The 57671-nt window shown below is 37.5% G+C and carries 61 protein-coding genes and 1 rRNA gene; 13 read left to right on the forward strand and 49 right to left on the reverse strand.

The genetic code is table 11. From position 1 onward, the window contains the following. A 16S ribosomal RNA gene (locus tag N0O92_RS17815) occupies positions 1 to 600 on the reverse strand; the annotation flags it as partial. Positions 601 to 1558: 958 nt separating this feature from the next. Between N0O92_RS17815 and N0O92_RS17820 the strand changes: the two genes are divergently transcribed. Continuing rightward, positions 1559 to 1738 carry a hypothetical protein gene (locus tag N0O92_RS17820; protein WP_315616019.1) on the forward strand — a complete coding sequence of 60 codons (180 nt, stop codon included), beginning with the start codon at positions 1559 to 1561 and terminating at the stop codon, positions 1736 to 1738. 332 nt (positions 1739 to 2070) lie between these two features. Here N0O92_RS17820 and N0O92_RS17825 read toward each other — a convergent pair whose 3' ends face one another. The 4 genes from N0O92_RS17825 to N0O92_RS17840 all read right to left on the reverse strand — a co-directional run bounded on the left by N0O92_RS17825 (position 2071) and on the right by N0O92_RS17840 (position 5599). Then, positions 2071 to 2754, reverse strand: a complete 684-nt coding sequence (locus tag N0O92_RS17825) for a DUF4956 domain-containing protein (RefSeq protein WP_315616020.1) — start codon at positions 2752 to 2754, stop codon at positions 2071 to 2073. 17 nt (positions 2755 to 2771) lie between these two features. Then, a complete protein-coding gene (locus N0O92_RS17830; RefSeq protein WP_315616021.1) occupies positions 2772 to 3470 on the reverse strand; it encodes a polyphosphate polymerase domain-containing protein in 699 nt (232 codons plus the stop codon). A gap of 160 nt (positions 3471 to 3630) precedes the next feature. Continuing rightward, positions 3631 to 4920 carry a sensor histidine kinase gene (locus tag N0O92_RS17835; RefSeq protein WP_315616022.1) on the reverse strand — a complete coding sequence of 430 codons (1290 nt, stop codon included), beginning with the start codon at positions 4918 to 4920 and terminating at the stop codon, positions 3631 to 3633. Next, the gene (locus tag N0O92_RS17840; protein WP_315616023.1) at positions 4913 to 5599 is read right to left on the reverse strand and encodes a response regulator transcription factor; all 687 of its coding nucleotides are present in this window, start codon (positions 5597 to 5599) and stop codon (positions 4913 to 4915) included. The genes N0O92_RS17835 and N0O92_RS17840 overlap by 8 nt, the downstream gene beginning before the upstream one ends. Before the next feature lie 194 nt (positions 5600 to 5793). On the opposite strand from N0O92_RS17840, the gene N0O92_RS17845 reads away from it, so the two are divergent. Further along, a complete protein-coding gene (locus tag N0O92_RS17845) occupies positions 5794 to 7815 on the forward strand; it encodes a carbohydrate-binding domain-containing protein (RefSeq protein ID WP_315616024.1) in 2022 nt (673 codons plus the stop codon). Positions 7816 to 8126: 311 nt separating this feature from the next. Here the strand turns inward: N0O92_RS17845 and N0O92_RS17850 are convergent, their stop codons facing one another. The 4 genes from N0O92_RS17850 to N0O92_RS17865 are packed head-to-tail and all read right to left on the reverse strand — an operon-like array spanning position 8127 to position 10751. Next, a complete protein-coding gene (locus tag N0O92_RS17850) occupies positions 8127 to 8315 on the reverse strand; it encodes a hypothetical protein (protein ID WP_315616025.1) in 189 nt (62 codons plus the stop codon). Between the two features lie 15 nt (positions 8316 to 8330). Then, positions 8331 to 9611 (reverse strand): replicative DNA helicase, encoded by a 1281-nt coding sequence (gene dnaB, locus N0O92_RS17855; RefSeq protein ID WP_315616026.1) that lies wholly within the window; start codon positions 9609 to 9611, stop codon positions 8331 to 8333. Beyond that, entirely contained in the window at positions 9604 to 9939 is a 336-nt protein-coding gene (locus N0O92_RS17860; RefSeq protein WP_315616027.1) for a replicative helicase loader/inhibitor, read from the reverse strand. The genes dnaB and N0O92_RS17860 overlap by 8 nt, the downstream gene beginning before the upstream one ends. Beyond that, positions 9936 to 10751, reverse strand: coding sequence for a DnaD domain-containing protein (locus N0O92_RS17865; RefSeq protein WP_315616028.1), 816 nt, complete (start codon positions 10749 to 10751; stop codon positions 9936 to 9938). Before N0O92_RS17865 ends, N0O92_RS17860 begins: the two co-directional genes overlap by 4 nt. Before the next feature lie 445 nt (positions 10752 to 11196). Here N0O92_RS17865 and N0O92_RS17870 point away from each other — a divergent pair, with 445 nt between their 5' ends. Beyond that, positions 11197 to 11751, forward strand: coding sequence for a hypothetical protein (locus tag N0O92_RS17870; protein ID WP_315616029.1), 555 nt, complete (start codon positions 11197 to 11199; stop codon positions 11749 to 11751). Positions 11752 to 12258: 507 nt separating this feature from the next. On the opposite strand, the gene N0O92_RS17875 is transcribed toward N0O92_RS17870, so the two are convergent. From N0O92_RS17875 to N0O92_RS17895, 5 genes are all read right to left on the reverse strand, one after another. Beyond that, positions 12259 to 12603, reverse strand: coding sequence for a hypothetical protein (locus N0O92_RS17875; protein ID WP_315616030.1), 345 nt, complete (start codon positions 12601 to 12603; stop codon positions 12259 to 12261). Positions 12604 to 12625: 22 nt separating this feature from the next. Then, on the reverse strand, positions 12626 to 13654 hold the full coding sequence (locus N0O92_RS17880; protein ID WP_315616031.1) for a hypothetical protein: 1029 nt from the start codon (positions 13652 to 13654) through the stop codon (positions 12626 to 12628). Between the two features lie 318 nt (positions 13655 to 13972). Then, a complete protein-coding gene (locus tag N0O92_RS17885; RefSeq protein ID WP_315616032.1) occupies positions 13973 to 14584 on the reverse strand; it encodes an FMN-binding negative transcriptional regulator in 612 nt (203 codons plus the stop codon). Between the two features lie 16 nt (positions 14585 to 14600). Further along, positions 14601 to 15119, reverse strand: a complete 519-nt coding sequence (gene paiA, locus N0O92_RS17890) for a spermidine/spermine N(1)-acetyltransferase (protein WP_315616033.1) — start codon at positions 15117 to 15119, stop codon at positions 14601 to 14603. A gap of 19 nt (positions 15120 to 15138) precedes the next feature. Beyond that, positions 15139 to 15591 carry a MarR family winged helix-turn-helix transcriptional regulator gene (locus tag N0O92_RS17895; RefSeq protein ID WP_315616034.1) on the reverse strand — a complete coding sequence of 151 codons (453 nt, stop codon included), beginning with the start codon at positions 15589 to 15591 and terminating at the stop codon, positions 15139 to 15141. A gap of 120 nt (positions 15592 to 15711) precedes the next feature. On the opposite strand from N0O92_RS17895, the gene N0O92_RS17900 reads away from it, so the two are divergent. Continuing rightward, positions 15712 to 16149 carry a GNAT family N-acetyltransferase gene (locus N0O92_RS17900; RefSeq protein ID WP_315616035.1) on the forward strand — a complete coding sequence of 146 codons (438 nt, stop codon included), beginning with the start codon at positions 15712 to 15714 and terminating at the stop codon, positions 16147 to 16149. Between the two features lie 79 nt (positions 16150 to 16228). On the opposite strand, the gene N0O92_RS17905 is transcribed toward N0O92_RS17900, so the two are convergent. Then, positions 16229 to 17428 (reverse strand): MFS transporter, encoded by a 1200-nt coding sequence (locus N0O92_RS17905; RefSeq protein WP_315616036.1) that lies wholly within the window; start codon positions 17426 to 17428, stop codon positions 16229 to 16231. A gap of 999 nt (positions 17429 to 18427) precedes the next feature. Between N0O92_RS17905 and N0O92_RS17910 the strand changes: the two genes are divergently transcribed. Next, the gene (locus N0O92_RS17910) at positions 18428 to 19435 is read left to right on the forward strand and encodes a DUF3231 family protein (RefSeq protein WP_315616037.1); all 1008 of its coding nucleotides are present in this window, start codon (positions 18428 to 18430) and stop codon (positions 19433 to 19435) included. A gap of 202 nt (positions 19436 to 19637) precedes the next feature. After that, positions 19638 to 20210, forward strand: a complete 573-nt coding sequence (locus N0O92_RS17915) for a LysM peptidoglycan-binding domain-containing protein (RefSeq protein WP_315616038.1) — start codon at positions 19638 to 19640, stop codon at positions 20208 to 20210. Between the two features lie 342 nt (positions 20211 to 20552). Here N0O92_RS17915 and N0O92_RS17920 read toward each other — a convergent pair whose 3' ends face one another. The 18 genes from N0O92_RS17920 to N0O92_RS18005 all read right to left on the reverse strand — a co-directional run bounded on the left by N0O92_RS17920 (position 20553) and on the right by N0O92_RS18005 (position 37180). Continuing rightward, positions 20553 to 21410 (reverse strand): class II fructose-bisphosphate aldolase, encoded by an 858-nt coding sequence (locus tag N0O92_RS17920; protein ID WP_315616039.1) that lies wholly within the window; start codon positions 21408 to 21410, stop codon positions 20553 to 20555. A gap of 67 nt (positions 21411 to 21477) precedes the next feature. Further along, the gene (pfkA, locus tag N0O92_RS17925) at positions 21478 to 22437 is read right to left on the reverse strand and encodes a 6-phosphofructokinase (protein WP_315616040.1); all 960 of its coding nucleotides are present in this window, start codon (positions 22435 to 22437) and stop codon (positions 21478 to 21480) included. 273 nt (positions 22438 to 22710) lie between these two features. Then, a complete protein-coding gene (locus N0O92_RS17930) occupies positions 22711 to 23682 on the reverse strand; it encodes an aldo/keto reductase (RefSeq protein ID WP_315616041.1) in 972 nt (323 codons plus the stop codon). 11 nt (positions 23683 to 23693) lie between these two features. Further along, positions 23694 to 24974 carry a TRAP transporter large permease gene (locus N0O92_RS17935; RefSeq protein WP_315616042.1) on the reverse strand — a complete coding sequence of 427 codons (1281 nt, stop codon included), beginning with the start codon at positions 24972 to 24974 and terminating at the stop codon, positions 23694 to 23696. A gap of 8 nt (positions 24975 to 24982) precedes the next feature. Continuing rightward, positions 24983 to 25456 carry a TRAP transporter small permease gene (locus tag N0O92_RS17940; protein WP_315616043.1) on the reverse strand — a complete coding sequence of 158 codons (474 nt, stop codon included), beginning with the start codon at positions 25454 to 25456 and terminating at the stop codon, positions 24983 to 24985. Between the two features lie 73 nt (positions 25457 to 25529). Next, a complete protein-coding gene (locus N0O92_RS17945; RefSeq protein WP_315616044.1) occupies positions 25530 to 26564 on the reverse strand; it encodes a TRAP transporter substrate-binding protein in 1035 nt (344 codons plus the stop codon). A gap of 93 nt (positions 26565 to 26657) precedes the next feature. Beyond that, complete coding sequence (locus tag N0O92_RS17950) at positions 26658 to 27674, reverse strand: zinc-dependent alcohol dehydrogenase (RefSeq protein ID WP_315616045.1); 1017 nt, start codon at positions 27672 to 27674, stop codon at positions 26658 to 26660. Between the two features lie 383 nt (positions 27675 to 28057). Further along, positions 28058 to 28768: a FadR/GntR family transcriptional regulator gene (locus tag N0O92_RS17955; protein ID WP_315616096.1), complete on the reverse strand. Its 711-nt coding sequence runs from the start codon at positions 28766 to 28768 to the stop codon at positions 28058 to 28060. A 255-nt stretch (positions 28769 to 29023) separates the two neighbouring features. Next, the gene (gene rpiB, locus N0O92_RS17960; RefSeq protein ID WP_315616046.1) at positions 29024 to 29470 is read right to left on the reverse strand and encodes a ribose 5-phosphate isomerase B; all 447 of its coding nucleotides are present in this window, start codon (positions 29468 to 29470) and stop codon (positions 29024 to 29026) included. Positions 29471 to 29587: 117 nt separating this feature from the next. After that, complete coding sequence (locus N0O92_RS17965; protein WP_315616047.1) at positions 29588 to 29716, reverse strand: GapA-binding peptide SR1P; 129 nt, start codon at positions 29714 to 29716, stop codon at positions 29588 to 29590. A 261-nt stretch (positions 29717 to 29977) separates the two neighbouring features. Beyond that, entirely contained in the window at positions 29978 to 30679 is a 702-nt protein-coding gene (locus N0O92_RS17970; RefSeq protein ID WP_315616048.1) for a FadR/GntR family transcriptional regulator, read from the reverse strand. A gap of 117 nt (positions 30680 to 30796) precedes the next feature. Then, positions 30797 to 31555, reverse strand: a complete 759-nt coding sequence (locus tag N0O92_RS17975; protein WP_315616049.1) for an SDR family NAD(P)-dependent oxidoreductase — start codon at positions 31553 to 31555, stop codon at positions 30797 to 30799. A gap of 40 nt (positions 31556 to 31595) precedes the next feature. After that, entirely contained in the window at positions 31596 to 32546 is a 951-nt protein-coding gene (locus tag N0O92_RS17980; protein ID WP_315616050.1) for a transketolase family protein, read from the reverse strand. Further along, complete coding sequence (locus N0O92_RS17985; protein ID WP_315616051.1) at positions 32546 to 33379, reverse strand: transketolase; 834 nt, start codon at positions 33377 to 33379, stop codon at positions 32546 to 32548. The genes N0O92_RS17980 and N0O92_RS17985 overlap by 1 nt, the downstream gene beginning before the upstream one ends. Before the next feature lie 283 nt (positions 33380 to 33662). Further along, positions 33663 to 34163, reverse strand: a complete 501-nt coding sequence (gene tpx, locus N0O92_RS17990) for a thiol peroxidase (protein ID WP_315616052.1) — start codon at positions 34161 to 34163, stop codon at positions 33663 to 33665. 182 nt (positions 34164 to 34345) lie between these two features. Further along, positions 34346 to 35614, reverse strand: a complete 1269-nt coding sequence (locus tag N0O92_RS17995) for a TRAP transporter large permease (RefSeq protein ID WP_315616053.1) — start codon at positions 35612 to 35614, stop codon at positions 34346 to 34348. Next, entirely contained in the window at positions 35611 to 36129 is a 519-nt protein-coding gene (locus tag N0O92_RS18000) for a TRAP transporter small permease (protein WP_315616054.1), read from the reverse strand. Before N0O92_RS18000 ends, N0O92_RS17995 begins: the two co-directional genes overlap by 4 nt. Before the next feature lie 31 nt (positions 36130 to 36160). Continuing rightward, positions 36161 to 37180 carry a TRAP transporter substrate-binding protein gene (locus N0O92_RS18005; protein WP_315616055.1) on the reverse strand — a complete coding sequence of 340 codons (1020 nt, stop codon included), beginning with the start codon at positions 37178 to 37180 and terminating at the stop codon, positions 36161 to 36163. A gap of 292 nt (positions 37181 to 37472) precedes the next feature. On the opposite strand from N0O92_RS18005, the gene N0O92_RS18010 reads away from it, so the two are divergent. Then, positions 37473 to 38483, forward strand: coding sequence for a LacI family DNA-binding transcriptional regulator (locus tag N0O92_RS18010; RefSeq protein ID WP_315616056.1), 1011 nt, complete (start codon positions 37473 to 37475; stop codon positions 38481 to 38483). A 104-nt stretch (positions 38484 to 38587) separates the two neighbouring features. Here N0O92_RS18010 and N0O92_RS18015 read toward each other — a convergent pair whose 3' ends face one another. After that, positions 38588 to 39055 (reverse strand): hypothetical protein, encoded by a 468-nt coding sequence (locus N0O92_RS18015; protein WP_315616057.1) that lies wholly within the window; start codon positions 39053 to 39055, stop codon positions 38588 to 38590. A gap of 178 nt (positions 39056 to 39233) precedes the next feature. Continuing rightward, on the reverse strand, positions 39234 to 39656 hold the full coding sequence (locus N0O92_RS18020) for a hypothetical protein (protein ID WP_315616058.1): 423 nt from the start codon (positions 39654 to 39656) through the stop codon (positions 39234 to 39236). Positions 39657 to 39844: 188 nt separating this feature from the next. On the opposite strand from N0O92_RS18020, the gene N0O92_RS18025 reads away from it, so the two are divergent. After that, positions 39845 to 40426, forward strand: coding sequence for a CBO0543 family protein (locus tag N0O92_RS18025; RefSeq protein WP_315616059.1), 582 nt, complete (start codon positions 39845 to 39847; stop codon positions 40424 to 40426). A gap of 755 nt (positions 40427 to 41181) precedes the next feature. Here N0O92_RS18025 and N0O92_RS18030 read toward each other — a convergent pair. Then, positions 41182 to 41658, reverse strand: a complete 477-nt coding sequence (locus N0O92_RS18030) for a small multi-drug export protein (protein ID WP_315616060.1) — start codon at positions 41656 to 41658, stop codon at positions 41182 to 41184. 85 nt (positions 41659 to 41743) lie between these two features. Between N0O92_RS18030 and N0O92_RS18035 the strand changes: the two genes are divergently transcribed. Together N0O92_RS18035 and N0O92_RS18040 are read left to right on the forward strand one after the other, a co-directional pair. Continuing rightward, complete coding sequence (locus N0O92_RS18035; protein ID WP_315616061.1) at positions 41744 to 42349, forward strand: TetR/AcrR family transcriptional regulator; 606 nt, start codon at positions 41744 to 41746, stop codon at positions 42347 to 42349. 263 nt (positions 42350 to 42612) lie between these two features. Beyond that, positions 42613 to 43536 carry an aldo/keto reductase gene (locus N0O92_RS18040; protein ID WP_315616062.1) on the forward strand — a complete coding sequence of 308 codons (924 nt, stop codon included), beginning with the start codon at positions 42613 to 42615 and terminating at the stop codon, positions 43534 to 43536. Positions 43537 to 44071: 535 nt separating this feature from the next. Here N0O92_RS18040 and N0O92_RS18045 read toward each other — a convergent pair. Next, on the reverse strand, positions 44072 to 44923 hold the full coding sequence (locus N0O92_RS18045) for an NAD-dependent epimerase/dehydratase family protein (protein WP_315616063.1): 852 nt from the start codon (positions 44921 to 44923) through the stop codon (positions 44072 to 44074). Between the two features lie 227 nt (positions 44924 to 45150). On the opposite strand from N0O92_RS18045, the gene N0O92_RS18050 reads away from it, so the two are divergent. Beyond that, the gene (locus N0O92_RS18050; RefSeq protein ID WP_315616064.1) at positions 45151 to 45771 is read left to right on the forward strand and encodes an NAD(P)-dependent oxidoreductase; all 621 of its coding nucleotides are present in this window, start codon (positions 45151 to 45153) and stop codon (positions 45769 to 45771) included. A 191-nt stretch (positions 45772 to 45962) separates the two neighbouring features. Here the strand turns inward: N0O92_RS18050 and N0O92_RS18055 are convergent, their stop codons facing one another. From N0O92_RS18055 to N0O92_RS18080, 6 genes are all read right to left on the reverse strand, one after another. After that, on the reverse strand, positions 45963 to 46349 hold the full coding sequence (locus N0O92_RS18055) for a retropepsin-like aspartic protease (protein ID WP_315616065.1): 387 nt from the start codon (positions 46347 to 46349) through the stop codon (positions 45963 to 45965). Further along, positions 46349 to 46606: a hypothetical protein gene (locus tag N0O92_RS18060; protein ID WP_315616066.1), complete on the reverse strand. Its 258-nt coding sequence runs from the start codon at positions 46604 to 46606 to the stop codon at positions 46349 to 46351. Before N0O92_RS18060 ends, N0O92_RS18055 begins: the two co-directional genes overlap by 1 nt. Positions 46607 to 46700: 94 nt before the next feature. Next, positions 46701 to 46844, reverse strand: a complete 144-nt coding sequence (locus N0O92_RS18065; protein WP_315616067.1) for a hypothetical protein — start codon at positions 46842 to 46844, stop codon at positions 46701 to 46703. A gap of 274 nt (positions 46845 to 47118) precedes the next feature. Beyond that, positions 47119 to 47826: an HAD family hydrolase gene (locus tag N0O92_RS18070; RefSeq protein WP_315616068.1), complete on the reverse strand. Its 708-nt coding sequence runs from the start codon at positions 47824 to 47826 to the stop codon at positions 47119 to 47121. Positions 47827 to 47925: 99 nt separating this feature from the next. Next, on the reverse strand, positions 47926 to 48336 hold the full coding sequence (locus N0O92_RS18075) for a type II toxin-antitoxin system VapC family toxin (RefSeq protein ID WP_315616069.1): 411 nt from the start codon (positions 48334 to 48336) through the stop codon (positions 47926 to 47928). Next, entirely contained in the window at positions 48329 to 48598 is a 270-nt protein-coding gene (locus N0O92_RS18080; protein ID WP_315616070.1) for an AbrB/MazE/SpoVT family DNA-binding domain-containing protein, read from the reverse strand. The genes N0O92_RS18075 and N0O92_RS18080 overlap by 8 nt, the downstream gene beginning before the upstream one ends. 340 nt (positions 48599 to 48938) lie before the next feature. Between N0O92_RS18080 and N0O92_RS18085 the strand changes: the two genes are divergently transcribed. Then, on the forward strand, positions 48939 to 49058 hold the full coding sequence (locus N0O92_RS18085; protein WP_084138602.1) for a DUF4023 domain-containing protein: 120 nt from the start codon (positions 48939 to 48941) through the stop codon (positions 49056 to 49058). Between the two features lie 260 nt (positions 49059 to 49318). On the opposite strand, the gene N0O92_RS18090 is transcribed toward N0O92_RS18085, so the two are convergent. From N0O92_RS18090 to N0O92_RS18110, 5 genes are all read right to left on the reverse strand, one after another. Next, positions 49319 to 49594, reverse strand: coding sequence for a hypothetical protein (locus N0O92_RS18090; RefSeq protein ID WP_315616071.1), 276 nt, complete (start codon positions 49592 to 49594; stop codon positions 49319 to 49321). A gap of 122 nt (positions 49595 to 49716) precedes the next feature. Then, positions 49717 to 50694, reverse strand: a complete 978-nt coding sequence (locus N0O92_RS18095; RefSeq protein WP_315616072.1) for an HNH endonuclease — start codon at positions 50692 to 50694, stop codon at positions 49717 to 49719. A gap of 14 nt (positions 50695 to 50708) precedes the next feature. Further along, a complete protein-coding gene (locus N0O92_RS18100; protein WP_315616073.1) occupies positions 50709 to 51032 on the reverse strand; it encodes a pyrophosphohydrolase domain-containing protein in 324 nt (107 codons plus the stop codon). 48 nt (positions 51033 to 51080) lie between these two features. Next, positions 51081 to 51833, reverse strand: a complete 753-nt coding sequence (locus tag N0O92_RS18105) for a nuclease-related domain-containing protein (protein ID WP_315616097.1) — start codon at positions 51831 to 51833, stop codon at positions 51081 to 51083. Positions 51834 to 51884: 51 nt separating this feature from the next. Continuing rightward, positions 51885 to 55037 carry a DEAD/DEAH box helicase gene (locus tag N0O92_RS18110; RefSeq protein WP_315616074.1) on the reverse strand — a complete coding sequence of 1051 codons (3153 nt, stop codon included), beginning with the start codon at positions 55035 to 55037 and terminating at the stop codon, positions 51885 to 51887. 380 nt (positions 55038 to 55417) lie between these two features. On the opposite strand from N0O92_RS18110, the gene N0O92_RS18115 reads away from it, so the two are divergent. Then, a complete protein-coding gene (locus tag N0O92_RS18115) occupies positions 55418 to 56455 on the forward strand; it encodes a DUF262 domain-containing protein (RefSeq protein ID WP_315616075.1) in 1038 nt (345 codons plus the stop codon). Between the two features lie 217 nt (positions 56456 to 56672). Here the strand turns inward: N0O92_RS18115 and N0O92_RS18120 are convergent, their stop codons facing one another. Then, on the reverse strand, positions 56673 to 57650 hold the full coding sequence (locus N0O92_RS18120) for a hypothetical protein (protein ID WP_315616076.1): 978 nt from the start codon (positions 57648 to 57650) through the stop codon (positions 56673 to 56675). Positions 57651 to 57671: the final 21 nt, after the last annotated feature.

Here is a 57671-nt window from a genome sequence, read left to right on the forward strand (position 1 = left end):
AGACCGCCTGCGCGCGCTTTACGCCCAATAATTCCGGACAACGCTTGCCACCTACGTATTACCGCGGCTGCTGGCACGTAGTTAGCCGTGGCTTTCTGGTTAGGTACCGTCAAGGTACCGCCCTATTTGAACGGTACTTGTTCTTCCCTAACAACAGAGCTTTACGAGCCGAAACCCTTCATCACTCACGCGGCGTTGCTCCGTCAGACTTTCGTCCATTGCGGAAGATTCCCTACTGCTGCCTCCCGTAGGAGTCTGGGCCGTGTCTCAGTCCCAGTGTGGCCGATCACCCTCTCAGGTCGGCTACGCATCGTCGCCTTGGTAAGCCATTACCTTACCAACTAGCTAATGCGCCGCGGGCCCATCCTGTAGTGATAGCCGGAGCCATCTTTTAACCTAAGATCATGTGATCTCAGATGTTACCCGGTATTAGCACCGATTTCTCGGTGTTATCCCGATCTACAGGGCAGGTTGCCCACGTGTTACTCACCCGTCCGCCGCTAACGTCATAAGAGCAAGCTCTTAATCAGTCCGCTCGACTTGCATGTATTAGGCACGCCGCCAGCGTTCGTCCTGAGCCAGGATCAAACTCTCCATAAAAATGGTAAGCTGATTAGCTCAAAATGTATCGCTAACGATACTTCATCTTTTTTAATAAAATGATGAGAAAAAATTGACGAGATATCATGTATCTCTTTTCGCTTGGCTTTTGTTCAGTTTTCAAAGAACTCGTCAGTCACTGTTTTCCTCAGCGACATTTATTATCATAACATAATAATTCGTTCCACGCAACACCTTTTTGAAAAATTTTGCGCAATCACTAGCGAATCAATGAATCAATCGCAGCGACAAGTAATAATATATCACGAATTAAAATTCTGCGCAATCTTTAATTTAAAATTAATTTTTGCGGCTAGATTTATTAATCTATCAGAGATCGAAACAAATAGCAATTATTATTTTTGGTACAACTCTATTTTGGCACTCCTTCTATAATATAGAGGAATGAAAGAACAACAGGTCCAGCCCCCTTTTCTTCCATATACAAATTTGAAGATGCTGTTCAGTTCACTCATGATCATCTACTCGAGTCGCTATTCGGGAATAATAGGGAGTAGCCCAATCGAAAGGAGCAGCGTTTTGAAGATAACTTCGATTACGTTAACTAAACACTCCGTCTTTCAACAATTTTTCCACCATTTATGAAAACTTAGGCTTCCGTCAAGTTTCTTCCTATATAGAACTTCCATTTGAATTTGGTTATACATTGGGGAAAACCGAAAGTATAGGACATGCGAGCATTCGGTTTTATCCCCAACTAGACGATTACCTTATTACCATACCTAGAAAATACCCGGTTTCGGCAGAATGAAACTAGAGAAACTCAAAAGTCTACTCCTAGAAAAAACAAAACCTCACTTCATCGAGCCGAACCTCCAAAACAAAAAGTATTCCATACCTATTTCCGCCGCACTTGAAAAGACATAGATTAACCAAGTATAGAAATGATTGTTTAGAAAATGCTAGTAGAAAGGTTTTATAGAAAGGAGAATGCAAGATGAGTCAATCAAACAACCAAAATCAAGTTCAACAGATGGCCGATTGGATCAAAACCAATGCAGTTCATATTACGGAAGGATCTGTTAATAAAACAATGATTCGACATCGTCTAAGAATGGAATTTGACGTTCAAGATGAAGAAGTGGTCGATGAGGTATATAACATAATAACTGAATAGGGATTTTTCAGGGCAGAAGTTTTACAAAACCAAGCACACTTTAACAAAAACGGACATCAGTTCCGTTATTTTCATCAACATCTAGCGTTTTTGGGGTTTGGTGGACACAGAGTCCGCTATTTGCAGAAAATCGTCATCATTATACTCTTCAAACACGAAATAGCGGCATCTCAGTCCGCCAACGTCGCAAATCATTGATTTTGTCACAAATAACGGAATGTGAGTCCACTTAAGACCCAAAAAAACAGCTAACAAGCGGGACGAGGAACCCGTCCCCGCGTCCCAATTCTACAATTCCCGACAAAATCCGGGTGGTGACTGGCACCCCAAAATTACGCAGTAAAATTCCCATCATAACTTAACATAACCGCAGATCGAACTCCTTCCATATTTGAGATGTTTTCAATGAAACTCGCATCGGTTTCTTTGACGCGAATTTCGTACGTGATCTCATAATCATGTCCTGGCATAACCGATTTTGACTTTAACGAGTGTTTTTTCGAATTTCTGGCAATCACATGTTCGAGTGCCGTTTCAATTGCGTTATCTTGATATTTGACCACGAGTAAATATGGATTCTCAACCGTAATCCGGTTGATAAAAATGATTAATACTAAACCAATTAACAGCGAACCGACAATGACGAGTGGAATGAAGCCAGCTCCACACAAAATCCCAGCAATGATTGCCCAAAAAAGGTACACAAGGTCCATCGGGTCTTTAATTGGCGTTCGAAAACGCACGATTGACAAAGCCCCTACCATCCCTAGTGACAACAAGACGTTTGAAGCGATCCCCATAATAATTAAAGCGGTCGCCATCGACATCACAATTAACGATATATTAAACGTGTGTGAATAGATCACACCTGAGAACGTTTTTTTGTAAACAAAATAAATAAAAAGACCAACGATAAAGGCGACCACTAAGCCGATCACAGAATCGACGAGAGAGAATGTTGTTGTTCTCTCTAAAATGCTTGATTTAAAAATATCTGTAAAATTGATACTATCCATTGATTATTCCTCCTTGATTATCCGAACATTCGACTCATTTGATATTTAGAATAAGCGCAGCTTCGTCTGTCACCTATTTGTAGCAACTGCTTGATTACAATAGGTAAATACTCGTCAAATTTCACTTCTAATACAACAACATCAGGATCTGTTTCTACCATCGATAAGTTGCGATTTAATAAATCATTATTACGAATGCTTGTCTTAATCGAGCTGTCAAAGGTAACACGCACATTGCCGTAGCGATAAATGAACACTTCCCGTTCATAATCGACGACCGTGAGGGGCTTTAATTGAAAGTGGTTCATGTGAAAAAAAAGCTCCCTAATGAGTGTTCGATCATCGTGTTCCATCCAATGAATATCACCAGAACGCATTCGCTCATACTCTTGTGCTGTCATTGAACATTTTTGTTTAAATGTTAGGTTATTGCGCTTGCTCTTTTTTTCTAAGTTTAAAACATCCGTATTATCATTGTATAAACGAACCCTGTATTTATCGCGCTCATAATATCCTTCCTTCTTTTGTGTTAATACTTTGTTATCAAAGTTATCAAAGTAGACACTGCGTATAAGATAGGTTCCATCTTTGCCAGCATGCGGGTCCACTTCCATGTAATGCTTTAATTTATTGCGAAGCAAATAGCAATCCATTTTTGTTATTTCATGCTTTAGCTCTCTTCTGCCTTTGATTCCTTGTAATTCCATTGAGTTCATCGTTAATTCTCCTTCTTTTCTTCATTAGTAGCAGTTCCATGAATCACATTATTAAAGATGAACCTTAAACAAACCTTAAAAAGGTTTGATGAAACTTTCCGTTTGTGAACTCAAACAAAAAAAGACCTCAAATAGGCCATAAATGCCTAGTTAAGATCTCTCATTCCTTTGGTAGTTTTACGATAAACGTTGTCCCTCTTTGCTCGTTGCGAGTGGCTGAGATCGTCCCATTATGTTTTGCGACAATCCACTGAGCAATCGAAAGTCCAAGTCCCGTCCCACCAGTTTCACGTGAGCGAGCACGATCCTCGCGGTAAAAGCGTTCAAAAACATGGGGAAGGTTTTCTTCTTTTATTCCAATTCCGGTATCACTAATATCTAGGACTGCTTTTTGGTCTTGGACATACGTTTTCACTCCAATACTGTCTTCTGCGCTCGTGTATTTTAACGCATTGTCGAGTAGTATGACGATTAGCTGATGAAAACGGACTTCATCGGCTTGAATAAAGGCATTTCCATGAAGATTCAACCAAAATTGTTTGTCCTGAGACTCCGCAATTTCAATATAGGGTGCACAAACTGACTTTAGAAATTGGTCGAGCTCAATCGGTTGTTTAACGAGCTCTGTTTCAGCAGAATCAGCTCGGGCCAATGTTAACAAGTCAGAGGTGAGCTTGGACAATCGTCGCGTTTCCGATAAACTCAGAGCAATATTCTCAAATTTATTTACTATTTTTTCCTCTGGCTTCGTCAGCAATAGCTCTAATTTATTTTGAATAATCGTTAATGGCGTGCGTAGCTCATGAGAGGCATTTTCAACGAATTCTGCCTGCTTGTTCCACGATCGGATAATCGGCTTCATCATTTTTTTTGATAGAACATAGCTTGCTGAAATCGAAAGAATGATGAAGATCAGCGAGCAAATAACAATTAATCGTCCAAAATTATCGATAATCGTCTGCTCGGCATCCACATTCATTAACAACTGCGTATAGGCTACCTCATCATCTGTTTCATCCTCAAACAGAAGATATCGAAAATGAAATTCGTCCTTAATCGTCATACTTGTAATCGTATTGAGTGTCGATGTAGTTAATGAAAGATTGTCTAAATACGTATTATAAAACAACGTCCCGATCTCATCCTGATTAATAATCTCACCATCTTCATTCCAATCAAGAACGATAATACGCGGATTCGGATTATTCCGCAGTTGTTCTTCACGTGGTCCTGGAGGGGCGTTTTGACGTGGAGCTCTCATGTCAGCTGGCGGTTTTGTCCCGACCACTTCCTTAAAGAAAAGAAGATCCTCATCCGCTTCTGAAAATAAGGTGTTTTGAACCTGACTAAAGACAATCAAACCGAAAATCGTAAAAATGATGGTAAACGCAATAAGGTTCAATACCATAAATGTTAGTTGCTGTTTTCGAAACATCTTTTGCTTAACCATGTCCTTCACCAGACTCAGTCAGCATATAACCTAAGCCCCGAAATGTTTTGATATATTGATCATAGCCAAACACCTTTAAATTTTTCCGTAAATTACTTGCATACACCTCAACAACAGTCGTTGACGTATCTGATTCAAAACCCCAAATTCGATCAAAAATTTGTTCTTTCGTTAAAATCGTGTTCTTATTTGTAATAAGATACTCAAGCAAATCAAATTGCTTTCCATTAAGCTTAATCGGCTCATCATGAATGGTCGCTGTTTTTGTTTTTATATTTAGCTTTAGATCTTTGTATGTTAAGACATGTTCATGTAAATCGCCTCCCGCTCTTCTAACAATCGCTTCTAATCGAAGCAGCAGTTCTTCGCGGTGAAATGGCTTCACTAAATAATCATCAGCCCCGACTTTAAAACCTTGAATTTTATCATCGATTCCATCCTTGGCTGTTAGCATTAAAACAGGTGTCATAATTTTGTTTTTCCGTAAATGTTGCAACACTTCATACCCGTTCATGTTAGGCAGCATGATATCTAAAATAATACAATCAAAAATATTTTGCTCTGCTATATATAAGCCCTCTTCCCCATCAAAGGCTTGTTCAGCCTGAAACAATGCACTTGTGGTTTCCTTAATCGTATCGGAGAGGGATGGGTCATCTTCAATAATTAACAGTTTCATCTGTTTGTCACCTTTTTCTTTGAATGGGTCTGTTCAAATTATAGGTCTATTTATTGAATTTGCAACTGTTTCTTCGCGACTACTAAAAAATTTCATTATCGAAAGTTATTTTTAAGGTTTTGTTAAGGTTCGTTACTCATAATGACGTCAACAGGAGCAAACCTGTAAGCGAAAAGGAAAAGGAGATTTAAATGATGAACCGATCAGATTCTTATTCAATACAATGGGCAGCTACATTATTATGTGTAGGTTTATTGTTTGGTTGCAGTGATAATGCGAGCACCAACAATGAAGTGCCAGAAACAGCAGAAACAGTCGTTAGTGAGGAGCTGAACAGTGATATAGCTGAACTAGTAGCTTATGCTGCTGATGACTACTATACCGACTGGGAATCGGAGGATCCTACTTACATTGAATTCAATGGTTCGGAAGTCTCATATGACTCAGCCTCTATTATTAACCAAGACGGTGTTGTAACGATTAAAACAGGCGGTACATACGTCCTAACGGGGAAAATGGATGATGGCCAAATTGTCGTCGATGCTGAAGATAAAAGTACGGTAAGACTAGTTCTAAACGGAGTCGAGCTGCATTCGTCAACAAGCTCAGCCATCCATGTGGTCAAGGCCGAAAAAACGACTATTTCTCTGCCAGAAGGTACAGAAAACATCGTGTCTGATGCAAGTCAGTACATTTATGCAGATTCGTCAACCGATGAACCGAATGCCGCCATTTTTAGTAAAGCAGATTTAACGATTAACGGTACCGGAACATTAGTCGTCGAGGCAAACTACAACAATGGAATCTCGAGTAAAGATCAATTAAAAATCACCGGCGGAAATCTTGACATCACCGCAGTTGACGATGGCTTAATGGGACGAGACCTTGTCGCTGTTCAAGCTGGAACATTCACCATCAAAGCGGACGGAGATGGTGTGAAATCAACCCATGATAAAGATTCATCAAAAGGTTCCATTGTACTAGAGGGAGGAACGTTTACGATTACTTCCGGCAATGACGGCATCCAAGCGCAAACATCGTTATACATTGCAGATGGTTCCTATAACATTGTTAGCGGTGGTGGAAGTCCAGAGTCTATCAGCAATTATGAATCAAAAATGCAAGCTCCTGGAGGTACGACTTCCACATCATCAGAATCAAGTAGCACAAAAGCTTTAAAAGCTGCGACTGACGTATCAATCGGTGGGGGCTCATTCAATCTTGATAGTTTAGATGATTCGATCCATAGCAATGGCAACATAACCATTACCGGTGGACAGTTTACGATAGCCTCTGGCGATGACGCCATCCATGCTGATTCAGAGATTGTGATTGAAGCTGGTACGATTGACATTTCGAAAAGTTATGAAGGATTGGAAGGTCAAGCCGTAACCATTAATGGTGGAGATATTCAACTAGTCTCAAGCGATGATGGCATAAACGTAAGTGGCGGAAATGACGGCTCGAGTCTAGATATGAAAACGGCCTCTACGGCTGGATTGCTTTCCATTAACGGTGGTACCGTTTTTGTTAATGCAAATGGCGATGGGCTCGACGCGAATGGTTCAATTGAAATGACAGGAGGAACGGTCTATGTAAATGGCCCAACTTCAAATGGAGAAGGCGCACTTGATTACGATGCTCGTTTTGATTTGACAGGCGGAACCCTGATTGCAGCTGGCAGTGCCGGAATGAATCAGGCAGTCTCAGATTCTTCAAGTCAACACGCGGTTATGATGACCTTCACGAATGTTCAGCCAGCTAACACGACGGTTGAGTTGACTGACAGCACTGGAACAAGCATCCTTCAATTTGCACCTGAAAAGGAGTTTCAAACGATTTTAATGAGTTCACCTGATCTAGCAAAAGATACAAGTTACACACTTTCTTCTTCTGCCGCCACTGTTGATGTCACGATTTCTGATGTCGTGACATGGCTAAATGAAGAAGGGGTAACGACAGCCGGAAGTATCGGTGGCATGGGTGGCATGGGTAGAGGTGGCTTCTCTCCTGATAATGCGGGCGGACTTCCTCCTGGTAGTGAGCAGGCTCGTCCTGATCGAGGAGCTATGTTTGCTGACTTAGATGAAGAAACTAGAGCAAAGGTCGAAGCGATTATGCAACAAATGCGTGACGGAACAATCACAAGAGAAGTAGCAGAAGCGCAGCTCGCCGAACTTGGTGTTGAAACGTTTGGCCGCGGAGAAAGACCGTAGGATTTATCTAAAAATAACAAAGACAATAGCACCGTGCTTGCGGTGCTTTTTGTTTGCGGGAAGGGGCAAGACTGGTGCACAAGTGGAGTCTCTTAAAAGATGAGAGAATTCAAACAAAATAGGTAGTATCTCGAAAGACTCTTCCCACTTTTATCTATTTGCTCCTTCATCATCTTGATGAAAGACATTTCCCATTCTTCCAAGCTCTACTTTGTCTTCAAGTTTGGCCCACTAACAGACACCTTACCTATTCTGCCCACAAAAAAAGAAGCCAGAGAGCGCCGCCCCTTGATCATCACTCGCGTCCACTCTCACTTTGAATACATCCGTCCCCGCGCCCCACCCGTCCCACTAGAATTCCTCCCCTTCAACACCCGAACCTGCTGCTTCAACAACTGGTTCTCCCTTACTAGCCACTCATTCTCCAACTGATAATCCCGAACTTGCTTCTTCAACAGTGACAGATCATACGCTACTTTTAATTGCTGAACTTCTCCCATTTAACAGCCTCCTATTTATCCTTTTACTAGGTTCACAAACCTTCCATATTCCTTCTCAAACAACACTTCTACCGTCCCAACGGGTCCATTCCGTTGTTTGGCGACAATGATTTCCGTGATGTTTGGTTGATCTGTTTCATGGTCGTAATAATCATCTCGGTACAAAAAAGTAACAATATCTGCATCCTGTTCAATGCTGCCTGATTCTCGGATGTCCGACATCATCGGCCGCTTCACTTGGCGGCCCTCCACCTTTCTAGATAGCTGCGAAAGAGCGATAATCGGGACGTCGAGTTCTCTTGCCATCGCTTTTAGGGAACGGGAGATGTCGGACACTTCTTGTTGGCGGTTTTCTCCTCGTTTGCTAGAGGGCTGAATAAGCTGGAGGTAATCAATGATCACAAGATGGTCTCGGTTTGGGTATCTGCGTTTAATTTCGCTTAGTTTGGAACGAATTTCAGAGACTTGGATACTCGGGTTATCAATGATTTCCATGTCCCACTTTTCAATCGCTCCGATGGCATGTACAGCTTGAAGATAATCATCAGAGGAAAAGAAACGCGTCGGGTTTTTCCATTTCATTCCGTCAATCCGCCCTTCAGCGTTAATCCACCGGATCGCTAGTTGTCTATCTGCCATTTCTAAGGAAAAGAACGTTGTCACTCCACCCCTGCGGCAGTTAACCGCACCCAAGTGCAAGGCAAACGCAGTTTTTCCGACAGACGGCCTAGCTGCAACAATGATCAAATCCTGCTTTTGCCAGCCTCCCGTCATTTTATCGAGATCAATGATGCCACTTGGTCTTCCTCTGAGGTCTTCGGTTGGTTCGTGCAAAATTTCAACAACATCAGCAAGAATCTCTTTTTTCGTCCGGTGTTGCTTTTTAATCGTCAGCTCCTGTATTTGTTGGAGCTCCGTGATGAGAGTATTGATCGTCTCATCATTTGCTTCATAATGAAATTGTTCAGTGAGCTTCACGGCAGACCGTCTTCGCACCTGTTCGAGGGTTAGTTCTTCGTAGTGCTTAAAGTTGCTGGTTGTCGCGACGGCATTCATCAGTTCAGATAAGTACGCCACTCCCCCAATCGACTCGAGAACATCGCGTAACATCGTGACGACCGTTACAATATCTGGAGGGGTTGCGGACCGTTCTAATGCTCGCATCGCTTGAAAGATGACCTTATGGCGGGCTTCGTAAAAATGTTCTTCGTGTAGGCTGCATTCTTTGATCAGTTCAGGTTCAAGGAGGATGGCTCCAATAACAGCTTGTTCGGCAACGGACGGGTGCTCACTCATCTTCTGCCTCCGTTAATCCCAGCTGCTTGAAGCGAACTTGAAATTCTTCGATTTGCTCTTGTGTTGGGGGATTCTCACTCGCACGTTTTTCAAATTCCTGCGTTTTTCTCAATACTTCGTTTTCCTGAAGAGGATAAGAGGCAATATCTGAAATCGTCGGCGGCCAAGGGTTGGTGATGATGTATTCGTTCAACCGTTTCATCACCCCAGCAAGATCCATTTGCAGCAAAACTGGGACAAGGATTTTCATTTTTCGTTCTGTGAGTTCATAGGATGGGTAAACTTCGTGGATCGTTAGGAGAACTTCGGCGGCTTCCTCATTTGTCATGAAAAATCACCTCGTTTCACTCGCTCGAGTAGATCTGTTGGGGATGTTTGCGTTTGTCGCTTCTGGAAGTGAGTTTCGTAGACTTCAATCGCTTGAATGGTCGTTAAGTTTTGATTCGACCATTTTTTTAAAATTCCTTCTGCATAATCCCAGCGTTTCTGCTTCATCAACGCCTTTTTAATCGCGAGCATCACCACTTCTGGACTAAGCTCTTCTAACCAAAGAGCAATTGACTCTGCGATAAAAGGATTTAAGACTCCAATGTTTTCTTCGTAAAAGCGAAATACGACGGCGTAACGCTCTCTTTGCTTTTCTTGTTGTTCTTGTTCTTCTTCTTTTTCTTTTTCTTTTTCTTCTTCTTGTCCACGTAACGTCAACGTATCGTCGTTTTCAAGGCAAAAGGTAGCGTAAAGCTCTCGAATCGAATCGTTGGTCACAAATTGTCCAACATATGTAATAAGAGACCGATCCTTAACGTCCTCTAGCTCCTTCCGAATACAATCAAGCATCGGTTTCCCCCCACGGCCTAGATTGTGCTTGCCCCAGTTCTTAATTGCGAGCTCCCTCGTTTCGTCATTGTACCGAATAAGCTCATGCTGATGCAAAAAGCGCTCAAACAACAGCTGCACCGTTTCAACAGAGAAGCCTGTTTCAAAAGCCACCTGTTTCTTCGTAATCCGGTAAACGCCAATTTGAGTCACTTGCGGATTGGTAAGAAGATACATGAAAAAGAACTTGTCCTCCGGTGTCATCTCCTCCATCACTTTCGGGTCATTCCAAAACCCTGTCTGGATCATACGGAATTTAGCCATATAAAATCCTCCTATCGTATGTATGTCTTCGTATTGTATATATGAGGAAGAGTTGATTTTTGATAGGAGGATTTCAAATTTTTCGTCTTACGTTAGATTGCTGCTCCAGCTCTACACGATTTCTCAAATTGGGGAGTGTTTGATCACTCCCCATCAATGCATGTTAGAGTTCTTTTACCCTTACTTCTTTTTATTCCCTTTATTATTATCTCCGCTAACTGGATCTTTGCCATGTAATTCTGGTGCGTTTTGATTACGGCTGCCGCCTTTATTATATTTTTTGGTCATATGTCACATCTCCTTTCTTATTTTCAGTTTATCCCTATTTTGAAATCATATGTTTTTCTATTCTTCATTCTTGATCTGTTGAGATTCATGAATTTCATCTTTTTATCCATAAATGATCAACCCACAATTGGGTAATCTAAAAATGGGAGGCATAAAAATGATTGCTTATTTTGGTACTATGTATAAAATTGAAGATTTCACTAGCGAAGGGAACGTTCAAAACGCCAATAACGTTATTGGGACAATTGGATTATGGCTCACATCTGATATCCAATCTGCTAAACCGTATGCAATAGGAACGGAGACGGTTTATCAAAAGTCAGAAACGGACTTTTGGGAAGATGGAAAACCTAAGGTTATTCAAGTGGAAAGACGAGTAACTGGCTATATTTACAAACTATTCCTAGATGAACCAAACCTTAAAATATATGATTCTAATAACGGCGATTCGTATGAATTGTTTATGAATGATCGCGACAAATATTGTGAATATATTCATGCAAGAAAAAGAAACTTTACCTGGAAAGATGAGGCTACCCTTTTAAATATGGAGGAAGCCAATGAGAAATTCCGTAACAACCTAATTCATCAGGGGTATGAAGGCTTTGTCATTCGAAATTACAAACGACAAAATGGAGTCACTGACTTGTATTGTCTGTTTTCCATAAAATCTCCGCTCATATCAGATATCATACCGGTAGAAACGTTGTAGTGTGAAACACAGCGCTAGTCCCCCATCCAATTACACTAAAAAAAGCGGGGGACAAAAATGACCACCCATTTACTTTCTCATATCAACTAATTCTATTAAACGACAGGTCGATGAAAGACCTTTCCTCGGTAGTTCGTGCCTGCTTCGTCCTTCATCGGCTTGATGAAAGACTTTTCCTCGGGGGTTCGCGTCTGCTTTGTCCTTCATCCGCTTTATGAAAGACATTTCTTCGGTAGTTCAGTCTACTTTGTCCTTCATCGGCATGATGAAAGACTTTTCCTCGGGGTTTCGCGTATCCTTTGTCCTTCATCCGCTTTATGAAGTACATTTCTTCGGTATTTCGCTCCTACTTTGTCCTTCATCAACTTTATAAATAATAACCTAAACCTTTGCATTATGACCAGTTAGCTTTCTGCATAAAAATCCCCTCCACAGAAGACAGTAAACCTTTTCTTTTTACTATCTTCCATAAGGGGATATTACGACTCCTGTTCTATCGATTAAAACTTACTTAAAACGTATTTCTACGTTTACTGGACCTCGATTTTTTGACGATACCCCAATTCCTGAACTTCCTTTTTCTTGTATTATTTCAAACACAACTTTTCTTTTGACATTTTCAACATCAACGACATAGATAACTTCTTTTCCTGCTCCTAATTTATCCTTATCTATAAGTTTGTCGTCAAGATAGATCGGTAAGGATTCTTCAGAAACAGCATCTTTATCGTAGGCTCTCATTTTAAAATTACGACTGTATGCTTCACTGGTGTTCAATACTTTCACGTACAACATATTATCCTTAGCTCGTTTAACAGGAACCGAACAACGTGAGATATTTCTTTTTGCCATATTAACTCCTCCAATCTACTTATTAATTGTTATCATTATTGTTATTGTTGTTGTTGTTGTTGAGAGAATTAATAGCATCAAGAATGGCTTGACGATTACCGTTTTCTTGTTGAAGCAGCATACCTAACATGTTTGTTAAATTTGAAATTGCTGCTTGACTATTATTTCCATTGTCATTTCCTCTTAAAGCTTCATATAGACTAAGAGATGATAGGACCACAGCAAATGAAGTTGCTACATTATCATTAGTATTAAAGATAATGTTTTGATTGTTACCTGTTGTCAGTTGATTTCCGCCAGCATCCGCACTAATTGTGTTATTTTCAAAGCTAGAAGTTGATGTTGATTCAGAATCTGATTCCGAGTTTGCATCCGCGTCTGCTTCCGCTTCTGCTTCCGCCTCTGCCTCTGCCTCTGCTTCTGCTTCTGCTTCTGCCTCTGCCTCCGCTTCCGCCTCTGCCTCTGCTTCTGCTTCCGCCTCCGCTTCTGCCTCTGCTTCTGCTTCCGCTTCCGCTTCCGCCTCTGCCTCTGCCTCCGCTTCTGCCTCTGCTTCTGCCTCTGCCTCTGCCTCTGCCTCTGCCTCTGCCTCTGCCTCTGCTTCCGCTTCTGCCTCTGCTTCCGCTTCCGCCTCTGCTTCCGCTTCCGCTTCTGCTTCTGCTTCTGCTTCTGCTTCTGCTTCTGCTTCTGCTTCCGCCTCTGCCTCTGCCTCTGCTTCCGCTTCCGCCTCTGCTTCGGCTTCTGCTTCTGCTTCCGCCTCTGCTTCCGCTTCTGCCTCTGCTTCCACTTCTGCTTCTGCTTTCGCCTCTGCTTCCGCTTTCGCCTCTGCTTCCGCCTCTGCTTTTGCTTTTGCTTCCGCAATTGCTAATAATTCATTAATTTGTTTTTCTAACTTTTCCAATTGATAAGATAGCTTTTTCTTTAATTTTTTTGTTGCTTCTGTTTTGTCACCTTCGTAATCATATAGACTATCAAGCAGATCTAGCAGTGCTCGCTTTTTCCGCTCATACTTTTTAACCTTTTTTTCTATTTCAGAATTTTTATCTTTGCCCAATTGAATTCCTCCTTTCATTTGTAGTTGTATATTAGTCAGTTAAAACAACTTTTGATTGGGGGATTTACCTGCTTTTTGAGCAAAATTATTAAATGTACTAATCTTCAAAAAAGGGCCTGGATATAAATCTATATTTATATCCGTTACTGTAATATGATGGGCTCATCCTTACTGAATTTTCCTTTAAAAAAATCGCCCTAACTAATCGCGTACAATTAGTCAGAGCGAATCTATTTTGCTGAGTGGATACTTTCTCATTTTGGGAAAATCCTACGAAAACCTACCCTTTTTTGTTTATTGTGCTATAACATTACTTAATTATCTTTTTAGGTTTGCCTTCATTAACGATGAAATCTGCTGCTCATCTGTATTGGGACTTTGTTCTAGTTCATTCATAACTAGCTCTTGTCGCTGCAATGAATGATTTTGACTTAACTTAGCTTTCCCTTCAATTTTGTTAATTTTTATTTTGAAACCTTGTACTCCTTTATTCATTCCAGAAAGAAACTCAGCATCTACATCTTGTAATCTATAAGAACTGTCAGGAGCTTCATATTTTAATACCATTTGACGTAAGGAATCTATTAACTCATTTTCATCCTCTACTAGTTCGACTTCTCCATAAACATGAACGGTCACGTAATTCCAAGTTGGTACTGCTTTAGTTGTTTCGTACCAAGAGGGGGAGATATAACAATGAGGACCTTGAAAAATAGCTAGGACGGTTTGGTTTTTTATATCTTTCCACTGAGGATTTGGACGAGCAAAGTGGCCGTATAAATATGTATGATCCTTATTCAAAATTAACGGCAAATGAGTGGCGAATGGCACTCCATTATGCTCAGAGAATAAAGTCGCAAAACTATGTTCTTTTATATTGTCGTAAATGGTTGCTTCATCTGTCATTTTAAAATGTGAAGGAATATACATCATCCTCCCCCTTTCGTTATAGAAGTATTTTACTCATGATAAAATCCGTTTGCTCCTCTTCACCCATATAAAAAGTATGAGCTCCCGTTTGGACAAACCCCATTTTCTTATAAAAAGCAATGGCATTTTCGTTTTTCTCCCATACACCTAGCCAGATTTGCTTTTTATTTTGTTCCCTCGCTATATCGATAGCCTGATTTAGTAAATATTTACCAACCCCATGTTTTTGAAATGAAGTCTTTATATAAATCCTCTCGATTTCGAGTGATTCATTACCCACCTCTTCAGACTGAGCATCATTTGTATTAAGCTTTAAATAGCCAGCTACCTCATTATTTACATACACAAAAAAGAATTGCGAAGAAAGATGTGATAATTCTTTTTCTAACTGTTGAGCATTAAATGCTTTTTCCAGATAGGCTAACATATTTTCAGGTGAATTTTGATCTTTAAAAGTGTCATTGAATGTTTCCATACTTATTTCTTGAAGAACCAGCAAATCTTCATCTGTACACTTACTTATACGAATCGTCATTTTGATAGCCACTCCTTTTTCAATACTCTCTCTTGTTTCCTTTTTTAACGAGCTCCCAATCAACCTCCACATTTTTCCTCACCCTTTGAAGAAGATGATGAATGGTCTCCACTTCCTCAGCAGAAAATCCCTCTAATGCGACCTGATTGGAGTAATCATTTTCTCTTTTAATAAAAGGATATACCTGTTTTCCTCTCTCTGTTGGAAAGAGTTTTTTAATCTTTTTGTTATGTTCATCTTCTTTCTTTTCAATAAAGCCATTCATTTCAAGTTTTTTTATCGCTCGAGCTGCTGTTGTTCGATCTACTTTTATCATCTCAGCTAGTTTTTCTTGAATGATTCCGGGGTTCTCACATATTCGTACAAGGTACAAATACTGTCCTTTTGTCAGGTCAAATTCTTTAAATTCTATATTACTAATCGAATCTAATGCCCGTGCGATCATTCCAATTTCACGAAGGATTTCCTGCATGATTATCTCCTCCTACTCATTTTCATTGCATTTACAACAAAATTGGTATAAATTAAATTTATCCTATTTTTATTGCATTTGCAACAAAAGCACCATATGAATCTAAAAGGATGGGGAAAAATGTATACAAAAAGAATCGTATGTGATGAAGATTTACAGATAGCATTTGCTATTAGAAAAGAAGTATTTGTAGAAGAACAAGGCGTTCCACTAGAAGATGAATTTGATGAATTTGATACACGAAATGGCGTTTGTGAACACATATTAGTACATTTCAATGAAAAAACAGTCGGAACGGGACGAATACGTTTTATTGATGGAGTAGGTAAATTGGAAAGAATCTGCATCCTAGAACCTTACCGTAAATATGGTCTCGGGAAAAACATGATACAATCGTTAGAAGAAATCGCGAAAGAACGGGGATATACGCAGGTTAAATTACATGGCCAAACACAGGCAGAAGGTTTTTATAAAAAACTTGGTTATCATACTTCATCTACTATCTTTATGGAAGATGGCATCCCACATGTAGTAATGGTAAAAAATTTAACTACCTAATAATGCAGACAAAACCATCCTATTTTTAGGATGGTTTGTTACTTTCCTCCACTGATGATCAAATTAGTAGGCCCACCCATCATCTCTCCACATGATGAAACTCGTGTCGTCTATATTTGACCATAGAGAAAATACCAAGAATAGGTCCAATGGCTAATAATGCAAAGACCCACTCCCAACCTACATATGTCTGAATGATAGGAATGAGATTAATAGAAAAAATAGTGATTAAGAAGCCTATACACATTTGAAAAGTGAGGGCTGTCCCTACATATTCAACTTCGGCCACCTCTGAAACGGCTGCAGAAAACTGTGCAGAATCCGCGATAACAGACATCCCCCAAATGAAAGAAAGAATGAGAGTTAGCCAAATAAAGTGACCGTATGTTAAACCTATTAATACGGCACAGGTAGCACTTATCAACATAGAGTAAATAGTTAAATTCGACCTTCCAATTTTATCTGAGATTATACCACCCAACACACAACCAATCCCCCCTGCCACCCCTATTGAAAGAAAGGAAGATAAGGCAATAAACCAATAAGGCGTTTCTGGTGAATAACTTATAAAACTAGCAGCCAAAAAAGGAGGAAGCCATGTCCACATCGCATACAATTCCCACATGTGTCCAAAATAACCATAGTTAGCAAGCATGACTGGTTTATTTGTTACAACCTTTTTTATTAATTTGAAGGAGAAAGGAGATTTTTTCGATGTTTCTGGAGCATCCTCTACCATCCAATGAACAATAACTGCTGCTAAGACAGCTAAGACGGACGTAAAAAGGATCACGACCTTCCAATCTAATTCAGAGAAAAACATAACAACAAAATGCGGCAAAGATGACCCTAAAGTTAAAGCCGCTATTAAAATACCAATAGCAAGACCTCTTTTTTTTGGAAACCATTGCGATAACATTTTCACGGCTATTGGGTAAACTCCAGCGAGAGTGACTCCTGTTAGTATTCTTAGGAGTATGCCAAAAAAGGAACCACTAGCTACTATTAGTAAGCCATTTAGCAATGCCCCCACTAACGCTGATACAGCAAAAATGTTTCGGGGATTATAACGGTCTGCTATCCCAACATACGAACTAACGAATGCTCCTATTACAAACCCCAACGGAACAGATGCTGACAACCATACTTCTAAATGAGAGCTAAGGTTCCAATGTTCAATGAGTTCAGATGCAATAACGGATGCACTAAACCATAAACTGAGTGAGAATAATACCGCTAACCCAATCCACGTTAACGCCCTCCAAGATCCTCGATTCATAATACCCCCTTAATAATTAGTCTAGAATGTCATATCGAAATATTCAAAAAAATCAATGTCTACTGGTTGGTACAAAGGTTCTCATGACTTTATCATTTTTTCAATTGATTACATTGTTGATAATACTATAGTTCAAGTTAGATTTCATCTGCATATAAAATGCTACCGGAAAAAGACTTCTTCACCATAAGCAGTAAAGGAGTCTTTTCATACCGTTTTAAAGAGTTGGTTTTTTCTGTCTTATGAAGAAAAAGAGCGGACCAAGTATGCTAATTCTATACATTGGTGCCTTAAATTTTAATAGAAAAAACAGCAAAGTGGGAGCACTTAATTTCCAAATAAGCATAGGTCTCTTGGTGTAAATATAGCCGAAGCTAAACAAAAAAATATAGATGAGCCATGACCAAAAAATGCTCCATCCATTTTTAAAGAAGATCATCTTTGTTTTTGATCCAATAAACTCACAGAAAGCACATATAAAAGACCATTTGAGGATATGCTTAATTTGTAATTTTACGTTCTCCTGTGGAAGGTCTTTCATGCAAAGTAAGAACAGTAAAGGCGTGATAAAGTAGATATGGATAATGCGTAATCCCTTTAAATGTAACGTATGGGACTGAAACTCCCACAGAATCCGCCTTTTAAAAAAATAGTAATAAGACGAATTAATAAACGCAATGTATAGCAATGCTTTGAAAAACTTGGGAAGCAGTCGCCAAGTTTCCCGTCGGAAGTTTAAGAAAACAAGGAAAGTCGATAGAATGATATGCCGCATGTCATGGTCCTTTCAAACGATGTAGGCTAGTACAGCTTTAGGATATCCACAATGCGCTTGAATGATGTAAGTAGAAAAGAGCTAACTTTTGCGTTTGTTGTAGAACAACTACATAATGAAGAAAAATGGCACCTTAAATTTTCACTTCGTTACCTAAGGGCCCGAATAAAACTATTTATAACAACAAATTATAACGGTAATTATGTTCTAAGGAGAGAAAGTCCATGATAGAAGAGCATCCAACCAAATTAACCTCTTCAGAAATTGCCGCACTTTGGAGTAGTTTTCAAAATAACAGCATGGCCATCTGTGTTTTTAAGTATTTTTTAGAAAATGTTGAAGATCAAGAAATCAAAGCTATTGTAGAATACGCACTACATATCTCAGAGGAAAATCTTACCCTATCTGAACAAATTCTACATGATGACCAACAACCTATTCCTATTGGTTTTAAAGATGAAGATGTCAATCCTAATGCCCCACGTCTTTACTCAGATGCGTTTTATTTATACTACATTAAGAATATGGCAAAGGTAGGATTATCTATTTACGGTGTAGCTCTGGCAACTTCAGCAAAATCCAGTGTCCGTGAATTTTTAAGTAATGCGATAAAATTATCAACAAATTTGTACAACAAAACAAGTGATGTTTTATTGTCTAAAGGATTATATGTAAGACCACCTTATGTCTCAACAACGAAAGAAATTGATTTTATCGATCAGAAAAATTATAAAGGTGGTCTATTGAACATAAACCGTAGACCCATTAATGTGATTGAAATTACTCATGTTTATGCCAATATTGAAACGAATGTAATTGGACAAGTATTATTAATTGGACTTTCACAAGTGGCAAAGTCTAAAAAAGTACGTCAATACTGCACGAAAGGAAAAGAAATAGCTACCAAACATGTTAAACTATTCTCCACCATTTTAACTGACGATGACATTCCTGTACCCATGCCATCAGACCTTAACGTATCTAACTCACAAATCGCACCATTCTCAGATAAACTAATCATGTTCCATACAGCATTATTGATACAATCTAGTACGTCAAACTACGCAACAGCAGCTGCAGCTAGTTTACGAACGGATATAACTACAACGTACGTTCGTTTAGCAACAGAAGTCAGTTCCTACGCTAATGACGGGATTAACATTATGATTGATAATAGTTGGATAGAAGAACCACCTCAAATAGTAAACAAGAAAAACGTTTCTAATGAATAAGCTAGGTAATTAGCTGAGTAAAATGGAAGCATAGTTAAGTCTCGCACTACCACGAATGCAGGAGGAGGTAGATTTCCTTCTCCCCCCTTGAAATAATTGGATTTCTTGTTCGAACCAAATACCCTGCCCCCAAAAAACCATACCCATCTTACCCGTTTCCACATACTATATAATAAGGTTTCTACGATTGGGAGGCAGACTTATGTATAGACAGCGAGCAAGAATACCAGGAAATTGTCCACAAGGGTTTTTAGGTCGGTATACCGTACTTCCAGGTGACACGTTTTATACCATTGCGCAAATGTTTAGAGTACGAATAGAAGCACTTGCAGTCAACAATCCCCATATTCCAAATCCTAATATTATATTCCCCGGAGACATCCTCTGCGTTCCAGGTTTAATCCCTTACCCCTGCTGTACGTCTTTACAGCCCCGGGGGCGTGCACCATTCGGTACTGGCGGCGTAGCTTATGTGAATGTTGGTCCAAGAGGAGGTCAGGCTGTAAGCATAATGGCAACCTTACCACAACCTCAAGTTTTCGGTGATTTTGACAAGTATACAGGTGAAATTATGATTCCCCGGACTGGCAGCTTTAGAAACCAGTTATTCGCTACTCCCGAAGACCCACCTACTTGGTCATCCCGAATAGACCTTCCTACCGCTGCATCCATTACACCAAACTCGCGTGTGTTAGTACGCCCTATTCATTCGTTGACCGGCACTTTAGGTGCTCCTGTCTTAGAAGGAATCATTCTCGCTGGAAATTGCCAATAACATCAATAGAAGCAAAAAGAGCTGTCCTTCGTCATGTGTGACCAAGAGGCAGCTCTTGTTTATGCAGTGCCAGGCACTTTTCGATCATGCAAGCGGACACCAGATTCGCTATTTTCTCAAAAACTAGCATTTAAAAGGTTTGGCGGACACAGAATCCTCTATTTGCTAAAATTAGCTACCTTACCACCCTTCAAACACGAAATAGCGGAACCACTGTCCGCTAACATCGCAAAAACACTGTTTTTTTTAAAATAGCGGAACGTGGGTCCGCTTGAGACGATGATACCCATTAAGATAGGTGAATCCTCGCGATAATTCCTATTCTAGTCGCCAAACCCTTTACTAACATTTACCGGAAGATCCAAATGCACGCATTTTTCCAATAACTGTTTCTTTAATAGCCTCTCTACCTGGTCCTATAAATTTACGTGGATCGTATACTTCTTTATCGCTACTTAAAACTTCACGCGCAACCTGAGTAAATGCAATTTGGTTTTCTGTGTTAACGTTAATTTTTGCAGTTCCTAATGATATGGCTTTTTGAATTTGTTCAGTCGGAATACCAGTACCACCATGCAATACTAATGGCAAATCAATCGTTTTACAGATCTCATCCATCTCGTTAAACCCTAACTTAGGCTCACCTTTGTAAGGACCATGAACAGAACCTAATGCTGGTGCTAGACAATCTATCCCTGTTTGTTTGACAAGTTCTTGACATTCTTTTGGATCAGCATAAATAACACCTTCTGCCACTACATCATCCTCTTGCCCACCAACTGTGCCTAGCTCCGCTTCTACCGATACTCCCCGTTTATGGGCGTACTCAACAACTTGCTTTGTTATTTTTACATTCTCTTCAAATGGAGAATGAGAAGCGTCAATCATTACGGATGTGAATCCAGCATCAATTGCTGCTTTACACTTCTCAAAACTAGAACCATGGTCTAAATGAATGGCTACTGGGACAGTTATTTGCGATTCCTCAATAAGAGCTTTTACTATTGCTGTAACAACTTTAAATCCTCCCATATAACGAGCTGCACCTTCAGATACTCCAAGGATTACAGGCGACCTCTCTTCTTGGGCAGCATTTAATATCGCTTGCGTCCATTCTAAGTTATTGATATTAAACTGACCAACAGCGTACCCTTCCTTTAATGCCTTATTTAACATGTCTTTCATAGATTCTAAAGCCAATTTTAAATCCCCCTTAGTAAAAATAAAATTAATTAGCAATTATTTCACTATTCACTAAAAACTATAGTTAAATTGATAAACTTCTGGCTAATTCATAATCTGACATATTCAAAATGTGTTTTTCTTCTGCTGCTTTCTCAAAAGGCAAATGAATGAGTTGACAATCTTTCCACCCAACCATTACTTCTTTTTCACCCTCTATTAATAGATCGATAGCTTTAGCCCCCATCCTGCTAGCCATCATTCGATCGTAAGCAGTAGGCGTTCCACCCCGCTGGAGCAGACCTAAAACTACTACCCTTGACTCTAGATTTAATTTTTCATGAAGCTTCTTTTTAAGTTCTTCTCCAGTACAAACACCTTCTGCTAAAACGATAATACTATGCATTTTCCCACGTTCTTGTCCTTTTTTTATTCGAGTGAGAACATCATGTAGTTGATATGATACTTCTGGAATAATAATAGATTCTGCACCAGAGCATAAGCCTGTCCATAAGGCAATATCACCAGCTTGGCGGCCCATTACTTCTATAATACAGATCCGTTCATGAGAATAGGCAGTGTCCCTTATTTTATCAATGGCTTCCACAACCGTATTAATAGCTGTATCAAAACCAATCGAATAGTCGGTACCAGCAATATCGTTATCTATTGTTCCAGGAATCCCAATTGTAGGAAACCCTTGGGCTGTTAATTTACTTGCACCTATAAATGACCCATCCCCACCGATCACAATCAATCCATCAATACCGGCTTTCTTTAATGATTGTATTGCTTTTTGCTGGCCTGCGGTTGTTTTAAAGAATTCACTACGAGCACTCCTTAAAATCGTTCCGCCACGGTGAATGATATCTCCCACACTACCGAGTTCCATTTTATGAAAATCACCATCCATAAGTCCTGTGTACCCATGTCTGACCCCATAAACTTCAAGGCCATTATAAATACCATGTCTAACAACTGCTCGAATAGATGCATTCATTCCAGGGGCATCCCCACCACTTGTTAAAACGGCTACCTTTTTCATACTTATCCTCCAAACTTCTGATTTAATCTATAGATGGTAAAAATCGGTATACCTTAAAATAAAGTAGATTTATGTTTTATAAATCACTACTTCTTTACCCTTAATTTGTATACTTGTATACCAAGTACCCTATGTAGAGTTTACTTTTGGAAATCATTGTTGTCAATAATAAGTTGGTAACAATACCCTTGTTTAAATGAGCGAAATCACACACCATATAAAAGAAAAAAAGTAATAGAGAAAGTCCCTATTACTTTTTTAAAGGGAAGAGTTCTAAAACATCTCCTCCGTTCGGTCTGTAGCAAGTGGTGGTGCAACAGATAATCTAGTAATCTCTTCACGCCATTCTTTGGTCATCTTAATTTCTAGGGATGCCAAGGCAGCGTTCAATTGTTCAAGATTTCTTGCACCTATAATAGGGGCTGTTACTCCTGGATGAGACATCACCCATGAGATGGCAAGTGAAGCTGGATGGATTCCTCTTTCTTCAGCATGTGCAGAAAACAGCTCAGCCACTTCATAGTTGCTTTGATCGGAATAACGTTTTGTGTACGCCGCGTTTTCCACCAATCTCCCCAATGCTGGCCTTTTATCTACGCCATATTTCCCTGTTAATAAGCCACCACCAAGAGGACTGTAGGTAATCACACCTACTTGTTCAGATTGAGCGAGTGGTAAGATTTCTACTTCTGCTTGGCGTTTTACCAGATTGTACATTGGTTGAATTAATTCAAACCGAGCTAATTGGTCTTTTGCAGATATCCCGAGTGCTTTTGCAATTTGCCATGCTGCCCAATTGCTTACTGCCGGGTACAAGATTTTCCCTTGAGACTGCAAATCATCTAATGCCCTTAACGTTTCATCCATAGGTGTCGTTGGATCAAACTGGTGAACAAAATAAAAGTCAATTCGATCGGTCTTCAATCTTCTTAAACTATTTTCCACTTCGAGCATAATCTGGCGGCGCGATAACCCTCTAGCATTTATGTCGGTGCTCATTGGATTATATACTTTGCTCGAAAGGATCATCTCATCTCGACAATCAGAGATACACTCCCCTAAGATTTCCTCTGCTGCCCCATTAGAATAGGAGTTGGCACAATCAAAAAAGTTAATTCCTGCTTCACGTGTTCGATAAAACATTTCCCTCGAAGTTTCTTTGTCGGCACCTCCTCCAAATGACATCGTTCCAAAACACAAACTTGATACCTTTACTCCTGTTTTTCCAACTGTACGGTATTCCAAATCTATCTCCCCTATCTAAAGAAGTCTGTTAAAAATAAAGATAGCTCAGGAATAAGTGTTACAACAGCTAAACTTAAAATCATCGCAATAAAAAAAGGCATTGTCGCTCTTGCTAACGTTTCTATGCTTAATCCTGAAATTCCTGATCCAACAAATAGGTTGACCCCTACTGGTGGCGTAATAAAACCAATCGCTAAGTTTATAATCATAATAATCCCGAAATGAATTGGATCCACTCCTATACTTATCGCAATTGGCAATAAAATTGGAACTAAAATAATAATCGCTGCGACTGTATCCATGACCATACCAACAAATAAAAGTAAAATAATTAAAAATAACATAATAATGATCGGGTTCGAAGAAATACTTAACAAAAGGTCTGCAACCATTTTCGGGATTTGTTCCAACGTTAGTATTCTTCCAAATGCATTGGCAGTTCCGATAATAATTAAAATAGTTGCAGAAGTAAGAGCAGCATCTTGTATAACTTTAGGAAATTTCTTTATGGATAATTCCTTGTAAACAAAAACACTTACCACTGTCGCATACACAACTGCTACTACTGCAGCTTCTGTTGGGGTGAAAATACCTCCATATATCCCACCTAAAATAATCACAGGGATAAGTATTGCCCATTTTGCTTCATTAACAGCTATTACGACTCTTTTTAACGTGAATTTTTCTCCATTTCCTTTGTAATTTTTCTTCTTCGAATAAATGTAACACCATACCATCATAACGACCCCAACAAGAATACCTGGTAAAATCCCTGCTATAAACATATCTCCAATCGAAACGCTTCCAGCAACCCCATAAATAACCATCGGGATACTAGGCGGAATAATAATACCTAATGAACCAGCTGCTACAACTACCGCAGTCGCAAATTTTTTATCGTATCCATACCCTACCATTGCAGGGATCATAATGCCTCCTACTGCGGCAACGGTAGCAGGACCTGACCCAGAAATAGCAGCAAAAAACATACAAGTTAAAACGGCTGCTATAGCAAAACCTCCAGTAAGATTCCCTACAAAAACATTTGCTAATTTAAAAAGCCGTTCTGAAATTCCTCCTTTTCCCATTATTTCGCCCGCTAATATGAAGAATGGAACGGCCATTAATGGAAAAGAGTCTGTAGATTGAACTAAACTTTGTGCAAGATATTGAATAGAAACTACATCAGCAAAGATAATTGTCAAAAGTGTCGCTAATCCAAGCGAAATGCCAATCGGTACTGTTAGGAGTAGAAAAAACGCAAAACTCCCAAATAACACAAGTGCAGTCATACTACCACCTACTCCTCAGATTTAAATGTTTGAATTTGAATTTTCATTTGCTGAATGATTCTAATCGCAGTTAATAATAATCCAACCATCGGAGCTGCATAGACCCATTGCATTGGAAGATTCATTGCCGGGGAACTCCGTGTCATGTTGGCCACAACCTCAAAACTATAGTAAGCAAGCAGAACAGCAAAAATGAAGAATGTTAGATTTGCACAGATGCCTAATACTAATTGGCCTTTCCGTTTAAATAGTAAAGCAAATGCATCTACTTTAATATGCGCTTGTCTTTTCACTCCATAACTGACTCCGATATAAATCAACCAAATAAATGCATATCTAGCTAGTTCTTCTGACCAAACTAAAGATGAATCAAGAATATAGCGCATGAAGACTTGCACGAAAACAACGACAACAGTGAGAATACTTAAAACTGTAAGTATAAACGACTCTATGTTCTTATCTAACCAATGTAAAACTTTCATAATTGGCCCCCTCTGATGAAAAAGCAGAACCTACCTAAGATATAGTTAGGATAGATTCTGCTTTTCAATTGAACTATTGTTGAGCATTAAGAATACTATCAATAAGATCCTTTCCATAAACATCTTCATACTCTGCATAGACTGCTTGTGATGCTTCTCTAAACGATGCAATATCAGGACGGTTCACTTTCATTCCTGCTTCTTCTAATTCAGCAAGTAATGTAGCTTCATCTTCCTTAACTTTATTTCTATGAAACTCAGAAGTCTCCACTACACTTGACTGGATAATCTCTTGTTGTTCAGGTGTTAGAGTGTTCCAGAATTGATCACTAATCGCTATCGTTGTTGGGGCATAAGAATGTCCCGTTAAGCTTAAGTAGTCCTGGACTTCAGAGAACTTACTTGCGTGAATGTTGGAAATAGGATTTTCCTGCCCATCAACCGTACCTTGTTGCAATGCCATATACAATTCACCAAACGCCATCGGAGTAGGGTTCGATCCAAGAGCCCTAAAGATACTGATTAGAATAGGCATTTCAGGTGTTCTGATTTTCATTCCTTTTAAATCTTCCACTGTTTCAATTGGTTTTTTACTATTTGTAACATGTCTAAATCCATTTTCTAAATGACCTAACACTCTTAAGTTATCATCTAATAACGGTTCAAATACTGCCTGCCCAATCTCACCATCTAATGCTTCCCAAGCTTGCTCATTTGTTTCAAATAAAAACGGCAATCCAAAAACATCCACTTTAGGCTCATATTGTGCAAACGTGCTCGCTGCTACCATTTGAATATCATCGAATGCAACCCCTTCCACCATCTGCGGTTCGCTTCCTAATACTTCATTTGGAAATACCTCAACAGTGATTTGGTTGTCTGACTTTTCCTCAACTAATGATTTAAATTTCAATGCAGCCTCATGTCTTGAATTTGATTCAGCTGCACTATGTGCAAATTTAATCTTAACTTCTTCTCCACTACTATCACTTGTTATCTCAATCTCAGATTCGGTCTCGTTCGTTGTTTGTTCTCCCCCGCATGCTGCTAATAGAGAAATCATGACAATTAAAATCATAGAGATAAAACCCTTACTTCGTTTATTCATTTTTTATTCCCCCTACATTTTGTTTTATATAAAAATAGATATGTAAAACACCTATTTTTCTAAAAAGTGTACAGCTTAAAAAAGGTAACTTTATTAAAAATCTACTATTATCTTGATAGGATAACCTTCTTTAGTTAAAGCCACTTCCATCGCCCGACTGATCTCATTAAAATCAAATCGGTGTGTGATAAGTGATTCCATTTGATATCGTTTACTTGCTATTAAGTTAATTGCTGTTTCAAAATCTTCTTTAACATACATTGCTGAGCCAAGCATTTGCGTTTCCGTAATCATTAGTGCATTTAAATCAATGGCTATCTTTTCCTCAAACAAAGCAATGGAAATAACTTTCCCTTTTCTTTTAATGACTGAGAACGCTTCTTTAATGACAGATTCATGACCAGCTGAAAGGAAAACATGATCAAATTCACCAATATAATCTGAGGCATACTGTTTTAATGATTGCTTAGTTATATTTACTACATCTGTAGCACATAGTGTTTTCGCTACTTCCAAATTGACATCTATTGCATCTGTTAAACAAATGGTTGTAGCTCCTTTATCATGCGCTGCAATCGCTGTCATAAGTCCAATAGGTCCAGAGCCAAGAATGGCTACTTTATCACCATTTCTTACATCCGCAACATTCACTGCATGAACCCCTACAGCTAATGGCTCTGTCAAGACTGCTAGTTCAGGAGAAACTGTATCTGGGATCGTATATACAGTTCGCTCCGGAGCCACCATATACTCTGCAAATCCTCCATCCCATTTCGGAGTTCCAAGGACAACTTTATCTTTACATAAGTTGTAGTGACCTTCCCTACATGGTTGACAATAACCACAGCTACTTTGTGGTTCAATGGTCACTATGTCTCCAATTTTCCGACTAGTTACGTTATCACCAATTTCTTTAACTCTGCCAATTATTTCATGGCCTAATATGCTTGGAGGAAAGCGAAAAGGATGATTTCCCATATAGGCGTGGACATCAGAACCACAAATCCCCGCTTTGATGACTTGAATTAGTACTTCGTGATCTTCAAGTTTCGGCATCTCTTTTTCTAGTAATGTCATATGATTGTTCCGGTCAAACAAAGCTACTTTCAAAATAATCCCTCCAGTCTTTAACTCTTTTTTTAAAAGGTAGAAAACCGACAAAGAAAACGCTTTCAATATACATTAAAAATTTAACTAGCATAAAAGCGATATCGGAAACAAACCCAATTTAGACAGCTACATTTCAAACTAAAGGAAAAAGCCGTTGCTTCCAATTGTTGTATCCTTGACCACTTGTCTACTAAGTGACCTTATAATCACAGTATACGTTTAGAGTGCATTGATGTCAATCAATTAATTTATAAATCTTAATTTGAATGTAACTAACATATAGATTAGCAATACATTTAGTTTGATAATTGACTAAAAAAAGGAATGAACGGAACAAGAAAATGGCTTCTTGTTCCGTTCATTCCTTTTGTCTTATAACTTTATTAGTCCTTCCAATATCTATCGTACAAATTTTGCATATGGGAAGTCATTAATTTTACGGCTTCTTTTTCATTGTGATCTTCTATGGCCTTTATGATCATTTGATGCTCTTTAAAGTTTACTTCTCTATAATCTGGTCGAGTCACAGTACGATCTCGAATAAATTGCCACATTTTCTGTTGTTTCATTGCACTGCTTATAGCTGACATAATTTTAACAAATAGATCATTGTGAGAAGCCTTTGCTATTGCGTAGTGTAATGCCTCATCTGTTTCCGGAGCATATATGCCATCCTTTGTTTCTTCTTCCATCTTCTTAATTATCATACGAAGCTCGTTAATATCTTCATCCGTAGCTCGTAACGCCGCATATTTAATAATTTGAGGCTCAATATTCATTCTTGCCTCAACAATATCTTCTGGAGAAGTTGAATCCCACATATTACCTGATTGGGATGTTTCAGTAGATGTTTGGGTATTTTTAACGTAAACCCCTTCTCCTTGACGTGAATAAATTAGACCATTCAATTCTAGGGCACTTAGTGCTTGTCTTACAGGTGCACGGCTTACTCCAAACTGCTCACATAGTTCTCTTTCTGCAGGCAATTTATCTCCAATATTGAACGTACCGGATTGAATTTCAGAAAGAATTTGATTATAAATTTGTATATATAATTTATTACTGGATACTCGATTAAAGCTAATAATAATCACTTCTCTCAATAATTATTCTTTTAATGATTATATTTTTATAAACATATTTAATTATAAGCTTTTCTATTTTAAAGGGCAATACTAACAGAAATGAAAATATGTATGCTTTTTATGAGTGAGTGGCATACCTGTAGAACTCCCCACTATCTACATAGATTATGTAAGTGAGACGGAAGCAGGTTAAATTCTCCCCGATTTTTTATTACAATCATGAAGAAGGCTACAAGTACACTTGTAGCCTTCTTCATGATTTACTTATATTGATACCTTTTCATATGCTGCAACTTTATTTACACGGTTTGCATGTCTTCCACCTTCAAAAGAGGTTGTTAACCAAATCTTAGCTATCTCACGGGCTAACCCTGGACCGATTACACGCTCCCCCATAGCTAAAATATTAGAATCATTATGCTCTCTTGTTGCTTTAGCACTAAACATATCATGAACAAGGGCGCAGCGAATCCCCTTTACCTTATTTGCTGCAATACTCATACCAATACCTGTTCCGCAGATTAAAATGCCTCGATCTACTTCACCCGTTATTACCTTTTCAGCTACCGGGATCGCATAGTCAGGGTAATCAACAGATGCTTCGCATTCACACCCTAAATCTAGATACTCTATATTCATCTCATCCATTAAAGAAATAATTTCTTTCCGAATGTTTATCCCCCCATGATCAGATGCAATGGCTACTTTCATTTTACTTCCCCCTTGTAATGATACATGATACGATTCATGAACAATCCGTCATTATCTATTTCAAATTACCCTATAATCATTTGAAACCCTTTACATTTTCTGCAGTAAAAAATGGTTTTATTTTTTTTCCAAAGTAGCTCTTTTTTTCTTCTCACAGCCATCACACTTAGAATAAAGAACAGTTACCTTTTCATCATGAAAGTGATCGACCGTCTTAGAACAATCCTGGCAAACAATAGTACCCATATTAATAACCCTCCTCGTGTGTAATGACTAACTTGTATACTTGTCTACTAAGTAAACCTATAAGTGAATTTTACTTTTGTTCACCCTAATTGTCAATAGAATTAAAGCGATGCTTTAACATTTTCTTGATAATGAAATTTAAAGAGAGTTAGAGTGAAGATAAAGTAGGAATAATACTTTAAAAATATTATTCCTTTTTTTATAAAAAGTTTGAGTGGAGAACGAGTTTTTACCTCTATTTACTAACGTTAACTATTTTACTTAACCCTTCCAGTATCTCTCATATAAATTTTGCATATGAGTAGTCATTAATTCCACTGCAGCATTTTCATTATGGTCTTCGATCGCTTTGATTAGTGATTGGTGTTCTTTAAAATTGATTTCTCTATAATCCGGTCTAGTTACCGTTCGATCTCGAATAAAATGCCACATTTCCTGTTGCTTCATCGAATTACTAATAGCCGACATAAATTGAATAAATAAATCATTTTGAGATGCTTTTGCTATCTGGCTGTGTAATGTTTCATCTGTTTCGGGCACATAAATTCCTGCTTTTGTTTCTTCTTCCATCTTTGTTAAGGTTGCTCGAAGTCCCACAATATCCTCTTCAGTTGCTCTTAAGGCTGCAAATTGAATAATGAGCGGCTCAATGTTCATTCTTGCTTCTACAATATCTTCTGGTGAGACTGATTCCAAAAAAAACGCTGATTGAGAGTTTTGAGCTACTGTCTCCTTGTTTTTCACATACACGCCTTCGCCTTGTCGGGAATAAATGACACCATTTAATTCCAATGCACTGAGTGCTTGTCTAATGGGGGCACGGCTTACACCGAACTGTTCACAAAGTTCTCTTTCTGAGGGCAGTTTATCACCTATTTCGAATGAGCCTAACTTTATTTCTGATAATATTTGATAATAGATTTGTATATATAGTTTTTTATTGGCTACAGGATTAAAGCTCATATTACACCTCCTCATTGATACTTCCTGTTAAACTTGGAGAAAGTATTTTTAGTAAATTAAACACTTTTACACAGGCAATCCCCTCCGGGATGCCTGTGTAATTTACATAAAAACGTATTAATCCATGTGTGAACCACCGTTTATATCTATTTCCTCGCCTGTGATATACGATGCTTCTGTTGAAGCTAAAAAGGCAATTGTTGATGCAATTTCATCCGTTTCGCCAGGTCTTCCCATCGGGATTCCATCAATGACTTTTTTCGCATCTTCTTCAGGAAGAGCCTTCCAAATTTCAGTATTAATAAGTCCTGGAGCAACCGAATTAACAGTGATTCCATCTAAAGCCACTTCACGAGCAAGGTTCTTCGAGAAACCTAACACCGCTGCTTTTGAAGCAGAATAGTGAGCACCACCGAATACTCCACCACCTCTTTTAGCTGAAACAGATGAAAGGTTAATAATTCTTCCAAATTGTTGTTTTTTCATTGGCTCTAGTACTGCTTGGGTGCACAGGAATAATCCATACATATTAACATTAAAGACTCTTGCCATATCTTCCACTGTCATATCTGCAACGGTTACTTTTTGTGAGATTCCTGCATTATTGACAAGAATATCTATTCTTCCATAAGTCTCCACCACTTTTTCAACCATTGCGTCTACAGAATCTTTATCTGTAACATTTAATTCTACTCCTAAAGCATTTCCTCCAGCTTCTTCAATCGCCTTTACAGTACCTTCGATTCCTTCTAAATTTAAATCAGCGACAACAATTGAAGCTCCTTGTTTAGCAAGTGTTAGTGCAATAGTACGTCCAATTCCTTTTGGTGATCCACTACCTGTTACAATAGCTACTCTATCTTTTAATTCAAACATTTATCATTCACTCCTAGAGTCATAGTTAATTGTTTCTTTCTTATATAAGCAATTCGTTAGCCGTGTTAATGATGTTTTCAACCGTAATTCCATTAAGTTCTAATAACTTCTCGTATGGAGCTGATTCCCCGAACTGATCCTGAACACCGATTCTTCTTACCTTGCCCTTACCTTCTTCAGCAGCTACCTCACATACTGCACTTCCCAATCCATTTAAAATATTATGATCTTCAACTGTAATCAAACGTCCTACTTCCAAACATTCAAGAACAGCCTCTCGATCAATTGGTTTTATCGTATGCATATCTAATAGCTTGACAGAAACGCCTTCTTTTTCTAATAGCCTTGTAGCCTCCAATGCTAAATGGACCGTATCACCATTAGCAATAATGGCAAGATCTTTTCCTTCATTTAATTTCTTCGCTTTACCAATTGTAAATTCTTCATTTTCATCATAAATAACTGGAATATCCCCTCTGGTAAAACGTAGATATACAGGGCCGTAAATTTTCGCTGCTTGTTCTACTAATTTTCTAGTAGAGTAATAGTCAGAACCCATGATTACCGTCATATTCGGCATACTTCTATAAACACCCATATCTTCTATAGCTTGATGACTTCCACCATCATTTGCTGGAGTTAATCCGCCGTGGGAACAAGCAATTTTAACATTAAGCATTGGATAACAAGCTTCCTGTCTAATTTGTTCTGCCATTCTTAACGAACCAAATACAGCGTAAGTGCTTACAAAAGGGATTTTTCCAGTTGTTGCAAGACCAGCTGCGATACCAGCTGCATTTTGCTCAGCAATTCCGACATTAATATGTTGATCTGGTAACTCCTTTGCAAAATTAATAGTTTTGCAAGATTTTGCAATATCCGCATCTACAACATAAATATCCTTATTCTCTTTACCGAGTTTTAATATCTCATCACCAAAGGCTGCTCTTGTTGCTTTTTTTATATCTAGAGTTTTCTCCATGATACTCATTATTTTAACCCCCCTGCGATTTCTTCAAGTGCTTGTTGAAGTTCTTCATCATTTGGAGCAACCCCATGCCAGTCAACGACATCCTCCATGTATGAAACTCCTTTTCCTTTCACTGTATCTAGAACAATACATTTTGGTATACCGTTTTTCGAGTCTCTTATTTCATCTAATGTTTCTACAATCTGCTCCATAGAATGTCCATTAATCCGTTTTGTTTCAAAACCAAAAGCAGCAAACTTCTTTTCTAAATCTTGTAACGGCATTACCTCTTCACAAGTACCGTCAATCTGTAGTCGATTATAATCAACAAACACAACTAGATTATCAAGTTGGTATTTTACAGCCGTCTGAGCTGCTTCCCAAATTTGACCTTCTTGACACTCACCATCACCAAGCAATGCAAAAACACGATAATCTTTTTTATCTCTTTTTCCTGCTATCGCCATTCCAACACCACAAGAAAGTCCCTGTCCTAGTGACCCTGTTGAGATATCAATCCCTGGGCACTTCTTCATATCTGGATGCCCTTGAAAAGGTGAGCCGTACTCTCTTAACGTGTAAATCTTTTCATATGGGACATAACCAAGTAAGGCTAAGGCCGAATATTGAATGGGACAAACATGACCTTTTGAGAGAACAAATCGATCGCGATCTTCCCAAGTAGGATTCTTAGGATCAATATTCATCTCTTTAAAGTATAAAGCTGTCATAAGATCAGCCGCAGAGAGAGAACCTCCTGGATGTCCTGATTGTGCTTTGTGAATCATCGTTACAGCTGTTTTTCTCATTTCAATCGCTTTTTCTTTTAATTCTTCAATACTTGTATTTATCAATATCCTCACCCCAATTATGATTTTAAGTAAATATATTTTTGACTTGTTCACTTGTCTAACAAGTAACTTGTAACTTCAGTATACACACCCTAGGTTCACTTGTCTACTAAGTGTACAAAAATACCTGTAAATTTTTAGAGAAAAAATGATTTTATTATGTAACCTTCTAGTTCAGGTCCTATATAGAAAAATAACCTTTCCCAGGTTAATACCGAGGAAAGGCTACATTTTACTTTGCATTGTTTTCTAGAAATTAAGAAGACATGGTTCAAATTTATGATTATTATTGTGCAGCTTTAACAGCTTCAATTGCTGCTTCATAATTAGGGTGATTCGTTACTTCATTTACATACTCAACATATGTAACCTTGTCCTTTGAATCAATGACAAAAACTGCACGTGCTAATAAGCGTAATTCCTTAATATGAACTCCGTACGCTTCACCAAAAGAAAGATTACGATGGTCAGATAGAGTTTTCACATTTTCAAGTCCATTCGAACCACACCATCTTTTTTGTGCAAAAGGCAAATCAACACTAATCGTTAATACTTCAACATTCCCTAAATTAGAAGCCTCTTCGTTAAAACGACGAGCTTGAGCATCACAAACCCCTGTGTCGATAGAAGGGACTACAGAAATTAAACGAACCTTTCCTTCAGAGTTTTCAAGTGTTACCAGAGATAACTCGTTATCAAGGACGATGAAATCTGGTGCTGTGTCCCCAACTTTTACTTCATTTCCTACTAATGTAACCTTATCATGTAAAAATGTAATTGAAGCCATACAAAATTCCTCCTTTAAATTCTTCAAATAATTTGTCTACTTGTATACTAAGTAATCCGATAATTGAAAGTCTACTTCCCATTCTAGTTATTGTCAACATAAAAATGGAAAAGGCCTTTTCTCAAATTGACAACGAAAAAAGGCCACTACTAGCTTTTTTTAATCCATGCAAATGTATTAGCCTACAACAATAGCAATGTTAATTGCGGAATAATAGCTATTACCGTTAAGCCAACCAACATGATAAAGAAGAACGGCACAACACCTCTTACTAATGTAGGCATACTCAATCCTGATATCCCTGCCCCAACAAAAAGATTTACTCCAAGTGGCGGAGTGATAAAACCAATGGATAATGTCACGATCATAATAATGCCAAAATGAATCGGATCTAACCCTAGTTGAATGGCAACAGGAAAAAGGATTGGTGTAAAGATAATAACGGCTGCTGAAGTATCAATAAAGCATCCTATCATTAATAACATGATAATAATCAACAAAATAATGACAATTGAGTTCTGAGACAACGATAAGAAAGCTTCTGCAATTGCTTGTGGAATTTTTTCCATTGTTAATATCGTACCGAATGCATTTGCCGTTCCAATAATAATCAATATGGCTACTGAACTCATTGCTGCGTCTGCAATGATTCGTCGAAATTGAGTAATTTTAACCTCTTTATGCAAAAAAAGACTGACAAATGCTGCATAAACGACTCCAAAAACAGCTGCCTCTGTTGGAGTGAAAATACCACCATAAATACCCCCTAAAATAATGATGGGTACTAAAAGTGACCATTTTGCTTGATTTAAAACATGAAGCATTCTTTTAAAGCTGAAACTTTCACCTGAACCTGAATATCCTTTCTTTTTCGAATAGAAGTAACACCAAGAAATTAAAAAGATTCCAATTAATATCCCTGGGATAATACCACCCATAAATAAATCGCCAATTGATTGGTTACCTGATATACCATAGAGAACCATTGGTATACTTGGTGGGATAATGATCCCCATTGACCCTGCTGTAACAATGACGGCTGTAGCAAACTTTCTATCATATCCCTGTGCCACCATCGCTGGGATCATAATCCCTCCAACAGCTGCTACTGTTGCTGGACCTGATCCAGATATCGCCGAAAAGAACATACACGTAATAACTGCCGCTATCGCAAATCCCCCGGTAAAACGTCCAACGAACACATTCGCCAAATTAAATAAACGGTTTGAAATTCCGCCTTTCCCCATTATTTCGCCAGCAAGAACAAAAAAAGGAATGGCCATTAATGCAAAGTTATCCGTCGAAGTAACCAAGCCTTGAGCTAAAAATGTTATGGAGATATTTGGTGAATAAAGGGCCGCAATCAGTCCAGCTAAACCTAAAGAAATAGCAATTGGAATGGAAAGGATCATAAACAAAAAGAAACTTCCAAATAAGATAAAACTGGTCACGCGATTCCCTCCTTTATGTCAGATTGTTCCTCTGAGTTTGCTCGGTTCATTGTTTTTAGCTCTTTAACCTGCCAGATAAACTTTTGAACCAAACGGATCGCAGTTAGCACCATTCCAACAACTGGAGCTGCGTATACCCACCCCATAGGGATTTCTAATGCTGCAGATTCTCTAGTAACTCTTAAGACAATATCCAATCCAAAATAAGAGATGACCACAGCAAATATAAAAAACGCAATAGTCGCTATCATATCTATGATAAGTTTCCCCTTCTTTTCAAACATCATAGGAAAAGCATCCACACCAAGATGCTTCCCTTTCTTTACCCCATAGCTAACACCAATATAAATCATCCAAATAAATAAATATCTTGCAACTTCTTCAGACCATGTAAGAGAATCCCCTAACACATATCGCATAAAAACCTGTGTGAAAACGATTACCACTGTTAAAATGCTAAGCAAAATTAAGACGTATTCTTCTAAATATTCATCTAACCATTTGATTAGTTTCATATTTTTTCCCCCTTATAAGAGCTTCTCGCCTTTACTTATTTTTCTCCGACTCTAATTCAACCGCTTTCAATATATTATTTACTAGATCTTCACCAAATCTACTTTTGTAGGAATCATAAACAGGTATTGCTCTATCTCTAAATGCTTCTAAATCTGGTTCAACAATCTCCATCCCCGCAGCTTGTAGATCTGCAATCATACTCTCTTCGTTTTCTCTTAATAAATCTCTATGAAACTGTGCTGCTTCTTTAGCGCTAGTCTCGATTATTTCTTGTTCTTCAAAAGTAAGAGACTGCCAAAATTCTTCACTAATTGCTACAGGCAAGGAAAAATATTGATGGGTTGTCATATTGAGATATGTCTGAACCTCATTAAATTTACTGGCAAAAATATTAGCAACTGGATTTTCTTGAGCATCTACCGTTCCTTGTTGTAAGGCCATATACAATTCTCCAAAAGCCATAGGAGTAGGATTCGCACCTAAAGATCTAAAAGTGCTTACTGATAATGGAAACTCTGGAGTTCTTATTTTCAATCCTCTTAAATCTTCAGGACTTTCAATTGGCATATTAGAAGTAACATGACGAAAACCATTTTCAAAATAGGCAATAATTCTTAAGTTATTTTCTAAGAACGGTTCCGCTACGTCTTGTCCAATGTCACCATCTAAAACACTCCATGCTTCTTCATACGATTCGAAGAGATAAGGTAATTCAAAGACGCTTATTCTCTGGTCATACTGACTAAATGCACTGGATGCTACCATTTGAAGGTCATTAAAGGTGACGCTTTCAATCATTTCTGCTTCAGAGCCAAGTTGTTCATTAGGATACACCAATACACTCAATGTTCCTTCTGATTTTTCTTCTACAAGTTCTTTAAACTTCATTACCGCTAAATGTCTTTCATTTGATTCTGCTGCACCATGTCCAAACCTTATTAACTTTACTCCCTCAGACCCAACCATGTTACCAGTAGATATGAAAACAACTAATATACTAACTGCTAGACTAGCTGTTGCAAATATCATAATGTTTCGAATTGTTTTCATGGAATAAACCTCCTTAACCTTATTGAATTATCTTAGTTGCTCATTATGTACGTATCGTTATTTTATTTTACTTTTTAGTAATTAAGTTAATCGTTTTACCAACTCTTAAATGAATCATAATATGTAAGCGTTTCATGTGTCAATGAATATTTTTGTACGGCTCACTGAATAGACTGTATATTATAAAGATAAACCCTTGATAACAATGTTCTGGAAAATTAATTGCATCGAAAAAATATATACGATAAAATGTCGAAAGAGGCTTATTTTAGTAAAAGGTTTAACCCAAGGAGTGGTTTTTCTGAAAATAACAATGAAAGATATTGCTAAAGAAGCAAATGTATCAGTAGCTACTGTTTCCCATGTGATAAATGGAACAAAGCATATTACTGAAGAAAAACATAATAAAATCATGAAAATCATAAAGAAATATAATTATATTCCGAATTCAGCTGCTAAAAATCTTAGACAACAAACTACCAAAACAGCTGGGTTAGTAGTTTCAAGTTTTCCTGATACGTTTGTTACTGAAATGGTTTATGGAGTAGAAGAACGAGCTAGAGAAACGGGATACAACTTATTATTAATTAACACGAATGAAGACATTGAATATGAGGAAAAAACGATCAATCTTCTCCATTCACAAATGGTTGATGGGATTATTTTATCTCCGACGGCTAAAAATATTGAATATTTACATGAGTTTATGGATAAGAACTTTCCAATCGTACTCGTTAACCGTTACGATCCGAACATTCCTAACATCCCTAGAGTAACGGGAGATAACTTTCAAACTGGGTATGATGCAACTATGCATCTTTTAAAGCACGGACATAAAAAGATTGGCTTTATTTACTCGGTGCCCGATGTTACTACCACACTTGACCGAATTAATGGTTATAAAGCTGCATTAACCAAATATAATTTGCCTTTTAAAGAAAGCTATTTAGAAGTTGGCTATGCCACTGTAAATGGCGGAGCAAACGCAGTTCAATCTTTATTAACCAGAGAGAGTGATGTAACTGCACTTTTTATTCAAACTGACCTAATGACAATCGGTGCCATTCAAAAAATAAAGGAACTCTCATTAACGATACCAAAAGATATTGCCATTATTGGATTTGGAGACTTTGCTTCGTCTGAAATAATAGACCCTCCTGTTACAAACATTGTCTTACCTCCACATGTTATAGGTAGGACTGCTTTTGACGTACTTTTAAGCAAAATTAATAACCCTGACTATGTAAAACATATCGAACTTCCACCTACTTTACTAACTAGGAAATCATGTGGTTGTATTTAGTTCTGTATGTCTTGTACCCTATATATTCTCCCTTTCAAATAACAAAACAACACACTCAGTATTGTCTGAGTGTGTTGTTTTGTTAACTGTAATGATCAACACTCTTATTTCTTATCATACTTTTTCTCTAATAAATATTGCACTGCGTATAATATATACGCTTTGTAGTGTATATAGAAAAAGAATTGAACATAGTTTAATCGACGTAACCGAATAATTTTTATTTTTTTAAGAAAAGGCATAAAGAGAAATGCAAAAAATGCATTAGCAATAACATTAATTCCTACAAACTTTTTAAAATTTCCATATGAAAATTTAAGAATCCACATAGAAAGTGGCATGTAGGGCCCAATATCAAAAGGAAGTTCATCCCTTATAAATGATTTCGGTTTATCATAAAACTCCCAGAACTTTCGTTTGTGTCCATAAACATGATTGATCGTCTCGAATATACCTACGATCAGACTCGCAACAGAATATCTTTTGACACTCTGCTTGCCTATAAATAGTATCGATAACCAAGGGATCAATATGAGAAAAAAATTAAATAATACGTGCCTTCTTCGTGCCATAAGGCATTTCACCTCGTTTTGAATTATTAACCTTTTTTTAAGGTATCCAAATTGAGATAAAACAATCCACTTTATAGAGACTTTCCTACACTTCTTTCTTATTTTCAAGCGCTTCTTCAGCAAACTGATCCCCGACCTTGTTAATGAATGCCCCCGCTAGTCAAACATAGAATAAAACTTATTCACTGTACTCAATATCAGGTAACGCATGTATAAAATCTAGAAGTTCATTTACATCTGTTGTCCTTAACACAATTCCTTCATGATCTAAAATAATAAAGGTTGGATATTCATCCAAATCCAAAACCTCAACATATTCTTTAAATTTATCAGTGTCAGGACCTGGATATGAAACTAGGTGTAGCTTTCCTACTGGAACATCAAACGAAAAATAAAGTTCAAACTGTCTTCTAAGGTCTTTGTCGATTACTTCCTCTTCCCAATTTTCTTTGGGAAAAGCACTCCAAAAAGAGTATAAATGATATTGGTTTTCTTCATCAGGCTTCATTTGACCAATAACCCTAACTTCTTTTGCTTTATCGAGATTGGAACAGCCTATAAGCAAAGATATACATACAATAAATAATATAAAATATTTCAATTTAACCGTCTCCTATCTCGGTATATACTTCAAACGGTAAGATCATTCACTAACCCTTTTTTATGAAACTGCCGGTAACAGACAATATAAACTTTGTTAAGCTAATGCCCCCCTTAGTTGAAGAATAGAAAACGAAAAATTACTTATTATAATTTATATGAGTAATTGGACTTAGAGGGAGTGTTCCATTGGGATATTTAACACGATTCTATGCTTTATCAATAAACCCAAGTTGGGATGAACTAATTACGTTGCGTCAAAAGATAAGAGATATTCTCATTGATTATTGGATAACTGAAACTGTCTTTTCATTTAACTGGTGGTTTCTTTTGTCCTCTACAATTGCTTTTATCATAATATGGTTAATCATTTTAGATAAGAAAAGAATGATTGAAATTGCATTTTTCGGTCTTTTAGTTGGCTCAATTACATTTAATTTAGACACAATTGGGATCACGCTAGTTTTATGGTCTTATCCAGATAGAGTAATCCCTATCATACCGCCAATAATTGAAATTCACAAAGTTCATATACCGATCATTTATATGATTATTTACCAATATACTAAGACTTGGAAAAGTTATCTATATTCAGTAACAATTGCTTCTTTTGTTTTTTCTTTCGTGTTTGAACCACTGACTGTATGGTTAGGGATATACGAAATTTATCACTGGAAATACATATATTCCTTCCCTATTTATATTTTAATCGGTCTTATAATAAGGTGGATCGTAATCAAGACGAAACATATTGAAAGAAACTGTGTTTAAGCATTCTTGTTCATAAGGATGCTTTTGTTCTATTTTGCTTTATTATCGAAACGTGTCTCCACTGTTCGCTAACCAACAGAGCCATCCAGAAGAGAGCCTTTTAAATGCGAAGTAGGCTCTAATTCACCGTTTATGCAATGCCAGGCACTTTTCGATCATGCAAGCGGACACCAGATTCGCTATTTCCTCAAAAACTAGCATTTAAAAGGTTTGGCGGACACAGAATCCGCTATTTGCTAAAATTAGCTACCCTACCACCCTTTAAACACGAAATAGCGGAACCACAGTCCGCCAACATCGCAAAAACACTTTTTTTTCAAAAATAACGGAACGTGAGTCCGCTTGAGACGATGATACCCTGTTTTGTCCTTCATCAGCTTTATGAAAGACAATCTCCCTTTCATTTCTCACTGGTTTTGTCTTTCATCGCCTTTATGAAGAACACTTCCCTTTCATTTTTCACGAGCTTTGTCTTTCATCGCCTTAATGAAAGACACTTCCCTTTCATTTTTCACGAGTTTTGTCTTTCATCGCCTTTATGAAGAACACTTCCCTTTCATCTTTCACGAGTTTTGTCTTTCATCGCCTTTATGAAGGACACTTCCCTTTCATCTTTCACGAGCTTTGTCTTTCATCGCCTTAATGAAAGACACTTCCCCTTCTTGATTCACGGGTTTTGTCTTTCATCTCGTTTATGAGAACACCTCTACCTCCCCTCCACAGTTGTTCTCTTAAAATATTTACTTTATAATTCACTATAAATTTACTAATGTTATAACAAATCCTTCCGCCATGACCGATAATATCGCCATTGCTACGGCGAGTGCACTAACACCTAAATTCGTCCAAACAAAAATTTGGCTTCTTTTGGCGCCGAGGGTGGTCATTGAAAAAGCACCAATCTGGCTACTAAACAAAATCGAGGAGAAAAAACATACCCCCGTTGCTCCAAAACGATCGAAAGTTCTTTTGATTCGAGCGTTCATTTTGATCGGTTTTTTATCCTTCTTGTGAAGCTTATAATAGATAATACTAACCAATTTATTAATTTCCGTTCCAAATAGGATAAAAAGAAGAACACTCATTGCATTCCCGAATATAGCCACGATCACTACCGCAATCGGTGGAAAGTCGAACACAATGATCGCCAATGGAACCGTCAGAAATGTTTCAAGAAAAGGGATCATGCTAACAAAAAAGATAAACACATACTGGAGAAAAACATTGTCCATAGAAGTACCTACCTTTCTTTTAATAAGTCAATTGACTTAAAAAGATTGTAATACAACTGACTTAAAAAATCAAGGGAGTTCAATTATGCCTAAAATAGTCGATCATGCTGAAAGAAAAGAACAAATTGTAGAAGCGACATTTCGCATCATTCATTATTATGGTTTCGAAAAAACAACCTTACGAGAAATTGCCAAAGAAGCAGAATTATCGCTAGGCTCGGTTCAACACTTTTTCCCAAAACAAAAAGACATCTATTTATACGCAATGGACGTGATGTACCAAAGGTTTGGAGAGAGAATGCAGAAGGTCGTACAGGTAGATAATGGGGTTTTTGAAAACGCCGTTCGCACAGTAAAACAACTTGTTCAAGTTAATACAGAAGAAGAAAGAATTGAAAATGATATATGGGTCAAGTTCTCCATTATGGCAACTATGAACCCAGAATACCAAGAGCAGCATAAAGGATTTCGAAACGTACACCTTAATTTTGCAAAAGATTTAATAAGGACGCTTCATAATAATGGCTACATGAAGACTTCCACCAATATGGAGGAGAGCGCCAATTCCTTAATGATCTTTATCCACGGCTTAGTATTTGAATCCGTTATATACGCACATCTATACAACGATCAAGTCGTCGAAAAAGAAATAAGAGACTATTTACATAAGATTTGTAACGAGAATCAGTAATAGTAGTTGTCACAACTGGGATACACGGGCGGTTCTGCTCTTTCGCTTACCATAAAGAGATCCGCCCTCCCTAGCTTCCCACCCAGCTGAGTAAACCTCTCTACTTCAAAATTCAATTCAAACATCCCCCCTCAGCATATTATTCTAAAAAATGCCTGGCTTCTAGTACTCTGAACTACACATGGAAAAACAGACACCGACTAATAATATTGATATAATTGAATTAGTTTTAGCCCATTCATTTTTTAAAGGAGACGAGATTGATGAGAACAATAAAGCTTGGAACTAGTGATTTAGAAGTACCTGTTCTTGCAGTAGGGTGTATGCGGATTAACTCACTCGATAAAAAAGAGGCAGAAAGCTTTGTACAGACAGCATTAGAACACGGTGCAAACTTTTTTGATCACGCTGATATTTACGGCAAAGGTGAATGTGAGGAAATCTTTGCTGACGCTGTTGGCATGAATGATGATGTCCGTGAAAAGTTGATTCTCCAATCTAAATGCGGGATTCGACCAGATCTAGGCACGTTTGATTTTTCCAAGGAACATATTTTAAACTCCGTTGACAACATCCTAAAGCGTTTGAAAACAGATTATTTGGATGTATTCCTTCTTCATCGCCCTGACGCACTCATGGAGCCTGAAGAGGTCGCAGAAGCCTTCGATAGTCTCAAAAGTTCAGGAAAAGTCAAACATTTCGGAGTGTCCAATCAAAATCCGATGCAGATGGAGCTTTTAAAGAAATACATAAACCAACCGATCGTTGCGAACCAGCTTCAATTAAGTATTACAAACTCAACCATGATTTCGAGTGGGATTAATGTCAATATGGAAAATGAAGCTGCTGTTAATCGCGATGGCAGTGTACTTGATTACTGCAGGTTAAACGATATTACCATCCAACCTTGGTCCCCTTTCCAGTATGGCTTTTTTGAAGGGGTATTCCTTGGAAACGAGAAGTTCCCGGAATTGAACAAAAAAATAGATGAAATCGCTGCAAAATATGACGTATCAAATACAACGATTGCGATCGCATGGCTACTACGTCACCCTGCGAACATGCAGCCGATAATCGGAACAATGAATGAAGGCCGATTAGTAGACTGCATCAAAGCTAGCGAGGTTCACCTCACCCGCGAAGAATGGTATAGCATTTATCGTTCTGCAGGTAACGTACTACCTTAATTTATGAAGCATGGGGACGGGTCTTCCATATGGTTTATTACAGGGTCCCGTCCCCTCCCTTCCCCTTTCACGTCTCCTCTGTCCTTCATCAGCTTTATGAAAGACACTTCTCCTTTGCCCTGAAACACCTATTTCCTGTTTTTTTACTGAATTTTTTTTGAACTATTACTTAAACTAAAACAGAATAATATCTCATTTAGATAGGACTGATACATTTGTTTAATCAAAATATTGCAAGAGGACTTTTGCTCAGCACGATATTGTCGACTATCTTAAGTTTAATCGGTATCTCTCTAACAATATTTCATCATTCTAAAGTTAAAAAGCTAATACTCAAACAATCCCAGTTAAGATAGTTCGTTAATAACCACTTTTGTGGTTATTTTTATTAATAATTTACTGCACAGTTAAAGTCTAGTATCTAATATCACGCCCCTGTTATTTAGCGAAAACATTTACATTACATATTCATATCACCATTTGCTAACCAAAAAGGGCTGCTTATCGCACCCCCATTAGATATATATTAACTGCTTTATAACAGATTTATATAATTTCTCCATTTATGAATAGGCTTCCAATTCAAGAGCTTTTTAGCCATTTCATTACTTAATAAAGGGTCAAAGCCTGTTAACTCTTTTCTAAAGTCTTTTACATCAGGAAAGCATATTTCCATTAATTGCTTGCTCTCTATATCCATACTTGTTTCATCCGCCCCAATATTCAGGGCAACAGAACCAAGTCCCTCTGCTTCAACAGCTAATCGATAAGCAGTCGCTGCATCTCGTGTATCAATATAACTCCACAAAATCGTTTTTCGCTGTTCGGGATCATGGATGAATCCAGGAAAATTCTTATACATTTCAGGAGAGATGACATTTCCCAATCTGAAGGATACGACCTGCATCCCTGTTCTGCGGTGGATCATATCAGCGGTTTGCTCATTTACAATCTTAGATAAACCATAGCTTTCTTCTGGTAATTGTGGGTGATCCTCATCTATTGGTACATATTGAGGTTTTAAATTTTGCTTTGAAAAACATATACCATATGAAGATTCACTTGATGAAAGTACCGCTTTTTTAATTCCTAAATTCCCTGCAGCTTCTAAAATGTTATAAGTGGACATGACATTGTTTTGAAATGTTACTTCGTTAGGATGTGAATATGCTACTGGAATAGCTGCAAGATGGACAACCGCATCAGCACCTGCTAGTACCCCATATACTTCACCTAGATTCGTTAAGTCTGTAATGACGGTCCTGCAAAGGGCTTCTTTTGGATGCTTAATATCTGCATTAATGACTTCATAACCATGTTCTAAAAATTCTTTTATTACTGCCGAACCAAGTAAACCACTTCCACCTGTTATTACTACCTTTTTCATTTTCCACCCTCCAAATTCTAACTAATCATGACAAGACTCTCTCTGTTCCTAAATAGTGAGAATCAAACTTTCACTTTGTTCATTAGGTAAACTAAGTATATGTTAATATTTTTTAATTTTCAAGAAATGATTATTTGTTTTGGTTATTGAATTAAAGCATAGTTGAATAAGACAATCCTATAGCTTATATAGTAAACTATGAGTATTTGCAAAAGGAGGCTCATTCTTTGAATATTTTACTATTAGGTGCAACTGGACGAGTTGGAAGTCATATCGTGACTCACGCCCTCAACGACAGCCATCATGTTACTGTATTAGTTCGTACTCCAGAGAAGATTCAAATAAAAAAGGACAATTTAACCATTATTCAAGGGAATGTACTACATAAAGATGATATCGTACATGCCATGCATGGTTGTGATGTGGTGATTAGCGCACTAAATACGGATGGCACAACCACTCTATCAGAAAGTATGGCACACATTATAGAAGCAATGGAAACTGAAGGGACAAAACGAATAATCACGGTAGGAACTGCAGGGATTCTACAAAGTAGAACGACACCCAATTCTCTGCGTTATCAATCAAGTGAATCAAAACGCAAATCAACCCGTGCAGCAGAAGAACATCATAAAGTTTACGATATGCTCAAACAATCAACCCTCGACTGGACGATTGTCTGTCCGACCTACTTGCCGGATGGAGAAAAGATAGGCCAATATCGTATTGAACGAGATTTTTTGCCGGAGGATGGAGTTAAAATATCTGTGCCGGATACAGCTGAATTTACATATAAACAGATTAAAACAGGTGATTATATAAAATCACGTGTAGGTATCGCCTATTAATCATATTCTTATGTAAAAGAAAGACGATTACGTGGAGCATAGCTTTATGAAAGACACTTCCCCCGTATATCTAATCGAGTTTGTCTTTCATCCGCCTTAAAAAGTAATTTCTTTTTTAAAGATAAGCCCCCGTTTGTTTAATAAGCTGAATTAAAAAGGCAAGTATAATAATCCACCTAATATACTTGCCTTTAGCTATTTGAGTGTAATGTTAATTCGTCTATATTTATAACAGCTTTCAATTGTTGTAACAAGTCCAATCCAATGATACCATCCAAATCAAAACCATAATTCATTGCACCAATTTCTAAAGTGAAATCTGCAGTTTGCATATCTCCAATTTTTACTGAATCAACCGCTTTCGAATATACAAACTCTGATCCTCCAACACCACTAATGCGATATATCATATCATTTTCTTCTGCTACAATCCCTATTGACTCTGCTAAGTCTGTTGATACAACTGTACTCCCTGAACCAGTATCAACTAGAACACGTTGTAAATAAAGCAATTGTCCGTTAAATGTTAGTTCCATATCCGTAAGTAATAAACCATCTTCAATCATTAGTTTTTTCACTACCGCCTAACACCTACCCATTTTTTCTCAATGATATTAGGCTCCTTACGGCTAGTGTGAAGAACATATAATTCACGTCTAGGATCTTCTCGATGAATTTCTTGATATGCTTTCATTGCATCAGGAGAATTAGAAAACTTTTTCAAGGGAGCAATCTCATCTAAAATACGCTCACTCTTCTCATTTGTATGTGCTTGAACAGCTTCTATTAAAACCCATTGTTTCGGAAACGCTTGACACACATCTTCCCACTTCATTTGAGCCACCTCCAGAATATTTACTTATATTGTATCATGATAAAGTAAAGACGTAATAACACAAATGAAAGGTCCTCTCCCGTACTGGACATAGTTAAATTTCAATCTGACTCTCCAACCCATTCATCTGCACTTCAACATCCTTAAACCGATATCTCTTAACACTGCTCGCTTCATCTAATTGTTCCGAATCGAGATCAAACGTAATCGGTCTGATACCCGCCGCAGCACCCGCCAAATTGGCAGCTCGTCCTTTGATTTCATAAACAACTCTGGCAGTTCCTTCGCTTCCTTTAAATGAGTCAGCGTCGTCAGCGCATACCCTTCGATTCCATAATGAACAGGATCGTTGTACCGTGCAGCAAAGACCCCTTTATAAATAACTGTTCTTGTAAAACTAATGCTTCCGTATTGGTTAAAAACCCTCTCACTGCTATTCATTAACCTAATGAAGTTTCTTATGAAACCTAAATAGGAACCAGGATAACAATCCTAATTCCTACCATAACACCCTACGCCCTTTTCACAAATAACTCTAATAACTCTTTGGCACTGTGCACTTCTTTATCTGGTTTATAGGCAGCATTAGCCGGTAAATCTTTCTTACGATGATTCATCCAGATCGCTTGCCAACCTGCTTGTTTTGCTCCGATAATATCCTTTTCAAAATTATCCCCGATATACACGGTTTTGGTTTGATCAAGGTCCATTTTCTGTTCAATAAAATCAAATACTTCTCTTTTCGGTTTTGCATGACCAATCGTTCCAGAAATAAACGTCATTTCTTCCGGAATCCAACGACTAAGATTGAGCTGTTGAATTTTCATGGCTTGATGCTTTTCTTCACCATTTGTAAGAATCCCAAGCTGCTTCCCTTCTTTGTAAAGGACATTTAGTAGCTCTTCGACTTCCGGAAACAAGGTAATATTTTTTTGTTCGGTCACATACGTGTCATGAAAAATAGTCGCTTTTTCCGTATCGATAGGGATGTTGAAATCCTTACAAGCAGCCATGATTCGTCCGGTTTGCCATTCAAATTGGGTTATTTCACCTGCTTCACTTTGATCAAATAAAATCTCGCTATACTTGCGACTAGCTTTATATAATTGATCAATTTCTTTGTCCGAAAACGGCTCTTGAAAAAGCTTCCTCACCGTTTTATGAAAAGATTGTGCTTGATCATATAGTGTATCATCGACGTCAAAAATGATTGTATCCATTCTGATAGCCCTCCTTATATCATGATGATATCACTTAATTTATTAACTAGAGAAACCAAAGTTAGTGGTTTCACAATTTGCTACTGTCGTACCGGTCAACTACAACAATTCTTCTGGAATATAGTATTCGCATTCTAACTTTTTAAAATCTTTTTTATCCCAAGTTAAAACAGGAAGTTTGCTGTTAGATTTGCTCGATAGTAGGGCATCAGCAAAATCAACATTTTTATCCGAATACTTTTTAAGTGCAATGATTACATCATCTTCCTCTACTTCAACATTCTCAGATTCAATTACATCTAATAGATATTCAGTTATTTTTGATTTATCCAATTTATAGAAAGACTTTAACAACCAACAACATTCAGCGATTACAACTGTAGGGATTACTAAAGTTATTTCACTTTTTTCAACCTTCTCTACAAGCTTCATTATAGTATTAAATTTAATGGGATCATCTTTAACTAGCAATCGTATCAGAACATTTGTATCGATTAAAAATTTATTCATGTTCCAATTCCTCAGATAGAATTTGTTTAGACGCTTCCCCGTGAACAACTTCTCTCATCTTTGCAATGTTAATTTCCTCGTTAGAATTAATTCTACCAATTGCTTGACTTAATTTTTTTTTCTTAACTGGTTCTATTCTCACTTCATCGTTTTCTATAAAAAATTTAAATTGATCACCCTCACTTAAACCTAACTTGTCTCTAAGTTCCTTTGGTATTGTTATTTGTCCTTTACTCGTCATCTTCCCACTAACTAATTCCATCAACTTCACCTCTTACTTAATTCAATAGTATTACTACAATTATAAGTATTACTGATATAGTTTGCAAACTTAATACTATCCGTCTACTCCGCAACAAAAAATAACAATACCTATCACCATCCACATTTTTCAGAAGGCTTATTACTTACTCAGGCTCAACTTCCTTCGTCCCCTGTCACTAACAAAGCCAATTTGACCTAGTAAGATAATAAAATTAATCTTCCGGAATATGGGAATGGCTAAGTGTTGCAAACACTCCACATACTGTGAATCAATACATGTTTCCCCTTCAAACGGGAACCCTACTAAAGTAAATAACAATAAGGAAGGACGATGCATGATGGACGATACAAAACAATTTATCGACAAACTACACGACAAGCAACAAAAGGATGAACAAAACAGACAGCGTCAAGGAAAAGGGCATCCAGAAAAGAAATTACCGAATAAACAACATTAAGTTTTAAGAAGCAAAAAAGGATTTGTCTAGGACAAATCCTTTTTTGCATACTTCCTCCAACAAATCAAACACTATTTTCCAATGAGTTCACTTCGCCTAATATTTATAAAAAAATGTAGTTACTGTTTTGGTCACAAATAACGGAACGTGTCCAACTGAGCCAGAAAGGTCCGCCAAGGTACCTTTCCCCCTGACTCAATGTACACAAAAAGAAGTCACCACGTACTTATTAACGGTGACTTTGTTTAAAATACCGATTATTAACGATGAAAAACTGAAGCTTCGCTTACACTATTTGATGATAAAGTTGCAACGTGTTTATAAAGAATACCTTCAGCTAGTTCCTCGGGTGAAAGTGTAGCCCCATACGGCATTTTCATAATTGAATCAAAATGCTTTCTATAGTCATTAAATAGCATTTCTGCAAATTCCTTCGAATCAGTTACCTCACATAATTCATTATCTAAGACTAATTCCTCTAAACTTTCTTTTACCAACTTAATCGTCTTTAGTCGAGCTTCTCTAGAACTCATCATTAATCTCACCACCTTATTTTAAATTATATACCATGATTCTAATTATTCAAACACTGGCTTTAAATATTTAAGAGCGTTCCTAATTAATTCAAGTTCTTCAAAAACCCTTACCCTTAGCTTCACTAAGGACTCCAAATCACATCATACCCATTCTTAATCGAGTAATCATAAAGCATAATAATCTTCTTATCCTTATAGTTCGTCATCAAGTTCCTATCTTCAATTCGATTTTCTAACTCATGATTCCGATTAATAAGAAACTCCAGATAAGTCCTTTCCGGCAACTTGTCACTCTTTGAAGTGTTACACGTGTTGCATGATAATACGAGGTTCCATACATGATCAGATTGTACAAACGACCACGGAATAAAATGATCGACATGCGTCTCTCTCTTTTTCCCAGTCAGTGTTCTATTACAATAAAAACAAGTCGCTTCAAAGTGACTCATTAATAGCTTTTCAAAAGGTCGTAAAGACGTTCGTCTTGCGATGCTCTCGACCTTACCTAGTAAATAATTGATACTAGGTACTTCATTTAATTCTTCAATCATTGCTGCCATGTGGTAGTTCGTTAGGTTCACAATGAGCCTTTGATAGTTCAACATAAAGCGGTGGACAGTCGGATTCACCTTGAAGTATTCTCTCTTATGATCAAAAGCATAAAAACTCCCCCTCGTATCACCATACAGAGCACCGAAGACATTTTCCTTCATGGTCGTTTTTACTTTTCTCATAAGACTCAATTGTAACCTGGCATCGATTTTATCAAAGCTAAATTCAGAGGGGATCGCATGGTTTATTTGCGCCTCTTTAATAATCGTAACAACTCTAGCATTCTTCCCTCGATTTTGCTTATCTAAGTTATGATGAACAATTAAGTTCCAATAAATTTTTGTAAACGAGTAAGCCAACTGATCATACGTTAGCTCAAAATGATCATTAATCTGATATAAATTTTCAATCAAAGATTTGATTAGTGCATACTTGTATGTAGATGATTTGACAGATTTGCTAGATAATACAATCGTAAAGATTCTCCAGATCTCTTCATCTGTTAAATATGTTTCTTGCAACTCCCCCACTTTTAACTTATGACTCATCTCATCCCCTACCTTTAATCCTCAACATCCATCAGTAAAATTCGCTCTTTAAACCCGCCACGTTCATTTTGCTTACGTTCCCTGACTCGTTCAATCTCATGTGGGTCCACTCCATCCAAACTAGCAAGTGCATACATCACTTCTAACAAATCAGCCATTTCCTCAACTCGATCTTCGACAAACTTTGCTTGCAAAAGCTCGTCCATTTCCTCTCGTAGCTTCATCCGTAATTCTTTTTGATATGAGGCTGAATCTAATACATTGGTTCGGAATGACTTCCCACTTTTTTCGATAATTTCCGGAATTCGATCTCGGACTAGCTTGTTGTAAGTAGGCATTTTTTCCACCCTTTCGCTATAAGCAGCACTATTTCATAGCAATTATTTTCAAGCCCCTGACTTTTTCCTATTCTTAATTTGATCAATATGTACTTTCTTAATGATATCATCCACTTTTGTATATTTGTTTAATCGCACGTAGATTTGGTCTACTTGGGAAGGGGTTAATATTTTACTTGAACTCTTTATATCGATATTAATCGTTTTAGCTAACTCATTTCTCTTCAACACTTTGACCTCTGGTGAGTGAATTTGAACTTTCTTCAAGGTGCATCTCTCACTAAAGATAATATAGGATTTGTATAAATCATTTTCTGTTAGTTCTAATTTTTGCTTTAAAGCATTGATATGGCCTTTGTTCTGCCATATAGGGTTAAAAAATTGATTTTTATGCTTATTTGGAAACGTTTGTGTCCAATTTTTGTACCGTTCGTCTCCAAATATCCAGCCACTATAATTCTTAGACTCAAACACATATAAGCCTGTCTCTGTGATAAGAAGAAGGTCAATCTCCGTTATTTTCCCATCTTTATTAGGAATATAGAGGTTAGTCATTAACCTTTTATGAATACTAATGTTCTTCAGGAGCGAAAAAGTTAAATATTCTCCATAGTTCCCTTTATCAAACAGTGTAGCAAAAAATCCGTTACCGCTCGCCTCTTCATATTTTGAATCTCGAAACTTTTTATAAGGAACAAAAATAATTAGCCCAACAACTATAATAAAATATATGAATCCCATTATACTCCCCTTAACTTTCTCATTTTTATTGAGGCTGAATAAGAAAGATCGTACTTCCATATCCAACCTCATCCCCCATACCTTAATACGCCATAAACTGATCGGCAGAACTTACAATATATTCTTATTCGCCCTCGGCACCAAATAAGGCGGCATTTCCTCGTGTAATCTCCAGACAAAGCTCACCGGTTTACTTCCCGAATGCTTCACATAGTCAACCAACCCTAAGAAGATAAAGGATGAAGTAAGACCATGTTCTTTCTTATTTTCTCGTACAAATAGCGCTAGTTTATGGTCATTCTTTCTATGCGTAATATAACGCTTCGCCGTGTTGCTCCCTTCTGCTACAGTCGATTGGGACTGCCAATGAAAGAGTGTTTCATTGATCGCATAATCATCATATAGAGTAGAAGGTGAAAAATCCTTTTCTGATTTATTTAATGTTGTAAAGAATACGTCTAACCCTTTTTCCTGAAAGTGCTTGACCCCTTCTCGGAAAGTTGGACTAGCTTTTTCGCTAAAATAACCTAGACCAGCCAATACCTGTGCCCTTGAATATTTACTATGAACCGTTAACGGACATGGAAATTCAAATTCATTTTCTATTTCCATAGTCTCCAATGATCTATAGTTAAAATCCAAGATCTCTAGTAATTCCCACTTGAGTTCTTCGACGGCAAGAACTCTTTCTAGTCCATCTTCTAGTGATAAAAACCCTTCTTTTTCAGGATGGTGCTGGTAAAAAGAATAATAAAACATGGCTAACATGAGCTTCTCTTCTTCCGTTTCAACCACTCGCTCTTGTATATAACGAATAAGAAAATCAAGAAATCTCTTCGAATTTATATGAAAAAAGTTTGGCAAACGGCTAGTGATAAGCGCTTCATGCTTACTATAGAAATCACCCGCTGCTTCAGCAAGTACTTTATAACGAGCAAAGCTCCGATCTTTTCCTCTTCCATAAAAATCGTACAAGGACAGGTGATAATGGTGTAAAAAATTAGCCAAGGTCAGCTCTTTTCCTGTATCTTGCTGAAAATGCTTCATTTTCGCAAGAAGATTAACTTTCGTGTTAGCGCTGCTTCTAATGTTTCGTAAAATATACTCTTTCGCTTGTTTTTCAAGTTGTATAAAACAGCCCTTCGGCAAATTAAAAAATCCATTTTCAACATAATGCTGAACCGAATGCTTCGTTCTTCCTATAAGAGTCTTGAACTTCTCTTCAAAATTATAGTTTTTATGTGCTTGTCCAACGAAGTCCAGAACTGTTAAGCAATCCTTTCCTTCTGACAAACGTAATCCCCTCCCCAGTTGTTGAAGGAACACGGTTAAACTTTCCGTCGGTCGTAAAAATAGCACGGTGTTAACCTCTGGTATATCAATCCCTTCGTTGTAAAGATCGACGACGAAAATAAACTTGATTTCCCCTTTAACTAGCTTATGTTGCGCCTCATATCGATCATCCTTATTCACATCACTATAAAGACAAATCGAAGGAATGTTACTCTTATTAAAGTAATTGGCCATATACTGCGCATGCTCAATAGACACACAAAACCCGAGCCCTTTTACATCATCAAGAGACGTAACATACTTATGAATGCTCTTAATAATCTGATTGCTACGCAGATCACTCGTTGTGTACACATTCTCTAATTCTTTAATGTCGTAACCTCTCCGGCTCCATTTTAACTTTGAGAGATCGACAGTATCACTTACACAAAAATATTGAAAAGGAGAAAGCAACTTTTGATTCACCGCTTCTGTTAGTCTCATTTCAGCCGCAATGACATTATCGAAATAGGTTAATATATCCTTTCCATCCATCCGCTCAGGGGTTGCCGTTAAACCAAGAAGAATCTTTGGCTTGTAATGCTGAATCAAACGTTGATAAGATTCTGACGTTGCATGATGAAACTCATCCACAATGATAAAATCATAAAAATCCTGAGACGTTGTCTCATAGAGCTTTTTACTATTAAAACTCTGAATGCTAATAAATAAATGATCGAGTGAAGCTGGCTGATGATTGCCAACAAGCATATCTCCAAAGTTGGCATCCTTTAAAATAGCTCGAAAGGTATCCCGACTTTGCTTTAAAATTTCTTCCCGATGAGCCACAAACAACAACCGAGCTTGTCTGTTGTTTTCCTCGTAAAATTGCTTGAAATCAAACGCCGAGATAACGGTTTTCCCCACTCCCGTTGCGGCCACTACTAAATTTTTAAAACGACCAAACACATTACGCTCTACCTGAAGCTTCTCTAGGATTTCCTTTTGATAATGAAACGGCCTAATATCAAATGCAAAATGAAAATCATTTGTCTCCTTCTGCTTGCTTTTCGATAAAGCACTTTGCAATCGCTCTTTATGTTCTTGATCATCGTATTGAAACAATTGAAACTCCTTGTCATTCCAATAGCTTTCAAATGTCGCTTCAAATTTTCTAATAACATCAAATGAATCCTTTTCTGTCACCTTTAAATTCCATTCCAACCCTGACGTCAAAGCTGGATTGGATAAATTTGAAGAACCAATATACGCCGTTGTAAAGCCCGTTTTTCTTTGAAAAAAGTAGGCTTTTGCATGAAGTCTTGTACGTTCAACATCATAGGAAACTTTTATCTCCGTATTCGGCAACTGACTTAACTCTTCTATCGCCTTATAATCCGTTGCCTCCATATAGGAAGTCGTAATCACTCGGAGCTTTCCACCTTTTTCTGTGAATGTTCGTAACTCTTCTATGATGCATCGTAAACCGCTCCATTTTATAAAAGAAACGAGCATATCGATGCGATCTGATGTAACAATCTCCTTTTGTAATTCACTAAGCATATTGGGCTCATAGTTAGAACCGGTGAATAACGAACTTTGCGCAATCGGCGTAACGGGCCGATTGATGTCTTCTTTTCTAATACTTTTTACCGAGTTAAGACGGGAATACACAGATGTTAACACTTGTCCTTCTTCTTCAATTTGTAAGCATTTAAATTCCTCATCATCTAACTTCTCACTTAATAAGGCAATAACCTCATTACACAACTGAATTTGACCAAGTAATGCTTCTTTTTCATCTTTCTTATTCTCCCTTAGAAACGCTAACGCTCGTCTTGTTATATGAGAGATATAATTGGAAAGGAGCTTCCTAGCTTCCTCTACGTCTAGCTTTTCTTTTCGAAGGTCATATTTATCAAGATCTAGCTCTAAGAGTTCAGAGCTTAATTTTTGGGTAATGATTTCTTCGTAAATGCCTTGCTTTAGCATTTATAACACCTCAATCATGTTGTTCTTTAGTCCATCATACAGGAAAACGTTCAGGAATTGTTAGATTATGTAATAAAGTAAAGAGTTTAGGCACATGAAAAAAGCAGCCCAAAAGAGCTACTTTTATTATTAAATAGTTATTTTATAGATGATACTGAGGATTTCCCTTTGTATACCAGTGATAGCTAGTTCCTACTCCTCCAGAATGTTTTTGACGAAATTATTTCATGACAACTACATATCGGTCAAGGATTAATACAGCTTCCCCATTCTGAGGAAGAGTGCCTTCACCTAATAGTTCTAACTATACCCATACCATACACGAGAAATCTAAATCTTTGTTATAATATGACATAATGTTTAAAATTTGGAGGACTTCAATGAAAGCAACAGAAACTAATTTTTTGCAATTTTTAAAGGGGCCAAAACAATTTGTGATCCCCATTTATCAACGTACATATAGTTGGACAAGGAAACAGTGTGCACAGTTATGGACAGATATTGAACGTCTTTCGTCTGATGAAAATCTCTCAGCTCATTTCTTAGGATCTATCGTATATGTAGAAAAAGGACTCTATCACGTTACCTCTGTTCCGCAGCTGTTAGTGATAGATGGCCAGCAGAGACTAACAACCTTAAGTTTAATACTCTCTGCTTTTGCGGAAGTACTTGACGAAAAGAGCAAGACTTGTGAATCAATTACAGCCAAAAAAGTACGTAACTATTTTCTCTTTAATGCTGAAGAAGAAGATGATACACAATACAAACTATTGCTAACCCAAAAAGATCGAGAAACCTTTATAAATTTATTAGAAAAGAAAGAATTGGATGAGGATTACTCGAAACGAATTATCGAGAATCAAAAATTCTTTAAGGACAAAATTACAAAAAGTGAATATACTTTGGACGATATTTATCAAGCACTCAATAAACTAACCGTTGTAGACATTGCGCTAGATCGAGATAAAGATAACCCACAGTTAATTTTTGAAAGCTTGAATTCAACTGGACTTGATTTATCACAAGCCGATTTAATCCGTAACTATTTTCTAATGGGGATAACACCAAAGGACCAGGAGCGCCTCTATAACGACTATTGGTACAAGCTCGAAAAGAAATTCGATCAATTTGAAGAATCTAGTTATTTTGACCGCTTCATCCGTGATTATTTAACACTTAAAACGGGTGCCATCCCAAAAATTGGCTTCGTGTATGAATCATTTAAATCCTATGTAAACGAAAATCTGAATCAAACAACAGAAGACATTATCTTTGACGTATTTACCTATGGTAATTACTACGTTAATCTCAATTTCAAAGACAAGGATCCTGAGCTTGATCAAGCTTCTTCCCGTATCGTTTTCTCTGCTAAACGAATACGTTCAAATCTTGTGAATAAAATATTGTGTTCCTTGTAGCGAAATTCGACAAATTCAGTATCCATGCCTTTTACCCTAAAATGTTCTTGTTTCATGAGTATCTCCTCCATTATCTTAGGTTTAATTTTACATGTATACAGTTAAACGCGCACAAGTGTTCTCCTTTTGACAAAATAAAAAAGAGCAGCATTAATCTACTCCTAAAAAGTACCTTGAAATTTTTTTGAGGCATTCATCCCATAATTGTATTCTTAGATTACACTCTATGACTATACGCCTCCTCAATAAAAGGTTTTATTTTTTCAAAATCATCTACCCATTCCAAACGAATATACGCTTCATGAGGATACCTTTGTATATCAGAATCGTTTCTATCATAAGTATTATTCAGTAATACGTCTATACGTGACTGCATATCTAATCCTAAGTATTCTTCCTTTCTTCCAACATGAAGAATCAGACATCTTTGTCTAGCAGTTGTTAATGTTGCAAATTTAGGAAAACCTTTTTTCTTGTACCCAATACCGTCAGAAGTTCCTGCATCTCCTACTTCAAACTCAGGATTACTCCAAATATAATTATCAATTTGACGTGCAATTTTTCTTGCTTGTTCTTTTTCAAATCTTAAAAAGAAGTACTCCTTTGACTTCTGTCGATCACCAATGCAATTGATTACACAAAACTGTTCAAATTGTTTTAGCAGAAAACATGTAAGAGTATCTTTTTCTCCCTCAAAGTATTGAATTTCCCCTTGAAAAAATGATCGAATAGCCTTCCATGAAGTAATTATTGGTTCTTCCTGAACAACTTGCCCTTCAGGAAAGACATTTTTATGCCCTTCCAATTGCTCTTTCAAAAGATAGGAGTTATATCCAATCTTATTTTCTATTAATAACGATATATTATTAGAAATAATTGCTCCGTCAGGAATATTAAAACTTTTAACTGAGCCCGTTTTAACTTTTGGGTTTTCAGCCACTCCCAAAACAGCAGCAATAGAAGTAATTCGGGTTAGTTTAGAATTCTGTTGTTGTCGGTACTCATATATTTCATCTAATGGTGATTGAATTCCAATGAATTTAAGGAACTCTCGTGTTAACACTGGTGAGGAATGCTGCAGAACATTTAAGAGCGCTTTGGTAACGTTATTTTCAACTTGTAATATATTAGTCTCTTCTCCTTTATTTCTTGTTTGACCTCTATAATAATGAAAAATGTTATCGTATATAGACACTTTATTTCCTCTCCTATTTGA

Source organism: Alkalihalobacillus sp. MEB130, from assembly GCF_032335535.1.
Lineage (GTDB): Bacteria > Bacillota > Bacilli > Bacillales > Bacillaceae_D > Halalkalibacter.

Coding starts and splice junctions, on each gene's coding strand:
- N0O92_RS18045 (WP_315616063.1), bottom strand. CDS start 44,923: ATGAAAAAGGTAGTAATAACAGGTGGAAGTGGTTTACTTGGTTCGGCA.
- N0O92_RS17975 (WP_315616049.1), bottom strand. CDS start 31,555: ATGTTTGAATTAAAAGATAGAGTAGCTATTGTAACAGGTAGTGGATCA.
- N0O92_RS17840 (WP_315616023.1), bottom strand. CDS start 5,599: ATGAAACTGTTAATTATTGAAGATGACCCATCCCTCTCCGATACGATT.
- N0O92_RS18035 (WP_315616061.1), top strand. CDS start 41,744: ATGCCTAAAATAGTCGATCATGCTGAAAGAAAAGAACAAATTGTAGAA.
- N0O92_RS17940 (WP_315616043.1), bottom strand. CDS start 25,456: ATGAAAGTTTTACATTGGTTAGATAAGAACATAGAGTCGTTTATACTT.
- N0O92_RS18100 (WP_315616073.1), bottom strand. CDS start 51,032: ATGCCTACTTACAACAAGCTAGTCCGAGATCGAATTCCGGAAATTATC.
- N0O92_RS18095 (WP_315616072.1), bottom strand. CDS start 50,694: ATGAGTCATAAGTTAAAAGTGGGGGAGTTGCAAGAAACATATTTAACA.
- N0O92_RS18005 (WP_315616055.1), bottom strand. CDS start 37,180: ATGAAAACAATTCGAAACATTATGATATTTGCAACAGCTAGTCTAGCA.
- N0O92_RS17980 (WP_315616050.1), bottom strand. CDS start 32,546: ATGAGTATCATGGAGAAAACTCTAGATATAAAAAAAGCAACAAGAGCA.
- N0O92_RS17850 (WP_315616025.1), bottom strand. CDS start 8,315: ATGGGAGAAGTTCAGCAATTAAAAGTAGCGTATGATCTGTCACTGTTG.
- N0O92_RS18110 (WP_315616074.1), bottom strand. CDS start 55,037: ATGCTAAAGCAAGGCATTTACGAAGAAATCATTACCCAAAAATTAAGC.
- N0O92_RS17970 (WP_315616048.1), bottom strand. CDS start 30,679: ATGAGCTTTAATCCTGTAGCCAATAAAAAACTATATATACAAATCTAT.
- N0O92_RS18030 (WP_315616060.1), bottom strand. CDS start 41,658: ATGGACAATGTTTTTCTCCAGTATGTGTTTATCTTTTTTGTTAGCATG.
- N0O92_RS18080 (WP_315616070.1), bottom strand. CDS start 48,598: ATGGAATTAGTTAGTGGGAAGATGACGAGTAAAGGACAAATAACAATA.
- N0O92_RS17830 (WP_315616021.1), bottom strand. CDS start 3,470: ATGAACTCAATGGAATTACAAGGAATCAAAGGCAGAAGAGAGCTAAAG.
- N0O92_RS17885 (WP_315616032.1), bottom strand. CDS start 14,584: ATGTATATTCCTTCACATTTTAAAATGACAGATGAAGCAACCATTTAC.
- N0O92_RS17860 (WP_315616027.1), bottom strand. CDS start 9,939: ATGACAAATGAGGAAGCCGCCGAAGTTCTCCTAACGATCCACGAAGTT.
- N0O92_RS17835 (WP_315616022.1), bottom strand. CDS start 4,920: ATGGTTAAGCAAAAGATGTTTCGAAAACAGCAACTAACATTTATGGTA.
- tpx (WP_315616052.1), bottom strand. CDS start 34,163: ATGGCTTCAATTACATTTTTACATGATAAGGTTACATTAGTAGGAAAT.
- N0O92_RS17895 (WP_315616034.1), bottom strand. CDS start 15,591: ATGCAGGAAATCCTTCGTGAAATTGGAATGATCGCACGGGCATTAGAT.
- N0O92_RS17820 (WP_315616019.1), top strand. CDS start 1,559: ATGAGTCAATCAAACAACCAAAATCAAGTTCAACAGATGGCCGATTGG.
- N0O92_RS17875 (WP_315616030.1), bottom strand. CDS start 12,603: ATGGCAAAAAGAAATATCTCACGTTGTTCGGTTCCTGTTAAACGAGCT.
- N0O92_RS17905 (WP_315616036.1), bottom strand. CDS start 17,428: ATGAATCGAGGATCTTGGAGGGCGTTAACGTGGATTGGGTTAGCGGTA.
- N0O92_RS17910 (WP_315616037.1), top strand. CDS start 18,428: ATGATAGAAGAGCATCCAACCAAATTAACCTCTTCAGAAATTGCCGCA.
- N0O92_RS17825 (WP_315616020.1), bottom strand. CDS start 2,754: ATGGATAGTATCAATTTTACAGATATTTTTAAATCAAGCATTTTAGAG.
- N0O92_RS17870 (WP_315616029.1), top strand. CDS start 11,197: ATGATTGCTTATTTTGGTACTATGTATAAAATTGAAGATTTCACTAGC.
- N0O92_RS17935 (WP_315616042.1), bottom strand. CDS start 24,974: ATGACTGCACTTGTGTTATTTGGGAGTTTTGCGTTTTTTCTACTCCTA.
- paiA (WP_315616033.1), bottom strand. CDS start 15,119: ATGACGATTCGTATAAGTAAGTGTACAGATGAAGATTTGCTGGTTCTT.
- N0O92_RS18085 (WP_084138602.1), top strand. CDS start 48,939: ATGGACGATACAAAACAATTTATCGACAAACTACACGACAAGCAACAA.
- N0O92_RS18060 (WP_315616066.1), bottom strand. CDS start 46,606: ATGAAGTGGGAAGATGTGTGTCAAGCGTTTCCGAAACAATGGGTTTTA.
- dnaB (WP_315616026.1), bottom strand. CDS start 9,611: ATGAGTGAGCACCCGTCCGTTGCCGAACAAGCTGTTATTGGAGCCATC.
- pfkA (WP_315616040.1), bottom strand. CDS start 22,437: ATGAAAAAGGTAGCCGTTTTAACAAGTGGTGGGGATGCCCCTGGAATG.
- N0O92_RS17915 (WP_315616038.1), top strand. CDS start 19,638: ATGTATAGACAGCGAGCAAGAATACCAGGAAATTGTCCACAAGGGTTT.
- N0O92_RS17965 (WP_315616047.1), bottom strand. CDS start 29,716: ATGGGTACTATTGTTTGCCAGGATTGTTCTAAGACGGTCGATCACTTT.
- N0O92_RS18115 (WP_315616075.1), top strand. CDS start 55,418: ATGAAAGCAACAGAAACTAATTTTTTGCAATTTTTAAAGGGGCCAAAA.
- N0O92_RS18075 (WP_315616069.1), bottom strand. CDS start 48,336: ATGAATAAATTTTTAATCGATACAAATGTTCTGATACGATTGCTAGTT.
- N0O92_RS18090 (WP_315616071.1), bottom strand. CDS start 49,594: ATGATGAGTTCTAGAGAAGCTCGACTAAAGACGATTAAGTTGGTAAAA.
- N0O92_RS18040 (WP_315616062.1), top strand. CDS start 42,613: ATGAGAACAATAAAGCTTGGAACTAGTGATTTAGAAGTACCTGTTCTT.
- N0O92_RS17845 (WP_315616024.1), top strand. CDS start 5,794: ATGAACCGATCAGATTCTTATTCAATACAATGGGCAGCTACATTATTA.
- N0O92_RS17900 (WP_315616035.1), top strand. CDS start 15,712: ATGTATACAAAAAGAATCGTATGTGATGAAGATTTACAGATAGCATTT.
- N0O92_RS17945 (WP_315616044.1), bottom strand. CDS start 26,564: ATGAATAAACGAAGTAAGGGTTTTATCTCTATGATTTTAATTGTCATG.
- N0O92_RS18070 (WP_315616068.1), bottom strand. CDS start 47,826: ATGGATACAATCATTTTTGACGTCGATGATACACTATATGATCAAGCA.
- N0O92_RS18105 (WP_315616097.1), bottom strand. CDS start 51,833: ATGGAAGTACGATCTTTCTTATTCAGCCTCAATAAAAATGAGAAAGTT.
- N0O92_RS18015 (WP_315616057.1), bottom strand. CDS start 39,055: ATGGCACGAAGAAGGCACGTATTATTTAATTTTTTTCTCATATTGATC.
- N0O92_RS17865 (WP_315616028.1), bottom strand. CDS start 10,751: ATGGCTAAATTCCGTATGATCCAGACAGGGTTTTGGAATGACCCGAAA.
- N0O92_RS18000 (WP_315616054.1), bottom strand. CDS start 36,129: ATGAAACTAATCAAATGGTTAGATGAATATTTAGAAGAATACGTCTTA.
- rpiB (WP_315616046.1), bottom strand. CDS start 29,470: ATGAAAGTAGCCATTGCATCTGATCATGGGGGGATAAACATTCGGAAA.